At 62.8% G+C, this 56283-nt stretch carries 57 protein-coding genes; 34 read left to right on the top strand and 23 right to left on the bottom strand.

Annotated elements, in window-relative coordinates:
* From CSE6_RS23280 to CSE6_RS23265, 4 genes are all read left to right on the top strand, one after another.
* A partial coding sequence (locus CSE6_RS23280; RefSeq protein WP_152668632.1) for an aldehyde dehydrogenase family protein occupies positions 1-443 on the top strand: 443 nt, incomplete at its 5' end.
* 135 nt (positions 444-578) lie between these two features.
* Complete coding sequence (locus CSE6_RS23275; protein ID WP_059441598.1) at positions 579-1460, top strand: LysR family transcriptional regulator; 882 nt, start codon at positions 579-581, stop codon at positions 1458-1460.
* Between the two features lie 92 nt (positions 1461-1552).
* The gene (locus tag CSE6_RS23270) at positions 1553-2263 is read left to right on the top strand and encodes a DsbA family protein (protein WP_059441597.1); all 711 of its coding nucleotides are present in this window, start codon (positions 1553-1555) and stop codon (positions 2261-2263) included.
* A 60-nt stretch (positions 2264-2323) separates the two neighbouring features.
* Positions 2324-3352, top strand: coding sequence for a cyclase family protein (locus CSE6_RS23265; RefSeq protein ID WP_059441596.1), 1029 nt, complete (start codon positions 2324-2326; stop codon positions 3350-3352).
* A 36-nt stretch (positions 3353-3388) separates the two neighbouring features.
* Here CSE6_RS23265 and CSE6_RS23260 read toward each other — a convergent pair whose 3' ends face one another.
* Both CSE6_RS23260 and CSE6_RS23255 read right to left on the bottom strand, forming a co-directional pair.
* The gene (locus tag CSE6_RS23260) at positions 3389-4084 is read right to left on the bottom strand and encodes an LrgB family protein (protein ID WP_059441595.1); all 696 of its coding nucleotides are present in this window, start codon (positions 4082-4084) and stop codon (positions 3389-3391) included.
* 3 nt (positions 4085-4087) lie between these two features.
* Entirely contained in the window at positions 4088-4555 is a 468-nt protein-coding gene (locus CSE6_RS23255) for a CidA/LrgA family protein (RefSeq protein WP_152668631.1), read from the bottom strand.
* A 77-nt stretch (positions 4556-4632) separates the two neighbouring features.
* Between CSE6_RS23255 and CSE6_RS23250 the strand changes: the two genes are divergently transcribed.
* Together CSE6_RS23250 and CSE6_RS23245 are read left to right on the top strand one after the other, a co-directional pair.
* Positions 4633-5547, top strand: a complete 915-nt coding sequence (locus tag CSE6_RS23250) for a LysR family transcriptional regulator (RefSeq protein ID WP_045839222.1) — start codon at positions 4633-4635, stop codon at positions 5545-5547.
* Between the two features lie 49 nt (positions 5548-5596).
* Complete coding sequence (locus CSE6_RS23245; protein ID WP_152668630.1) at positions 5597-6268, top strand: pseudouridine synthase; 672 nt, start codon at positions 5597-5599, stop codon at positions 6266-6268.
* Here CSE6_RS23245 and CSE6_RS23240 read toward each other — a convergent pair.
* From CSE6_RS23240 to CSE6_RS23230, 3 genes are all read right to left on the bottom strand, one after another.
* A complete protein-coding gene (locus tag CSE6_RS23240) occupies positions 6265-7350 on the bottom strand; it encodes a hypothetical protein (RefSeq protein ID WP_059441593.1) in 1086 nt (361 codons plus the stop codon). The two genes, CSE6_RS23245 and CSE6_RS23240, sit on opposite strands and share 4 nt — an antisense overlap.
* A 125-nt stretch (positions 7351-7475) precedes the next feature.
* Entirely contained in the window at positions 7476-7844 is a 369-nt protein-coding gene (locus CSE6_RS23235) for a hypothetical protein (protein ID WP_034380947.1), read from the bottom strand.
* Between the two features lie 206 nt (positions 7845-8050).
* Positions 8051-8689, bottom strand: a complete 639-nt coding sequence (locus CSE6_RS23230; RefSeq protein ID WP_034380907.1) for an MBL fold metallo-hydrolase — start codon at positions 8687-8689, stop codon at positions 8051-8053.
* A gap of 341 nt (positions 8690-9030) precedes the next feature.
* Here CSE6_RS23230 and CSE6_RS23225 point away from each other — a divergent pair, with 341 nt between their 5' ends.
* Positions 9031-10674, top strand: a complete 1644-nt coding sequence (locus CSE6_RS23225; RefSeq protein ID WP_238585787.1) for a Re/Si-specific NAD(P)(+) transhydrogenase subunit alpha — start codon at positions 9031-9033, stop codon at positions 10672-10674.
* 27 nt (positions 10675-10701) lie between these two features.
* On the top strand, positions 10702-12117 hold the full coding sequence (gene pntB, locus CSE6_RS23220; protein ID WP_059441592.1) for a Re/Si-specific NAD(P)(+) transhydrogenase subunit beta: 1416 nt from the start codon (positions 10702-10704) through the stop codon (positions 12115-12117).
* 138 nt (positions 12118-12255) lie between these two features.
* On the opposite strand, the gene CSE6_RS23215 is transcribed toward pntB, so the two are convergent.
* Positions 12256-12882 carry a LysE family translocator gene (locus CSE6_RS23215; protein ID WP_059441591.1) on the bottom strand — a complete coding sequence of 209 codons (627 nt, stop codon included), beginning with the start codon at positions 12880-12882 and terminating at the stop codon, positions 12256-12258.
* Between the two features lie 105 nt (positions 12883-12987).
* Here CSE6_RS23215 and CSE6_RS23210 point away from each other — a divergent pair, with 105 nt between their 5' ends.
* On the top strand, positions 12988-13443 hold the full coding sequence (locus CSE6_RS23210) for an Lrp/AsnC family transcriptional regulator (RefSeq protein ID WP_059441590.1): 456 nt from the start codon (positions 12988-12990) through the stop codon (positions 13441-13443).
* A 167-nt stretch (positions 13444-13610) separates the two neighbouring features.
* On the opposite strand, the gene azu is transcribed toward CSE6_RS23210, so the two are convergent.
* Entirely contained in the window at positions 13611-14066 is a 456-nt protein-coding gene (azu, locus tag CSE6_RS23205) for an azurin (RefSeq protein WP_003070364.1), read from the bottom strand.
* 211 nt (positions 14067-14277) lie between these two features.
* Entirely contained in the window at positions 14278-15081 is an 804-nt protein-coding gene (locus CSE6_RS23200; RefSeq protein WP_034357855.1) for an exodeoxyribonuclease III, read from the bottom strand.
* Between the two features lie 10 nt (positions 15082-15091).
* Between CSE6_RS23200 and pyrE the strand changes: the two genes are divergently transcribed.
* Both pyrE and CSE6_RS23190 read left to right on the top strand, forming a co-directional pair.
* Positions 15092-15793, top strand: coding sequence for an orotate phosphoribosyltransferase (gene pyrE / locus CSE6_RS23195; RefSeq protein WP_045839220.1), 702 nt, complete (start codon positions 15092-15094; stop codon positions 15791-15793).
* 8 nt (positions 15794-15801) lie between these two features.
* Positions 15802-16473, top strand: coding sequence for a hypothetical protein (locus CSE6_RS23190; protein ID WP_003070372.1), 672 nt, complete (start codon positions 15802-15804; stop codon positions 16471-16473).
* Between the two features lie 11 nt (positions 16474-16484).
* Here CSE6_RS23190 and CSE6_RS23185 read toward each other — a convergent pair whose 3' ends face one another.
* The 5 genes from CSE6_RS23185 to CSE6_RS23165 all read right to left on the bottom strand — a co-directional run bounded on the left by CSE6_RS23185 (position 16485) and on the right by CSE6_RS23165 (position 20204).
* Positions 16485-16838, bottom strand: coding sequence for a hypothetical protein (locus CSE6_RS23185; RefSeq protein ID WP_034380913.1), 354 nt, complete (start codon positions 16836-16838; stop codon positions 16485-16487).
* An 86-nt stretch (positions 16839-16924) separates the two neighbouring features.
* Positions 16925-17143 carry a hypothetical protein gene (locus CSE6_RS23180; protein WP_003070377.1) on the bottom strand — a complete coding sequence of 73 codons (219 nt, stop codon included), beginning with the start codon at positions 17141-17143 and terminating at the stop codon, positions 16925-16927.
* A gap of 90 nt (positions 17144-17233) precedes the next feature.
* Positions 17234-18355, bottom strand: a complete 1122-nt coding sequence (locus CSE6_RS23175; protein ID WP_238585786.1) for an HPP family protein — start codon at positions 18353-18355, stop codon at positions 17234-17236.
* Positions 18356-18489: 134 nt separating this feature from the next.
* Positions 18490-19065 carry a nitroreductase family protein gene (locus CSE6_RS23170; protein WP_034380918.1) on the bottom strand — a complete coding sequence of 192 codons (576 nt, stop codon included), beginning with the start codon at positions 19063-19065 and terminating at the stop codon, positions 18490-18492.
* Positions 19066-19166: 101 nt separating this feature from the next.
* Positions 19167-20204 (bottom strand): hypothetical protein, encoded by a 1038-nt coding sequence (locus CSE6_RS23165; RefSeq protein WP_059441600.1) that lies wholly within the window; start codon positions 20202-20204, stop codon positions 19167-19169.
* A gap of 276 nt (positions 20205-20480) precedes the next feature.
* Here CSE6_RS23165 and serA point away from each other — a divergent pair, with 276 nt between their 5' ends.
* The 4 genes from serA (at position 20481) to CSE6_RS23145 (ending at position 25150) form a co-directional block, all read left to right on the top strand.
* On the top strand, positions 20481-21710 hold the full coding sequence (gene serA / locus CSE6_RS23160) for a phosphoglycerate dehydrogenase (protein WP_034357918.1): 1230 nt from the start codon (positions 20481-20483) through the stop codon (positions 21708-21710).
* 157 nt (positions 21711-21867) lie between these two features.
* Entirely contained in the window at positions 21868-23868 is a 2001-nt protein-coding gene (locus CSE6_RS23155) for an OPT family oligopeptide transporter (protein ID WP_059441589.1), read from the top strand.
* On the top strand, positions 23865-24689 hold the full coding sequence (locus CSE6_RS23150) for a hypothetical protein (RefSeq protein WP_034380922.1): 825 nt from the start codon (positions 23865-23867) through the stop codon (positions 24687-24689). The genes CSE6_RS23155 and CSE6_RS23150 overlap by 4 nt, the downstream gene beginning before the upstream one ends.
* A gap of 122 nt (positions 24690-24811) precedes the next feature.
* Complete coding sequence (locus CSE6_RS23145; RefSeq protein ID WP_034406982.1) at positions 24812-25150, top strand: YegP family protein; 339 nt, start codon at positions 24812-24814, stop codon at positions 25148-25150.
* 43 nt (positions 25151-25193) lie between these two features.
* Here the strand turns inward: CSE6_RS23145 and CSE6_RS23140 are convergent, their stop codons facing one another.
* From CSE6_RS23140 to gatC, 5 genes are all read right to left on the bottom strand, one after another.
* Positions 25194-26006: an alpha/beta hydrolase gene (locus CSE6_RS23140; RefSeq protein ID WP_059441588.1), complete on the bottom strand. Its 813-nt coding sequence runs from the start codon at positions 26004-26006 to the stop codon at positions 25194-25196.
* 754 nt (positions 26007-26760) lie between these two features.
* Positions 26761-27453: a hypothetical protein gene (locus CSE6_RS23135; protein WP_034393261.1), complete on the bottom strand. Its 693-nt coding sequence runs from the start codon at positions 27451-27453 to the stop codon at positions 26761-26763.
* A 157-nt stretch (positions 27454-27610) separates the two neighbouring features.
* Positions 27611-29068, bottom strand: coding sequence for an Asp-tRNA(Asn)/Glu-tRNA(Gln) amidotransferase subunit GatB (gene gatB / locus CSE6_RS23130; protein ID WP_059441587.1), 1458 nt, complete (start codon positions 29066-29068; stop codon positions 27611-27613).
* A 150-nt stretch (positions 29069-29218) separates the two neighbouring features.
* On the bottom strand, positions 29219-30709 hold the full coding sequence (gatA, locus tag CSE6_RS23125; protein WP_045839217.1) for an Asp-tRNA(Asn)/Glu-tRNA(Gln) amidotransferase subunit GatA: 1491 nt from the start codon (positions 30707-30709) through the stop codon (positions 29219-29221).
* Positions 30710-30730: 21 nt separating this feature from the next.
* Positions 30731-31030: an Asp-tRNA(Asn)/Glu-tRNA(Gln) amidotransferase subunit GatC gene (gene gatC / locus CSE6_RS23120; RefSeq protein ID WP_003070403.1), complete on the bottom strand. Its 300-nt coding sequence runs from the start codon at positions 31028-31030 to the stop codon at positions 30731-30733.
* Between the two features lie 212 nt (positions 31031-31242).
* Between gatC and CSE6_RS23115 the strand changes: the two genes are divergently transcribed.
* From CSE6_RS23115 to mrdA, 4 genes are all read left to right on the top strand, one after another.
* Positions 31243-32286: a rod shape-determining protein gene (locus tag CSE6_RS23115; protein WP_003059473.1), complete on the top strand. Its 1044-nt coding sequence runs from the start codon at positions 31243-31245 to the stop codon at positions 32284-32286.
* 165 nt (positions 32287-32451) lie between these two features.
* A complete protein-coding gene (gene mreC / locus CSE6_RS23110; protein ID WP_003070406.1) occupies positions 32452-33477 on the top strand; it encodes a rod shape-determining protein MreC in 1026 nt (341 codons plus the stop codon).
* Positions 33474-33992: a rod shape-determining protein MreD gene (gene mreD, locus CSE6_RS23105; RefSeq protein WP_034357886.1), complete on the top strand. Its 519-nt coding sequence runs from the start codon at positions 33474-33476 to the stop codon at positions 33990-33992. The genes mreC and mreD overlap by 4 nt, the downstream gene beginning before the upstream one ends.
* A 122-nt stretch (positions 33993-34114) precedes the next feature.
* Positions 34115-36067: a penicillin-binding protein 2 gene (gene mrdA, locus CSE6_RS23100; RefSeq protein ID WP_059441586.1), complete on the top strand. Its 1953-nt coding sequence runs from the start codon at positions 34115-34117 to the stop codon at positions 36065-36067.
* Between the two features lie 36 nt (positions 36068-36103).
* Here the strand turns inward: mrdA and CSE6_RS23095 are convergent, their stop codons facing one another.
* Together CSE6_RS23095 and CSE6_RS23090 are read right to left on the bottom strand one after the other, a co-directional pair.
* Complete coding sequence (locus tag CSE6_RS23095; protein ID WP_003074636.1) at positions 36104-36862, bottom strand: TSUP family transporter; 759 nt, start codon at positions 36860-36862, stop codon at positions 36104-36106.
* 574 nt (positions 36863-37436) lie between these two features.
* On the bottom strand, positions 37437-39104 hold the full coding sequence (locus CSE6_RS23090) for a GMC family oxidoreductase (RefSeq protein WP_059441585.1): 1668 nt from the start codon (positions 39102-39104) through the stop codon (positions 37437-37439).
* A gap of 312 nt (positions 39105-39416) precedes the next feature.
* Between CSE6_RS23090 and CSE6_RS23085 the strand changes: the two genes are divergently transcribed.
* The 5 genes from CSE6_RS23085 to CSE6_RS23065 all read left to right on the top strand — a co-directional run bounded on the left by CSE6_RS23085 (position 39417) and on the right by CSE6_RS23065 (position 43938).
* On the top strand, positions 39417-40544 hold the full coding sequence (locus tag CSE6_RS23085; RefSeq protein ID WP_003070415.1) for an ABC transporter permease: 1128 nt from the start codon (positions 39417-39419) through the stop codon (positions 40542-40544).
* Positions 40545-40670: 126 nt separating this feature from the next.
* Positions 40671-41531, top strand: a complete 861-nt coding sequence (locus CSE6_RS23080; protein ID WP_370545609.1) for an ABC transporter ATP-binding protein — start codon at positions 40671-40673, stop codon at positions 41529-41531.
* Positions 41531-42478: an MlaD family protein gene (locus tag CSE6_RS23075; protein WP_059441584.1), complete on the top strand. Its 948-nt coding sequence runs from the start codon at positions 41531-41533 to the stop codon at positions 42476-42478. The genes CSE6_RS23080 and CSE6_RS23075 overlap by 1 nt, the downstream gene beginning before the upstream one ends.
* Positions 42479-42584: 106 nt before the next feature.
* Positions 42585-43268: an ABC-type transport auxiliary lipoprotein family protein gene (locus tag CSE6_RS23070; protein ID WP_034357896.1), complete on the top strand. Its 684-nt coding sequence runs from the start codon at positions 42585-42587 to the stop codon at positions 43266-43268.
* 172 nt (positions 43269-43440) lie between these two features.
* Positions 43441-43938 (top strand): hemerythrin domain-containing protein, encoded by a 498-nt coding sequence (locus CSE6_RS23065; protein ID WP_059441583.1) that lies wholly within the window; start codon positions 43441-43443, stop codon positions 43936-43938.
* A gap of 109 nt (positions 43939-44047) precedes the next feature.
* Here CSE6_RS23065 and CSE6_RS23060 read toward each other — a convergent pair whose 3' ends face one another.
* Positions 44048-44695 carry a MarC family protein gene (locus tag CSE6_RS23060; protein WP_003059455.1) on the bottom strand — a complete coding sequence of 216 codons (648 nt, stop codon included), beginning with the start codon at positions 44693-44695 and terminating at the stop codon, positions 44048-44050.
* A gap of 182 nt (positions 44696-44877) precedes the next feature.
* On the opposite strand from CSE6_RS23060, the gene CSE6_RS23055 reads away from it, so the two are divergent.
* Positions 44878-45570 carry a dienelactone hydrolase family protein gene (locus tag CSE6_RS23055; RefSeq protein WP_034357900.1) on the top strand — a complete coding sequence of 231 codons (693 nt, stop codon included), beginning with the start codon at positions 44878-44880 and terminating at the stop codon, positions 45568-45570.
* 165 nt (positions 45571-45735) lie between these two features.
* Here CSE6_RS23055 and CSE6_RS23050 read toward each other — a convergent pair whose 3' ends face one another.
* Together CSE6_RS23050 and hemB are read right to left on the bottom strand one after the other, a co-directional pair.
* Positions 45736-46932, bottom strand: coding sequence for a magnesium transporter CorA family protein (locus tag CSE6_RS23050; protein ID WP_059441582.1), 1197 nt, complete (start codon positions 46930-46932; stop codon positions 45736-45738).
* A 132-nt stretch (positions 46933-47064) separates the two neighbouring features.
* On the bottom strand, positions 47065-48075 hold the full coding sequence (gene hemB / locus CSE6_RS23045; protein WP_059441581.1) for a porphobilinogen synthase: 1011 nt from the start codon (positions 48073-48075) through the stop codon (positions 47065-47067).
* 144 nt (positions 48076-48219) lie between these two features.
* On the opposite strand from hemB, the gene CSE6_RS23040 reads away from it, so the two are divergent.
* From CSE6_RS23040 to CSE6_RS23000, 9 genes are all read left to right on the top strand, one after another.
* Positions 48220-48636: a CopD family protein gene (locus tag CSE6_RS23040; RefSeq protein WP_003064013.1), complete on the top strand. Its 417-nt coding sequence runs from the start codon at positions 48220-48222 to the stop codon at positions 48634-48636.
* Positions 48637-48693: 57 nt separating this feature from the next.
* Positions 48694-49791, top strand: coding sequence for a VanZ family protein (locus tag CSE6_RS23035; protein ID WP_059441599.1), 1098 nt, complete (start codon positions 48694-48696; stop codon positions 49789-49791).
* 11 nt (positions 49792-49802) lie between these two features.
* The gene (locus tag CSE6_RS23030; protein WP_034357909.1) at positions 49803-50159 is read left to right on the top strand and encodes a ferredoxin; all 357 of its coding nucleotides are present in this window, start codon (positions 49803-49805) and stop codon (positions 50157-50159) included.
* Positions 50160-50320: 161 nt separating this feature from the next.
* Positions 50321-50959, top strand: a complete 639-nt coding sequence (locus CSE6_RS23025) for an alpha/beta hydrolase (RefSeq protein WP_003064008.1) — start codon at positions 50321-50323, stop codon at positions 50957-50959.
* 151 nt (positions 50960-51110) lie between these two features.
* Positions 51111-52283, top strand: coding sequence for a D-alanyl-D-alanine carboxypeptidase family protein (locus CSE6_RS23020; RefSeq protein ID WP_003064007.1), 1173 nt, complete (start codon positions 51111-51113; stop codon positions 52281-52283).
* A 235-nt stretch (positions 52284-52518) separates the two neighbouring features.
* A complete protein-coding gene (gene rpsL / locus CSE6_RS23015; protein ID WP_003059441.1) occupies positions 52519-52896 on the top strand; it encodes a 30S ribosomal protein S12 in 378 nt (125 codons plus the stop codon).
* Positions 52897-53064: 168 nt separating this feature from the next.
* Entirely contained in the window at positions 53065-53538 is a 474-nt protein-coding gene (gene rpsG, locus CSE6_RS23010; RefSeq protein ID WP_003059438.1) for a 30S ribosomal protein S7, read from the top strand.
* Positions 53539-53683: 145 nt separating this feature from the next.
* Positions 53684-55792: an elongation factor G gene (fusA, locus tag CSE6_RS23005; protein WP_003064006.1), complete on the top strand. Its 2109-nt coding sequence runs from the start codon at positions 53684-53686 to the stop codon at positions 55790-55792.
* 180 nt (positions 55793-55972) lie between these two features.
* A partial coding sequence (locus CSE6_RS23000; RefSeq protein ID WP_238585785.1) for a GTP-binding protein occupies positions 55973-56283 on the top strand: 311 nt, incomplete at its 3' end.

The raw sequence follows: 56283 nt of genomic DNA, 5'->3' as shown, positions 1-56283 counted from the left end.
TGGAAATCGCCAAGGCCGAAGGCGCGCGCCTGGCCGCCGGTGGCGCCCGCGTCGCCTGCCACACGGGAAGCGGCAAGCAGGGCTACTACATGGCGCCCACGTTGTTTGTGGACACCGAAGCCGGCATGCGCATCAATCGCGAGGAAGTCTTCGGCCCCGTGGCCAGCGTGATCCGCGTCAAGGACTACGAAGAGGCCCTGGCCGTGTCCAACGACACGCCGTTCGGCCTGTCGGCCGGCATAGCCACCACCAGCCTCAAGCACGCCACGCACTTCAAGCGCCACAGCCAGGCCGGCATGGTCATGGTCAACCTGCCCACGGCGGGTGTGGACTACCACGTGCCGTTTGGTGGGCGCAAGGGCTCAAGCTACGGCCCGCGCGAGCAGGGCCGCTATGCCCAGGAGTTCTACACCACGGTGAAGACGGCCTATACGCTGGCCTGATGCTTGGGGGCTGTTCAAGCAAGCTGCAAAGCTTGAGCGGCCCATTTTTCAGAAGAAGAGCGAGCCCGCCCCGGTCGCGTCGGCCCTGTAGCGAAAGCTGCTACGCTGCGGCCCAGTTTTTCGCTCTTCTCTTCCATGGATTCGCTCACCCCTTTGCGCGCCTTCAGGCGCATTGTCGAACTGGGCAGCATTGCCAGGGCAGCCGACGCACTCGATCTTTCCTCGGCGGCTCTCAGCAAGCAGTTGCGCGCGCTGGAAGCACAGCTGGGTGCGGTGCTGATCCAGCGCACCACGCGCCGCATGAGCCTGACCGATACCGGCCGGGCCTATTACGCCGAATGCTGCCGGCTGCTCGATGGCTTTGACATGCTGGAGCAATCGGTGCGGGCGCAGTCCGAGCTGGTGACGGGGCGGCTGCGCGTGAACGCGCCGCTGTCGTTTGCGCTGAGCACGCTGGCGCCGCTGCTGGCGCGCTTTATGCAGCGCCATCCGCAATTGCAGATCGACCTATCCATGGAAGACCGGCTGGTGGACGCCGTGGGCGAGGGCTTTGATGTCTCCATACGCCTGAGCGCCGAACTGGCGGATTCATCGCTGATTGCGCGGCGCCTGGCCTCGCTGTCGCAAATGTTGTGCGCTTCGCCGGCCTATTTGCAGCAACACGGCCGCCCGGCCAGCGTGGCCGCACTGCGTGGCCATGCACTGCTGAACTACAGCCTGGCACAGGTTGACGACGGCCTGCAAGTTCCGAGCGAAGCACGAGCCAGCGTCAACAACAGCCTGATGTTGCGGGAGCTGCTGGTGGCCGGCCTCGGCATCGGTGCACTGCCGTCCTTTCTAGCCCGGCCCGCCATCGCTCAGGGCCAGCTGGAGGCATTGAGCCTGCAAGACTGGGCAGAGCCGCCACGCCATGTCTACGTGGTCTACCCCACGCAACGCCACCTGCTGCCCAAGGTGCGCGCCTTTGTGGACTTTCTGGCAGAAGAGCTGCCTGCGGCGATGGGCGGCGATTCTTGACGCAGGATTAAGAGTCTCTCAAGCGCAGGCCTCTTACTCCTGCGAGGCCTGCGCCCTACGCTTGCTGTCCATCAGCCATGAAGGACACAAGCATGACGCAATGCCATGATTTTTCCTGCGCTCTGCCCGCGCAGGTCGCAGCCCATCCAGCCCCTGCCCCGGTCCTGTCCGCGGCAGCGCAGGCTGCTCCCGTCATCGATTTCTTCCACGACGTGGTTTGCGGCTGGTGCTATGTGATGTCGCCGCGCCTGCGTCAGGTGGCCCGTGAGCTGGGCCTGCGCATACGTCAGCGCAGCTTTGTGCTGCAAGCCTCCCGCGCCGAAATGGTGGTCAGGTTTGGCTCCATGGAGCAGGCCAAGCAAACCATTCTCGGGCACTGGGAGGCCTGCGCGCAGCATGACGACACCCAGCGTATCGACATCGAAGGCATGCGCCGCGAAAGCTTCGAGTACCCCAGCGGCCTGGCTGGCGCACTGGCCTGCCAGGCTGCCCAGATGCTAGAGGGCGACGAGGCTCACTGGAATCTGTTCGATGCCATACAGCACGCCCATATGAGTGCCCATCGCAACATAGGCGACGCCGAGGTGCTGCTGGACATCGCCACGCACACCGGCTTCGAGCGCAATGCTTTTGCACGCAGCATGGAAAGTGCCGAGGCCTTGAACATGGTTCACCAGGACCTCGCACTGGCCCGGCACCTGGGCCTGCGCAGCATTCCCAGCGTCATCGCTCCGGGCCTGCCCATGCTGCAGACCCTGCCCCTGGACCTGCTGCGCGAGAGGCTGCGCAGCCTGGTGGGCTAAGCCATTTCCTCTCACCTTCTCACTCGCGCCGCAAGGTGCACAGCTTCCTAGGAAACACTCATGAACTTTTCTTTCCGCGCCCGTGTTCGGCGCTTGCCCTCCCTGTTGCTCGCGATGGCAGCAGCGTTTTCCGGCCTGGCTCATGCCCACGGCGGCCACACGCTCCCGGCCGGTGCCGGCCAGGATGTGGGCACCAGCCCCTGGGGGCCGGGCGACGAGATCGGCCGCCTGAATCTGATCACGCCTGCCTCGCGCGCTGCCATCCTGCAGCGCATCACAGGCGGGCAGGTCTATGACCTCGCCACCGAGTACTACGTGGGCATGCCGAGCTGGCAGGACGCCGGCGATCCGCACTACCAGTTCTGGATGACGCACACGCCACGCGGCACCGTGGTGGACGACCCCATGAACGTAGGCAAGAGCATGAATGCCACGCGCAGCTACACGGGCACGGCTTTCTCCATGTACAGCCATACGGGCACGCACATCGACGCACTCAACCACTTCGGCATACGCGGCAGGATCTGGAACGGCTTCAGTGCCGACGAACATCTGGGCGACCGCGGCTGGCAGCGCACAGGCATAGAGAAATTCCCGCCCCTTGTGGCGCGCGGCGTGCTGATTGACGTGGCTGCGGCCAAGGGCCTGGACATGCTGCCCGACCAGTACCGGATCACCCGGCAGGACCTCAAGGAGGCGCTGGCCCGCCAGAACGTGACGCTGCAAAAGGGCGATATCGTGCTGATTCGCACGGGCCGCATGAAGCTCTACGAGCAGCCCCAGGCTTATATGGCCAAGCCGCCAGGGCTGGGCCTGGATGCGGCCCGCTTTCTGGCCGAGGATGCGGGTGCCATGATCATCGGCGCCGACAATCTGAGCCTGGAGACCTTCCCCTCCGAGGTGGACGACGACTATGTGCCGCTGCACAGCTATCTGCTGGCCCAGCAAGGCATACCCATCATGGAGCTGGTAGCCCTGGACGCACTCTCGCGCGATAAGGTCTATGAGTTCGCCTTCATTGGAGGGCCGCTCAAGATCCGCGGTGGCGACGCCGCGCCGCTGCGCCCGATCGCCATTCCGGTGCGCTGAGAGCGGCGCTTGCCGGAGCCAGTCCCCGAGCGCCGCTCAGAAAAACAATGTGCGCACCCAGGGGGCAGCCAGCACGTTGACGGCACCGGCAATCATCATCACCAGCGATGCCATCACGGCCTGCACCTCGCCGGCTTGGCGCGCGCGGGCCACGCCGCTGCCATGGGCGGCTCCGCCCCAGCTGGCGCCCGTGGCCAGCTTGCTGCGGATGCGGGGCAGCACACGCAGCACGGTCTCGCCCAGTAGCATGGCGCTGACACCGGTCAGCAGCACGAACAGGGCCGCCAGATCGGTGGGACCGCCCAGCACTTTCTCGGCCTCGATCGCAAACGGTGTCGTGATGCTGCGCACGGCCAGGCCTTTTTGCAGCGCCTCGGACAGGCCGAACATATCGGCAAACGCGATGGTGGTGGAGATGGACACCAGGCTGGCCACGACCACGCCGGTCGCAATCGACATCCAGTGCTTGCGCAGCAGCTTGCGGTTCTCGTACAGCGGCAGCGCAAAGGCCACTGTGGTGGGACCCAGCAGCCAGACCAGCCAGTGCGTCTGGGCAATGTATTGGGGGTAGCTGACATGGGTCAGCAGCGACAGGCCGATCAGCACCATGGGCGTGGCAACGATGGGCATCAGCAGCGGGTGGGGATGCTTGCGGTACAGGCGTTTGTTGACCCAGTAACAGGCCACGGTGGTCAGCAGTGAGAGCAGACCGATGACTTCATTCGACAGCATGGCTTACTCCTTGCCGGCTTCGCGGCCGGACCTGCGCCTTGCCAGCCACAGCTCGAAGCGGTAGACGCGATCGACCGCCAACGCGGTCACTCCCATCACACAGGCCGTGCTGGCCACGATGACGGCCAGGATGCGCAGGCCCTGATGGCGGATCAGATCGGGGTATTCGGTGACCACCAGCATGGCGGGCACAAAGAACAGCAGCATCTCGGCCAGCAGCCAGTTGGTGCCGCTTTGCAGCCAGCGCGCCTTGACCAGGCCCGAGAACAGCCCCACCGCAAGCAGGCCGAAACCGATCAGGCCGGCCGGCATGCTCCAGCCGAAATGCTGGCGCAGCACATCCATGGCAATCCAGATGGCGCTGAGCAGGCACACTTGCAGCACGGCCTTGAGCAGTTGCCAGAGTGTCTGGGCAAAAGAATGGCTGCCGCCCTGGGTGCGAGGGGTGGCAGCTTCCGGGATCTGTGACATGGATGCGATTCTAGGGTTTTCACCTATATTCATAAAATGACTTATTTTCATTTTTTCCATGCGTAAAAGGAATTGTCATGGACCTGCGTGCCCTGCGTTACTTCATCGAGGTCGTGCGCCAGAACGGCTTTACCCGCGCGGCTGACGCCTTGCACGTGACCCAGCCCACCATCAGCAAGATGGTCAAGGCGCTGGAGGACGAATTCGGTGGCCGCCTGCTGCTGCGCGAGGGGCGGGGCGTGCAGCTCACCGATGCCGGCCAGGTGGTCTATGACCGCGGGATGGAGATTCTTGAACAGGCCCAGCTGCTGCGCCGCCAGGTGGCCGAGGTCGACCACATCACGCGCGGCGAGCTGTCCCTGGGCATCATGCCCACCACGGGCCATTACATGGCGCCGGTGATCGCGCTGTTCCAGCAGCGCTATCCGGGTGTGAACCTGCAGGTCAACGAGCAGGGGGCGCGTGCCCAGTACCAACTGATCCAGGAAGGCAAGCTGGACATGGCGCTGGGCCTGTTCTCCGCCCCCGATCCTGCGCTGGAGCGCTACACCGTGGCGCGTCAGAAGACGCGCGTGGTGCTGCCCGCCCGGCAGGTGACAGACCCGGGCCAACCCATGCGCTGGAGCGATCTGCGCGAGCTGCCGTTTGTGCTCTACACCTCGGACTTTGCTCTGCACGAGCATGTGCTGCAGCAATGCGAGGCAGCGGGCTTCACGCCACAGGTCAAGCTGCAGACGCGCTACTGGGATTTCATAGGCCATCTGGTCGCGGCCCAGGTGGGTGTGGCCGTGATGTTCGAGCATGTCATCGCCCGCTATGACCCGCAGCGCGTGGCCAGCCGCCCGCTGGTGGAGCCCGAGATTCCCTGGGATGTGGCGCTGATGTGGCGGCCCGGCTACCTGTCGCGTGCGGCCCAGGCCTGGCTGAACTGCGTGCGTGAGGTGTATCCACAGCCGCTCCTCGGTGCTGCTTTTCCGGATTTTCAAAACTGATAGCTGTTTTCCATTGTCCAGTAAGCGATACAAGGCTTTTTGATGCTTGATGCCAGTCCAGGTCTTTGTTGCTAAGCTTGTTGCCATGCCCCGCCCGTTCTCTTCCAATCGCTCCAGCAACTTGCGCCGCAGCACCGTGGTGCGCCAGCCCGCGCTCCGGCCCGAGGTCACGCGTCTGCTGTGCTTTCACAAGCCCTATGGAGTGCTCAGCCAGTTCACGCCCGAGGGCAAATGGCAGGGCCTCAAGGACTGGATCGATGTGCCTGGTGTCTATGTGGCGGGCCGGCTCGATGCCGACAGTGAAGGCTTGCTGCTGCTGACCAATGACGGCCAGTTGCAGGCCCGCATTGCCGATCCGCGCCACAAGATGGAGAAGACCTACTGGGTGCAGGTCGAAGGCATGCCTGACGAGGCCGCTTTGCAGCGCCTGCGCGACGGCGTGGAATTGAGCGACGGCAAGACACTGCCCGCCAAGGCCCGCCTGATAGAACCCCAGCCTCTGATGTGGCCGCGCAACCCGCCGATTCGCGTGCGCCAGAACATTCCCGATTGCTGGATCGAGCTCATCATCCGCGAGGGCAGGAACCGCCAGGTGCGCCGCATGACGGCAGCCGTCGGCCACCCCACGCTGAGGCTGGTGCGCATGGCCGTGGGGCCTTATTCGATTGAAGGGCTGGAGCCCGGCCAGTGGCTGGATGTGCTGCCGCTCAGTGGTTCCTAGCGCAAAGTATCGAGCCGCTGCAGCTCATCTTCATCTTCCGGCAAGGCCGCTGCCTGCCAGCGCGGCAGAGCCGGCCAGGGGCGAAAGCGAATCCAGCCCACTTGCACCTCCTGTAGATTGCCCCGCAGCAATGGAAGAGCGGTCGCCAGCTCGGATTGGCGAGCCCGCACGCATTCGCGCAGCGATTGCATGGCTTGCTGGCCACGTCCGAAAAAGCGCTGTCTGCCCAACCAATCGGTGGAGGGCTGGCATTGGGCATAGGCCAGTGGCAGGCTGCTGGCCTCTCCTTCCACCACGGAAATCAGGGCCTGCAGATGCATGTTGAGTTGCTCCTGCGGCATCAGGCCCGCCAGTTGCATCTCCAGCGCATCCTCATGAAAACGATAGCGTGCGGGCAGGGCGGCGCTCAGGGTATAGCCGCCGCCGCTGCGCGAGCGGGCACGGTGACTCAGGATGCGGCTGCCTTGCTCCAGCATCGGGCGGACCAACTGCAACAAGGCCTGCTGGTGCTCGGCATCGTTGTGCTTCAGGGGGATGCGCAGCCGCGTGCCGTCATAACCCCGCCATTGCTCGCGCCAGACCATCCAGCCCGCCGTATGCGGTACGAAGAAAATCAGGGTGATCAGGGACAGCATGGGCACGATGCCCGCCGCCAGCGACCAGGCCGCCCGGATCTCGGCAGCGGCAGCGGCCTCCTCACCCAGGCTGACGAGATTACCGCTCAGCTTGATAAGGGTGGCAAGACTGATGGCAAATGCCAGGCCACAGATCAGAGAAAGCTGCTCGGGCGAATAAAGGCTATCGGGCAGATGAATCAGAGTGGCCAGTGCGGCGGCGCATCCCAGCAGAACCACGGCTGCGGACAGCAGATAGAACAGGGCGCATGGGGCCTGCCGCTGGATATCGAGGGCCGGGTTCTGCTCCAGCTCGCGCAGCAACTGTCTGCGGCGCCACCAGCGCAGCGGCTGCCAGAGCAGGGCGCTGACCGCCAGGCCGGCGAGCATGCTGATGAACAGCGCCGAAAAAGCCCATAGCAGCAAGGCTGCCATCAGCAACATACCCAGTCCGACCAGCCAGCTCATGCCCGCGATTGTCCTTTTGAATTGATAGCTGCTTGTGTTTGATGGACAAGCAATCTAGCCTGTTGTGAATGAAAAATCGCGCTGCCTGCAATCGCAGGTCAGCGCGATGGTTTGATGCTACAGGTTTAGCTGCAGCTCTTGTTGTTGGCGCCGTGCATGCCGGCGGCCTTGGCATCGGCCTCGCTCATGTACTTGCCGTTCTTGGTGGTGCCGTAGAAACGGGTGCCGGGGCAGTGATAGATCTTGCTGTCCTCATTGGCCCAGACCTTGCCTGCACCACCGCCAGGTGCGGCGGTCGCGGCCGGCTTGGCGCCTGCACCAGCCTTGGCAGTGGCCTGCTGATCAATGCCCTTGCGGCCCGAGCAAGCTCCCTTGGAGGACGCCGCGCTCATGGTGGAGCCATCCTTGCAGACAAAGGTCTGCATGTCCGCCTTGGCAGCGGCAGGGGCCGGCGCTGCCTTTGCTGCGGGTTCTGCCGCCGGCTTGGCGGGCATGGGGGCTGTTTTGGCGGCCGGTGCGGCAGGCGCCGCTGCCGGAGCCTGAGCAAGGCTCGCCCATGAGCTGCTGACCAGGGCTGAAGCCAGGCAAATTTTCCATAAATTGCGCATACGAACTCCCTCCAATAGATGTGATGTCACAAGGCGTGACAGGCGCATGCTGCTACGGAAGACCTGATTCCGCAAGCCTCGGCCGTCAGGCTTCAGGTCCCGCTGACATAGGGGTTCAGCTTGCGCTCGCGGCCAAAGCTGCTTTCCGGACCATGCCCGGGGATGAAGATCGTCTGGTCACCCATGGGCCACAGACGCTGAACGATGGAGTCGATCAGCTGCTGATGATCGCCCTGCGGGAAGTCCGTGCGGCCTATGCTGCCGGCAAACAGCACATCGCCGACAAAGGCGCGGTCGATCTGCGGTGAGTGGAAGACCACATGGCCGGGCGTGTGACCTGGGCAGTGGCGTACGTTCAGCGTTTCCTGGCCGATGGTCACGGTGTCGCCGTCATGCAGCCAGCGCGTGGGCACAAAGGGGTCGGAGTGGGGAAAGCCGAACATGGCGCCCTGCTGGGGCAGACCGTCGATCCAGAACTGGTCGCCCTCATGCGGGCCAATGATGGGTAGCTCGTACTTGGCCGCCAGCTCGCTGGTGCCGCCCGCGTGGTCGATATGGGCGTGGGTGATCCAGATGGCCTTGAGATTCAGGCCCAGGCGTTCCACCTCCCACTCGATCTGCTCGATATCTCCGCCCGGGTCGATGACGGCCGCGTCCATGGTCTGGTCGCACCAGACGAGAGAGCAGTTCTGTTGAAAGGCTGTGACGGGGACAGTGTGATATTGCAACATGGGTGACTTGTATTTTTCAGGCGTTTGCGTAGTCTCGCGGGCTGCGAACCCCGCAAGCATGACACGGCATGACACGCGCATCAAAAATGCCCGCTCAGATTCTGGCGTCATCCCTCATTTGAGCTAGCATGGATGCGAGTGCCCCATTTTGGTGCGGGCTGCTAAAACGTATTTGTGCTGCAAGGCAGCGGGCATTCGCTTCATGGGAGGCGCCCCGACACAGTTTCAAGATCGTTCAGGCCGTGCCAATGCCCATGCAAGCAAGTTCCTCCTGCGGTAGGAATGGTTGGGGGGCGGGTCGGCCTGAAGGGAACCAGTTTTTAAACTCCAGGAGACTCCTCATGTCTACCTCTTCCAACCCGCCGACCGACGCCCAGCGTAGTGACGCCCAGCGTGGTGATGCCCAACTCATCGGCATCCCACGGGAAACCTTCCCGCTGGAAAAGCGCGTGGCCACCGTGCCCGATGTGGTCGAAAAGCTCATCAAGCTGGGCTTTTCGGTCGCCATCGAATCGGGCGCCGGCGATGCCGCCAACTTCAGCGATGACGCATATCGCGCAGTGGGTGCCGAGGTGCTGCCCAACGCTGCGGCGGTCTGGGCCGCTGCCGACATCATCTTCAAGGTGCGCCCGCCCACCCCGCAAGAAGTCGCGCTGATGCGCGAAGGCCAGATCCTGATCGACTTCATCTGGCCGGCCCAGAATCCCGATCTGATGCAGCAACTGGCTGCCAGGAAGGTAACGGTGCTGGCGATCGACTCGCTGCCCCGGACATTGAGCCGCGCGCAGAAGATGGATGCACTGACCTCCATGGCCGGTGTTTCGGGTTACCGCGCCGTGATCGAGGCCGCCAACGCCTTCGGCCGCTATTTCAACGGCCAGATCACGGCCGCAGGCAAGGTGCCGCCAGCCAAGGTCTTCATTGCCGGCGCAGGTGTGGCCGGTCTGTCGGCCATTGGCACGGCCGCCAATCTGGGCGCCATCGTGCGCGCCAACGACACGCGCGCCGAAGTGGCCGATCAGGTCACATCGCTGGGCGGTGAGTTCGTCAAGGTCGACTACGAAGAGGACGGTGCTGGCGGCGGCGGCTATGCCAAGGTGATGAGCGAGGGCTTCCAGGCTGCGCAGCGCCAGATGTATGCCCAGCAGGCCAGGGACGCCGACATCATCATCACCACCGCGCTGATCCCCGGCAAACCGGCGCCCAAGCTGATCACGGCCGAGATGGTGCAGAGCATGAAGCCCGGCAGCGTGATCGTCGACATGGCGGCCGAGCAGGGCGGCAACTGCGAGCTGACCGTTCCCAACGAGGCCGTGGTGCGCCACGGCGTGACCATCATCGGCTACACCGACCTCGCATCGCGCCTGGCCAAGCAGTCGTCCACGCTGTACGCCACCAACCTGCTGCGCCTGACGGAAGAGCTGTGCAAAGCCAAGGATGGCGTCGCCGTGGTGAATATGGAAGACGATGCGATTCGCGGCCTGACCGTGGTCAAGGACGGCGAAATCACCTGGCCTGGCCCGCCCCTTGCCCAGGCACCCAAGCCAGCCCCCAAACCGGCCGCGGCTGTGGTGGAACAGAAGAAAAGCGGTCATGGCCATGGCGCTGCCGGCCCGCTGCCTGCCAAGACCTTGGCCATTATTTTTGCGATTGCCGCCCTGGCCTTCTGGTTCATCGGTGCCTACGCGCCAGCGGCCTTCCTGGGCCACTTCACGGTGTTCGTGCTGGCCTGCTTCATCGGCTACATGGTGGTGTGGAATGTGACACCGGCCTTGCACACGCCGCTGATGAGCGTGACCAACGCCATCTCCAGCATCATCGCCATTGGCGCCCTGGTGCAGATTGCACCGCCGGGAACGGCGGGTACCGCTCGCCCTGATGACTTGATTCGTTGGCTGGCCTTTGCAGCGCTGGTGCTGACTGCCATCAATATGTTTGGCGGCTTTGCCGTGACACGTCGCATGCTGGCCATGTTCCGCAAATAAGAAGAACGAGCACAAGAGAGAAACACCATGTCCCAAAGTCTCGCAACGGTGGCCTATCTGGGGGCTGCCATTTTGTTCATCCTCAGCCTCGGTGGCCTGTCCAACCCCGAAACCTCGCGCCGCGGCAATCTGTTCGGCATGGTCGGCATGGCGCTGGCCGTGCTGGCCACCGTGTTCGGCCCGCGCGTCGATGCCGGCGGCATCGCCTGGATCGTCGGCGCGCTGGTGGTCGGTGGCGGTATCGGCCTGTATGCGGCCAAGGTCGTCAAGATGACCCAGATGCCCGAGCTGGTCGCCCTCATGCACAGCCTGGTCGGCCTGGCCGCCTGTCTGGTGGGCTTTGCCAGCTATGTCGATACCTCCATCGAGCTCGCCGGCGCAGAAAAAGCCATTCACGAGGTGGAAATCTATGTGGGCATCCTGATCGGTGCCGTCACCTTCTCGGGCTCGCTAATAGCCTTCGGCAAGCTCAACGGCAGGATAGGCGGCAAGCCGCTGCTGCTGCCCGCACGCCACTGGCTCAATCTGCTCGCGCTGCTGGTGGTGATCTGGTTCGGGCGCGAGTTTCTGCATGCCGAAACCGTGGCCGACGGCATGTTGCCGCTGATAGTGATGAGCGTCATTGCGCTGCTGTTCGGCGTGCACATGGTCATGGCCATTGGTGGAGCCGACATGCCCGTGGTGGTGTCCATGCTCAACAGCTACTCTGGCTGGGCTGCGGCGGCGACCGGCTTCATGCTGGGCAATGACCTGCTGATCGTCACCGGCGCGCTGGTGGGCTCCTCGGGTGCCATCCTGAGCTACATCATGTGCCAGGCCATGAACCGCAACTTCATCAGCGTGATTGCGGGCGGCTTCGGCTCCGGCGCTCCCGCCAAGAAAGGCGATGCTTCTGCGGCCGCCGAGCCCCAGGGCGAAGTGGCGCCCGTCAGTGCAGCCGAGACCGCCGAGATGCTGCGCGAGGCAAAAAGCGCCATCATCGTGCCCGGCTACGGCATGGCCGTGGCCCAGGCCCAGCACACCGTCAATGAAATCACCCGGACCCTGCGCGAGCAGGGTGTGGATGTGCGCTTTGCCATCCACCCGGTGGCGGGTCGCATGCCCGGCCACATGAACGTGCTGCTGGCCGAGGCCAAGGTGCCTTACGACATCGTGATGGAGATGGACGAGATCAACGAAGACTTCCCCGAGACCGACGTGGCCATCGTCATCGGCGCGAACGACATCGTCAATCCGGCAGCCCAGGACGATCCCGAGAGCCCCATCGCCGGCATGCCGGTGCTGGAAGTCTGGAAGGCCAAGACCTCGATCGTGATGAAGCGCTCCATGGCCTCCGGCTATGCGGGCGTGGACAATCCGCTGTTCTACAAGGACAACAACCGCATGCTGTTTGGCGATGCCAAGAAGATGCTGGATGAGGTGCTGGGGGCACTGAAGAGCTGAAGAGATGGAGTGGCCTCTGCTGAGGCGCTCTGCCCCCTCTGCCGCCTTGCTTTGCAATGCGGGAGCCCGGTGTCCCGGGTTGTGGCATATGCCTGTTCTTGAAATGCCTGCGGTTTTTGGCCGCAGGCATTTTTGCTGTCAGAGATGCTGAACGGCGATTTCACCGAGCAGCACGGCGGCAATCACCAGCATCAGCGTGCCCGACAGGCGCGAGACGGCAAGCGCGGCGGCGGGGCGCGAGCGCAGCACGCTTTGCGAGCCCCAGCCCACGCCGAAGTAGACCACGGCGCAACTGGCCGCATGGACGGCGCCCAGCACCATGATCTGCGCAAACACCGGCCAGCTCTCGGCAGGCCGCACAAACTGCGGCAGCAAGGCCAGCAACAGCAACAGCTGCTTGGGGTTGAGGCCGCTGACGCTGGCTCCCTTGACCGTCCAGTGCCAGCGCGTGCCGCTCTCGGCATCGCCGGCGCTGCCTATGGCTGCCGGGCTGCGCCACAGGCCCACGCCCATCCAGGCCAGGTAGAGCGCGCCGGTGGCCGTCAGCGCGGTCAGCAGGGCCGGGTTGCGTGCCACCAGGGCGCCCACGCCCGCCGCCACCGCCAGCGTGGCCAGCAGCGCACCGCAGGCCAGGCCCAGCGTGGCGGGCAGCACCAGCCGCCGGCCACGCAGACCGGCCGAGATCACATAGGCCCAGTCGGCCCCGGGCGTGAGCACCAGCAGAAAGGAGACGGCCCAGAAGGCGGTCAAGGCGGCGTAGGACACGAAATTCCCTCGAAAAGCGTTGATGCCGAGAGAATATGGAAGAGGAGAGAGAATGTGCTCTCAATATTCGCCGCCTATCGGCTTGAAATTGGAAGAAACTGCCTCGTGAACTCGCTGGATCGAAAAATTCTTGCTGCGCTCGAAAACAATGGCCGCCTCACGGTGACCGAGCTGGCCGAGCAGGTGGGCCTGAGCCTGTCGCCCTGCCACCGGCGTGTGCGTGCGCTGGAGGAATCGGGCGTGATTCGCGGCTACCGCGCCGAACTGGACCCTGCGGCGCTGGGGCTGGATTTCTCGTCCCTGGTCTTTGTCACGCTCAAGGACAGCAAGTCCGTGCCTGCGTTCGAGGACGCCGTGGCCCGGCTCGACAATGTGGTGCAGGCCCAGCGTCTGTTCGGCGATCCCGACTATCTGCTGCAGGTCGTGGTGCGCGATCTGCCTGCCTATCAGCGTCTCTATGACGAGCATCTGACCCGGCTGCCCGGCGTGCTGCGCATGACTTCCACGCTGGTCATGAAGCATGTGGTGATCAACAGGCCGCTGACGTCTGCGATGGAATAAGCCATGAAAAAGCGCCTGTGACGCGAATCACAGGCGCTTTGGTGTTGCCGATGGCGCTCCTTATTCAGGAGCTTTTGGCGCTTTACCATCAATACTTTTGATTTGAAATCAATTCAGAAGCTATATATGTAAAGCACTTGATGCTCCTGAATCAGGAGCTTCGGAACTCAGGAGCCCAGCTTGAGCGAGCCCTTCATGAGGGCCGAGTGACCGGGGAAGGAACAGAAGAAGGCATAGTCAGTGCCAGCCTTGAGCTTGCTCGCATCGATGTCGAACTTGGTAGTCTCGCCGCCACCGATCACCTTGGAGTGAGCCAGCACGCGTGCATCGCCGGCCTTCACATAGTCGGCGCCAGCACCAGCGGCCATGCCATCGGTGATCACGGCCTGCATGTCGGCAGCGGTGCTGACCACGATGTTGTGGCCCATGGCGGTCTTGGGCATCTTGCCCACATGCTTGAGAGTCACGCTGAACTTCTTGCAGGACTTGGGCACATCGATGCTTTTGACATTGAACTGCATGGCATCGTTGCTTTCAACGACGGCTTCGCAGCCTGCCGCCATGGCGGGTGCGCTCAGGGCACCGACTGCACACAGGGCCAGGGTCATCAGGATCTTCTTCATTGGCTATTCCTTTTCCTAAAAGCGAAACGGGAACCGCTGTGGCCTTGTCGCCCTCCAGGTTCCGCAGTTCATTCTTTCGGAAACCTGCCCAGCCGGCTCAGTACAACTCATGCTCGCATGGGTTGTACTGTTGCACCTTGCGCTAACTCAATTCGCCGAGCATGCGTGCGTTCACTGCCTTGCAGGTCGCTGCCGGCGTTGCTTGCGCGCTTCAGATCGCCATGTCGTAACCAATGGTGATGGGTGCGTGGTCCGAGAACTTCTCGCCCTTGTAGATGGACTCGGTTCGCGCCAGGGCCGCGATCGCCGGTGTGGCCAGGTGGTAGTCCAGTCGCCATCCCACGTTGTTGGCATAGGCCTGGCCCCGATTGCTCCACCATGTGTAGCAGGCATCCGTGGTGTCGGGCTGAAGCTGACGATAGACGTCGACCAGACCGCCGCTGGCCTCGGTCTTGTGCAGCAACTTGCTCATCCAGTCGCGCTCTTCGGGCAGGAAGCCGCTGTTTTTCTGGTTGCCGCGCCAGTTCTTCAGGTCTTCCTTCTGGTGCGCGATATTGATATCGCCGCAGAGCACGAAGTCGCGCTCGGCCTTGAGGTGCATCAGGTGGCTGTGCATCTTGGCGAGAAAGCGGAACTTGGCCTCCTGGCGCAACTCGCCCGAGCTGCCGCTGGGAAAGTAGGCGCTGATGACGGAGAACTTGCGGCCTGGCGTGTCGAAGCGGGTTTCAACATAGCGGCCCTCGGCGTCGAACTCTTCGATATCGAAGCCCACGACCACATCGCTGGGCTCGTGGCGGGTATAGACGCCCACGCCCGAATAGCCCTTCTTCTCGGCAAAGTGGAAGTAGCCCTTCATGCCGGCCAACACCTCGAAGCGCCCGGCCATATCCGAAGCCTGGGCCTTGATTTCCTGGACGCAAATACAATCCGGCGCAGTGGCTTCGATCCAGGCTTCGGCGCCTTTGGTCGTGGCAGAGCGGATACCGTTGAGGTTGAGGCTGGTTAATTTGAACAAGGATGAATCCATGGTGGTGAGTGAGAAGCCAATGGGCGGTGCAGACCGTCTGGCGCAGGATTTTGTGCAGTTTGCCGTCGATGCGGGCGTGCTGCGTTTTGGCGAATTCAAGACCAAGGCCGGGCGCATCAGCCCGTACTTCTTCAATGCCGGCCTGTTCGACGATGGCGCCAAGATGGCCCGTCTGTCCGAATTCTATGCAAAAGCCATTCTGGCCAGCGGCATGGAGTTTGATATGGTCTTCGGGCCTGCCTACAAGGGCATCCCTTTGGCAGCCACGGTGGCGGTGGAACTGGCGCGGCAGGGCAAGAACGTACCCTTTGCCTACAACCGCAAGGAAGCCAAGGACCACGGCGAAGGCGGTACTTTGGTGGGCGCTCCCCTCAAGGGCCGCGTGCTCATCATTGACGACGTGATGTCGGCCGGTACGGCCGCGCGCGAGTCGATTGCTATCATCAAGGCGGCCGGTGCCGAGCCGCATGCCGTGGCCATCGCTCTGGATCGTCAGGAAATGGCGACGGAGAATGGCCAGGACGTGCCGCACAGCGCCGTGCAATATGTGCGCAATCAGCTGGGCATGCAGGTCTGTGCGATTGCCAAGCTGGCAGATCTGTTGCTTTATCTCGAGCAGCAGGGCGGGGATGCCGGACGCGAGCATCATGAGCGCGTGCTGGCCTACCGTCAGCGTTATGGTGTTGAAGACAAGGAATAAACACGCAAATGAAGCAGGCCTTGCATGCAAAACTGAGTTTGTATGTGATAGCTACCGTCTGGGCAGGCGCCATGCCGGCTCAAGCCCAGGCCCCAGCCAATAGCGGCGGTATCTACGCCTGCACGGATGCCAATGGGCGGCGCATCACGGCCGACAGACCTATTGCCTCCTGCGTCGATCGCGAGCAGCGTGTGCTTGGTACCACGGGCGTCGAGTTGCGCCGCGTGGGCCCCACGCTGACCGATCAGGAGCGCAGTGCACAGGAGGCCAAGCGCCGCCAGGATCAGGCCGAGCAGCAACGCCTGCGTGAGGAGCGCTCGCGTGACCGTGCGATGCTGGCGCGCTTCCCCAATCAGGGCGTGCATGACGCCGCCAGAGCCGAGGCCATTGCCCAGGTCAACGATGTGATCGGCGTGGCCCAGCAGCGCCAGGTCGATCTCAAGGAACGCCGCCGCAAGCTCAATACCGAGCTGGAGTTCTATCAGAACGACCCGAAGAAGGCTCCCGCCAATCTGCGCCGCCAGCTGGACGACAACACGGAATCTCAGGCCGAGCAGCAGCGCTTCATCAAGCAGCAGGAAGAGGAAAAGCAGCGCATCAACCAGCGCTTCGATGCCGAGCTGCAGCAGCTGCGCAAACTATGGGCTGATCTGCAGCCGGCCGCAACGCGCTCGCACTGACGGCTGTGCCTTCAGTCTTCGTGGCCGTCTTTGTGCATGGCCATGACCCGACCCAGCAGCAGGGTCGCAATCCAGGCCACTCCGGCGATGATCAAGGGCATCTGCACCAGCAACGGTGCCTGAGCCATGAGCATCAGCGCATCGGCTTGCCACAGCGCCCCATAACCCTTGAACAAACCATAGGCCAGCCATAGCAGCAGGCCTGCGCTGGCAATGGCGGCCATGTTGCGCATATTGCGGCCGTCACGGCTGCCTGCGGGGATGCGCAGGGCGGTACGCCATAGCCAGCCCACGGCGGCCAGTACCAGCAGCACGCAGGCCGCAACGGACAGCGGCATCCACAACGAAAGAGGAATCAGCGACATGGCGCCGCACTTTAGCCCAGTTGATCCCTGGATGAAAAAGAAAATACCCACCGAAGTGGGCATGCATGAAGGGGCTTGTCAGCGGCTCAGTTTGCGCGCCAGACCACATGGTGGCCCGGCACGGACTGAATGCCCAGCACGGTGGCGTGGTGGGCGAGCAGCTCTTCGAAGGTCTTGGTGATTTCGCTGCTGGCAGTGCTGCCTTCGTATTCCGTGGCCACCTGTGTCGCGGTAAAGGAACTGGCTCCAAAGCTTTGCACTATGTTGCGCAGCTTGTCGAGGTTTGGGGTGAACACGGCGTCCATGGCAGCAACTCCTTTTCGGGCAATCAAACCAGTACTGCCCATAGTTTATCCAGCAGCCCAGGTCAGGCAAGAGAGCCTTTGCCCGCATGGCTATTGATTGATGGAGAGCAAGGTGCGAATCACGTCGGAGCGCGTGATGACGCCGACCAGGGTCTTGCCTCGCAGCACGGCAATGAACTGCACGCTGTGCGATGCCAGCTCGTGCAGCAGATCGCCCATGGGTGTGTCTTCCTGTACGCTCATCTCTGGTGCGCGCATCAGTTCCTGGGCTACGGATTGCACCTTGGATGGCCGGCTGCGCAGGCGCTGCCAGAGGTTTTGCTGCTGGCGCGCGCGGTGATCCTGCCAGAGCCAGTCGAACAGGTCGGCGCGCAGCACGCGGCCAATCAGCTCACCTTGCGCATCGACCACGGGAAGGCTTTTGATCAGATGGCGGTGAAACAGTTCGGCGACCTCTTCGAGCGGAGTCTGCGGGCTCACGGTCAGGAGCTTGGCGGACATGACGGTGCCGCAGTTCACGCTGGACAGCCGGCGCTTGATGGCTTCCTCCTCGGCGGCAGCCAGCAGCTCGCCCAGATCCTCGGGTGTCAGGTTGTAGCTTTGCTCGAAGCGCTGCAACAGCTGCTCCAGATCCTGCTCGCTCAGCGCCAGGCGCGTGGTGGGGCGCTGGGTCTTGGCCGCTTGGGGCGGCTGGTGCAGGTAGGGACGGCCGCAGGCGCGGTGGTAGAGCACTCCGACTGCTGCAAGGACGCCTGAGAGCACGGCCATGGGAATCAGCAGATGCCAGCCCAGTGGCGCCATCTGGGCCGCAGCCAGTACCGTCAGCAAGGCCACGGCGCCACCCGGCGGGTGCAGGGCACGCAGCAGCAGCATCAGGGCAATGGCTCCTGCCACGGCCAGCGCGGCCAGCGAGGTCTGGGACAGCGTGGGAAACGCCCAGAGCAGCAGCAAGGTATAGAGTGCAGGCACGGTGTTGCCGATGACACAGTTCCAGGGCTGGGCCAGCGGGCTGCTGGGCACGGCGAAGACCAGTACGGCGGTGGCTCCCAGCGGTGCGAACAGGAACAGGGTGTTGGGAAAGAAATGCTCGACCAGCCCCACCAGAATGCCGGCCAGCGCCAGACCCAGACCTGCGCCGATGCTGGCGCGGATCAGCTCTTTCCAAGAAGGGCGCGAGGCCACCGGCCCCAGGCGCTGCCACATTGTTTGCATGACGGACATAGGCTCAGGCTACGGGGCGCAAATTTGATAGCTGCTCCCGCAATGTTGTATTGATTAATGCGGCAATTCTGTCAAAAAAAGCTCCACAGGGTGAGTTGTGGAGCTTTGGCGGGATTGGCACCGCTTCAGGCGGTTGCGGCGGCTTGAACGGCTCCGGCACTCAGCATTTCGGCCAGCTGCTTGCGGCCCGAGGGCTGCTCGCGCTCGCGCAGATCGTCGGGCAAAGTGGCGGCATCGGCGCGGCGGCCCACGGCGATCACGCATTCGGGCACCAGATGCTCGGGCAGGTTCAGCACCTTGCGGGCTTCATCGGCAGAGAAGCCGCCCATGGCGTGGGTGGCCAGACCCATGGCATGGGCCTGCAGCGCCAGATAGCCCCAGGCGCAGCCCGCGTCGAAGCTGTGCTTGGCGGCGGAAGCCTGCCTGTCCGACAGCAGCACGATCAGCGCGCCGCCATTCAGGCACCAGCGGCGGTTGGCTTCGTTGGGGATCTGCGAGAACGCCTGCCAGTTCGCGTCATCGCGCAGGGCGTAGGCAAAGTGCCAGGGCTGCTTGTTGCTGGCCGAAGGCGCCCAGCGGGCGGCTTCCACCAGCTGCTCGATCTGGGCAGCGCTCAGTGCTTCAGGCACAAAGGCGCGCGGCGACATGCGCTCGATGAATTGCGCGTGGACGGGGACGGTACTGCTACGGGTGGTGCTCATGGTGAATATCGCTGAACTGAAAAGAAAAGGGCCCGCCTACTGTACAGAGGCGGGCCCGAAACCATAGCGCAAGCTCCGGCCTTTGTGCCGGAGCCGGAAAATCAGGACTTCTGACCCGATTGCGCGCCGATACCGCGCAAATGGCGCTCCATGCGGAACATCACCAGCGCCATCATCACCATCACCAGGCAGGAAATCAGCAGCGTGGCAAAAGCCGTGTCCATGCCCAGAAACTCCCACTTTTCCTCATCGAGGTTGTCGCCGCGCAGCTTGGCGGCCGTGCGGTCGAACGACAGTGTGTAGTTGGTCAGCAAGGTATTGACGATCTGCGGGGCGGACTGCTGCTGCAGCTTCTTGGTCAGGCTTTCGTTGCCCAGCACCTTCTCCAGCGCTACGGGCAGCCCCTTGATGTAGGCAGCATACGAGCCCTCGCCATGCTCCATCTCGGCGGCCTGGGCACGGTCGTTGATTTCGGAGGCCAGGTTCACCGGATCCATCAGCATGGCGTCTTCGCCCGAAGCCTCGGCGGCTGCCGCAATCGCTGCATCGGCTGCAGCATCTGCGGCGGCACGGGCCATGCGGTCCTCGCGGGTCAGCGAGATGCGGCGAGCCGTCCAGGCGGCATCCACTTCGGCAGCGGCCGCGTCGGCAGCCTCCTTGTCGCAGCAGGAGTTTTCACGTGCCTCGCGCATCTTGATCTGGCGGTTGACATCGTCGGCCGAGGGCAGGGCATCGCCCTTGAGCAGGGGGTGGATGGGATCCAGCCCCTGGCTGCTGTTTTCCGTTTCTACGCGTTTGCGCGCAGCCGTGTCCCGGTAGATGAAGCCACGCAGCAGGCCGTCGGCCTTGCGGAAATCCGGACGCAGGGCGGGGTCGGCCAGACGCTTTTCCATGGGCACGGCGTTGCCGAGTACGCTCAGGTCGCGACCGGTCTCTTCTTCCATGTACTTGAGGTCGTAGGGCGCATCCTTCCAGTTCAGCGCCGTTGCGCCAGCAGTGGCGGTATCGGGCTTCTTGGGCTTGTAGTGGTCCCAGATCCAGTGGCCCATGCCAAACAGCACAAAGATGGAAAAGGCGAGCAAGACAAGACGCAGAACTTGAATCAGCAAATCTTCTGCGCGGCGCAAGAGGGTCAGCATAGGCAGCAAATCCTTGTAAAAAGCTTGAGTGGTCTGCACTTTCAACTATGAAATTGGAAGCGCGTGAATGATCGCGATTGTAGGAAGCGAATCGGAAAGTCGTAATTTGTTACAGCTGAGTCGACAAATGCACGCTTCCGTCCCGCCCAGCGCTCGTTTTTGGGCCGGGGACGCCGGTGCTGCTCCTCTTCACTTCATGAAGGGGCGATGCACCCAGATCCTGTAACGGAATTACGAAACCGCTGTAATGGAGTTTTGATGGATCGAGGCTGGATCATGGGTAAGACGTCGCTGGATAAATCGAAGATCAAGTTTTTGCTGCTCGAGGGCATACATCCCTCCGCGCTCAAGGTGCTGCATGACGCGGGCTACACCAATGTGGAGGCACTGACCGGCGCGCTGGACGGCGAGGAGCTCAAGCGCAAGATTGCCGATGTGCACTTTGTCGGCATCCGCTCGCGCACCCAGCTCACGGCCGATGTGTTCGCGGCCGCGCAGAAACTGGTGGCCGTGGGCTGCTTTTGCATCGGCACCAACCAGGTGGATCTCAACGCAGCGCGCGAGCGCGGTGTGGTGGTCTTCAACGCGCCTTACTCCAACACCCGTTCGGTGGCGGAGCTGGTGCTGGGCGAAGCCATTTTGCTGCTGCGCGGCATCCCCGAAAAGAATGCCGTCTCCCACCGCGGCGGCTGGAAGAAGAGCGCGGAGAATTCCTTCGAGATCCGCGGCAAGACGCTGGGCATCGTCGGCTATGGCTCCATCGGCACCCAACTGTCGGTGCTGGCCGAAGGCCTGGGCATGAAGGTCATCTTCCACGACGTGGTGACCAAGCTGCCGCTGGGCAATGCCCAGCAGAGCAGCGGTCTCAACGAGCTGCTGGCCCAGTCCGACATCGTCACCCTGCATGTGCCCGAGCTGGCCTCCACCAACGGCATGATGGGAGCGGCGCAGATTGCCGCCATGAAGCCCGGCAGCATTCTCATCAATGCATCGCGCGGCACGGTGGTCGATATCGAGGCGCTGGCGGAATCGCTGCAAAGCGGCAAGCTGCTGGGCGCGGCCATCGACGTCTTTCCCAAGGAGCCCAAGAGCAACAAGGACGAATTCCTGTCGCCGCTGCGTGGCATGGACAACGTCATCCTCACGCCGCATATCGGCGGCTCCACCATGGAGGCGCAGGCCAATATCGGTCTGGAAGTGGCGGAAAAGCTGGTCAAGTACAGCGACAACGGCACGACCACATCGGCCGTCAACTTCCCCGAAGTGGCGCTGCCCGAGCACCCCGGCAACAACCGCATCCTGCATGTGCACGAGAATCGTCCCGGCATTCTCTCTGCCATCAACCAGGTGTTTGCCGACAACGGCATCAATATCGCAGGTCAGTACCTGCGGACCGATGAAAAAGTGGGCTATGTGGTGATCGATATCGATGCCAAGTCCTCGGCGCTGGCGCTGGAAAAGCTCGCGCAGATTGCGGGCACCATCCGCTGCCGCGTGCTGTTCTGAAGCCTTGGCAGCTGAACGGAAAAGGAGACCTTGGTCTCCTTTTTTCATGTACCGGCCATTGGTGATGCCAGAAGCTGGCCCGAAGGGGCGCGACGGACATGGTGTTGCGCGCCGCTGATGCTAGGCTTGTGCCGTTACAGACCCTCCCGCTTGCACAATGAATACACCAATCAAGAGAGAGTTCACCTTTCGTGGCGTGCTGCTTGGCGCGCTCATCACCCTGGCGTTCACCGCCGCCAACGTCTATCTGGGGCTCAAGGTCGGGTTGACCTTTGCCTCGGCGATTCCCGCCGCCGTGATCTCCATGGCGCTGCTCTATCGCTTCAAGGATTCCAACATCCTTGAAAACAATCTGGTGCAGACCCAGGCCTCGGCGGCCGGCACCTTGTCTTCGGTCATCTTTGTGCTGCCGGCATTGCTCATGCTGGGGCTGTGGACGGGTTTCCCGTTCTGGCAGACGGCATTGATCTGCGCGGCCGGCGGCACGCTGGGCGTGCTCTACACCGTGCCCCTGCGCCGCGTGCTGGTGGTGCAGTCCGAGCTGCCCTATCCCGAGGGCGTGGCTGCTGCCGAGGTGTTGCGCGTAGGCGATGAGCAGCGCCATCTTCACGATCCGGAGAACCTGGGCAAACCGCGTAGTTCGGGCTTGCGCGAGCTGGGCTGGGGCACGGGGCTGGCCGCGCTGTTCGGCTTTTTCAGCGGCGGTCTGCGTCTGCTTGGCGATGCCTTCAATTTCTGGATTCCCGCAGGCAGCGTGGCCTTTCGCGTGGCGGCAGGCTTTTCGCCCGCCCTGCTGGCCGCAGGTTATCTGATGGGGGCGGCCGCAGGCATTGCAGTGCTTGTGGGGCTGGCGCTGTGCTGGGGTGTGGTCGTGCCCTGGCTGACGGCCCAGGCTTCTCCTGCGGCCGGCCAGGCGCTCTCCGAGCTGTCCACCCAGCTCTGGGGCAGCAAGGCCCGCTTTCTGGGTGCGGGCGTCATCGGCATCTCGGCGCTGTGGACCGTGGCCACGCTGGCCAAGCCCATTGTCCAGGCGATTCGCAACCAGCCTGCACGCAGCGTCGCCGAGAGCGGCGGTGGCGATGAAACCGACAAGGACATGCCGCGCAGCTGGATGCTGATGATAGGAGCCGCCGCCCTGGGCGTGCTGTTCCTGGTGGTCAATGACTTCATCGCCGGGCATATGCCCGATCTGGCCGCTGGCGCACGCTACGGCCTGGCGGCCCTGTGTGTGCTGTTCGCGGCCCTGTTCGGCTTTCTGGTGGCGGCGGCCTGCGGCTATATGGCCGGTCTGGTGGGCTCGTCGGCCAGTCCCATCTCTGGCATCGGCATCATCGCCACCCTGCTCATGGGCGTGGCCCTGCTGGCGCTGCATGCCCTGGTGCCGGCCTATGCCAGCGCCGTCGCTGGGCAGATGGGCATTGCGCTGGTGCTGTTCATGGTTTCGGCCGTTCTGGCCATGGCTGCGATCTCCAACGACAACCTGCAGGATCTCAAGACCGGCTATCTGGTGGGGGCCACGCCCTGGCGTCAGCAGATCGTGCTCATCATCGGCTGTCTGGTGGGCGCGCTGGTCATACCGCCCGTGCTGGATCTGCTCTACAACGCCTACGGTTTTGCCGGCAGCATGCCGCGTGCCGGCATGGACCCGAATCAGGCCCTGGCCGCGCCGCAAGCCACGCTGATGATGCAGATTGCCAGCGGCATCTTCAAGGGCTCGCTGGACTGGAGCATGCTGGGTCTGGGCGTGGCCGTGGGCATTGTCGTCATCCTGATCGATCTGACCCTGCGCAAGAGCGGCAAGGGTGCGCTGCCACCGCTGGCCGTGGGCCTGGGCATCTATCTGCCGCCCACCATAGGCCTGACGCTGACCATAGGCGCGGTGCTGGGCTGGTGCATTGCCAGAGCCATCAAGGCCTATGCGCAGCGCGGCGGCAAGGACTGGACGGCGGCGGCCGAGGAGCGCGGCCTGCTGCTGGCCTCCGGCCTCATCGTAGGCGAGAGCCTGATGGGCCTGTTGATTGCGGCACTCATAGGCTTCAGCGGCAAGGATGCGCCGCTGGCCCTGGTCGGCGAAGGCTTTGCGCCCGCCATGTGGCTGGGCCTGGCCTATTTCGTGGGCCTGTGTGTGTTCTTTTATCGCCGGGTGCTGCGCAAATGAAGACAGGAAGATTCGACGGGGAACAGGCCGAATATCGCCGGGGCAACTTCGGCTTCGCCCATGAGTGGCTGCAGGAGTTCAAGACGCTGGACGAGGTGCTGGAGCGGCTGGACGCGCTGCGTGCCGCCGACCCTGCACATCGCTACCTCTGCACGCTGGACGATGTGAGCCAGTGCAGCTACACCAGCGGCCATGCGAGCCAGGATGAGCGCCTGTATCTGGATGACCCCGAGGACATGGACTGGGACGACCCGGCGCAGGAGCAGGCCCTGACGCTGGCTTCGCTGCAGCACCGGGTGGCGCAGCTGCAGCGGCCCGAGCTGGTGCAGGACTGGGTGCAGGTCTGCGGCACGCTGCTGCTGGCGGCCGAGGATGTAGATGCCCTGCTGCAGGCCAACGGCAGTCCCGAGGTGCTGCTCGACGAGGTGGTCTATGTCCAGCGTCTGCCCGTGCCCAGTGACGAGCTCATGATTGCGGGCCAGCCAAACGGCTATTTCAGCGCGGACTGGGACAGTTTTCAGAACCACGCTGTCATCCGCCATCTTGCGGTGCAATATGGCTATCGCTTCTTCGGCATGGGCGCCGCATGGATGGGGTTTGTGCGCAGCAGCCTGCCCGATGCGGTGCTGGTCGATCGGCTGATAGAGGATTTGCGCATGCTCTACGGCCAGGGGCAGGGCGAGGTGCGGGAACATGCGGGCTGGGTACAGCTGGCGTCTGTGCTGCTATCTCGGCGTACGCTGATGCTGGGCTATGCCGAGAATCTGGCCGAAGGCATGGGGCTGGATCAGCCGCCCTATGAAAGCGCCATGAAAAGCTGACAAGGCTGGATTCATCACCGCCGGAGCCGGCCATGGGATGCCCGGTTTCAGCGGTGATGGTTTTATAGTGTGCGGGCTACCCCTGCGGCGCAGGCCGCTTTTTGCAACTGAAGGAGAAACCAATGGCAGGTCATTTCGAGTTGAGCAAGAGCAGCGATGGGCAGTTCCGGTTTGTGCTGAAGGCCGGCAATGGCGAGGTCATCCTCACCAGCGAGCTGTACAAGGCACGGGCGGCGGCCGAGAGTGGCATTGCCTCGGTGCAGACCAACAGCCCGCTGGCCGAGCGCTATGAGAAAAAGACCGCCAGCAACGGCAAGGAGCATTTCAACCTCAAGGCGGCCAACCATCAGGTTATCGGCACAAGCCAGCTCTATGCCTCGGCGGCCTCGCGCGATGCGGGCATCGAGTCCGTCAGGAAAAACGGCGCGACGACGGTCGTCAAGGATCTGACGGGCACTTGAAACGCATCGCCGGACAGCTCCTGCTGGGAGCGTCAGAGGTCTTTCAGGCCGCTTTGTGATGCCCGTCCACGAACTGCTCTATGGCGCTCCAGAAGCCGTTGGCGCGGAAGATGGTCGAGTGATTCGCCAGGGCGAATTCCTGCACCTGCACCGCCTTGTCCCTGAGGCCGTGCAGCAGGGCGTCGGTGCGCTCGGGCTGCACCACCTGATCGCGTCCGGCGCGCAGCACCAGAATCGGCCCATGGTAATTGCGTAGATGCGCGGCAGAGTCGAACGGGTCGCGCAGCAGCAGTTCCACAGGCAGCCAGCCATACATGCCGCGCACCGTGTTCAGAATGCTGTCGAAGGGCGTGATCAGCACCAACTGGTCCGGCTGGCGCAGGTCGGCCACGGCAGCCGCCACGCCCGTGCCCAGGCTGCGGCCGATCACGGTGATGGGCAGTTGTGGGTGCAGACGCCTGACCTCATCGAACAAGGCCGCGGCATCCAGCTCCATCAGCTCTTGCGTGGGCTCGCCCTCGCTGGCGCCGTAGCCGCGGTAGGCCAGCATATAGATATCGCTGTGCGGCAGGCTGCGCGACAGCTGCTGGAGCCGGTGGGCAATGTTCTCGGCATTCCCGCCAAAGTAGATCACCGCATTGCGCGCCTTGCCGTCGGCCGGGTGCAGCTGCCAGCCCCGCAGCAGCACATCGGCGCGCTGCAGCGAGAAATCGGTGCTCTCGGCCGCCACCCGTGTGCCGCCACCCGGAAAAATCATCTGGCGCTGCTGCGCAAACATATAGCTGCAGATACAGATATAGACCGCCAGGCACAGGGCCAGCAGCCAGAGCAGGGGCTTGAGCAGCTTGGAGAACATGGAGCGCAAAGATATGGGGGGTGCGCCGGATTGTGCGCAGATTTGTGTGGGTTTGGTGTGCGCTTTACCTTGGATTTATGTAATCAACGGTGGCTTTTGAAAAAGATAGCTGTCAGTGCTTGATGTTTTGTTTTGATGAGATGCCTTGTTTGATTGTTGGTTTACATGAGGGCATGTTTTACAAAGCCAACGACATGCCTGCGTTGCTTGCAGAGGGCGGGTCTCGGCCCGCCTGCCGACCTGCTTTCTGCTGCCGGTATGCCGGACCACCAGAAAGTAGGCAAAGAGCCTGTCCCTACTGCCCACGTCCTCTTCGTTGCGCGACGGGGGCAACCTGCGCCGCCCACCTCTTGCGGCTATGCGGCCCAACTCACTTCGCGGCATGCCGCTCCGTTCGAACAAACGGCCGCATATTTGAAGACGATGCAGTCGCACTCTGCGGTGCAACTGCCAGCCCCAAGAGGCCGCCGCAGGCGTGGGCACAAGGGGCGAAAACTGGAAACGGAATGGCTTCTTTAAGTTTTTTTGCTGCTTGCTTAATCTGGATAAGCGCTAGAGGCCGATCTCGTCCAAATTCAGGCAGTCCGCCTGTACCCGCATCCCCCCGTGTGTCAGCGCCTGCGGCACGCGGTTCGGGCTGCGGGCAGCGCTGTCGAAGGACAGCGTTGCATCGTGACCTGACATTGACCTGCGGGCTGATTCAGTTGGAGTTCCTTGCTTCCAGCGAGCATGTGGCGACCTGATCAAGCAGTCCTCACGCCCCCGGCAAAAAGTACCCCGCCTTGTGCTGATTCCGACTGCTGCTGACACATAGCTTCAACCGCGCCTCCATGTACTGGCGCACTTCCGAGCGGTCGCACATCTGGGCCAGGTCTTCCCAATAGAGCAGGCTGGTGAAAGAAGGCTTCGCGGACTCAGCCGCGTCGCCCTCGCTCACTTCTGCGGCGCGCGAAGGGGTGGGAACATAGATAGGTCCATTCACCGGGGCGTAGTGCTGCACGGGGCGGCCTGCTGCTTCCTCCTTGCGCCTGGAGGTCAGCACAAAGTAATGCTGGCGGGCGTCTGCCAGATGGGACTTCTTATCGGCGTCGAAGACCTTGTCCAGCCGCTCCAGCCCCTTGGCCACATCGGCGGCGTAAGTCCAGTTGCTCAGGTATTTGGTCTCGATGAACAGAAAGACCTGCCGTGCGGGGTCTGAGATGAGCACATCGGCCAGCTTGCTGCGCAGGCGCTCGTGGCACAGGTAGGCGTGGGTGTCGAAGGAGATATGGGGGGACTGAAGGCCGAGGTCGTCGCGGCCCGTGACTTCCTGGATGTAGCGGTTGAACTGGACGATGCGCTTGGCATAGCCGGCCGTGAATTCGTTGAAAAAGTAACCGGCAAAAAACTTGCTGCAGAGGTTGCGCTCTTTTTCGGATTCGATGAGTGAGGCGTTCGAGAAGATCACTGATTTTTTCCTGGGCAGGCGCCACAGGGCATGGGGACCGAGGACTGGGATGAGCTGCAAGTAATAAGGCCGCAGGCATATGCTGCCTGCGGCCCTGGAGCGTGCTCCCATTATCTGGGGGCAGAGGCACGCCTTGAGGGACGTGCTTGTAACAGAGTTAGGCCAGCTTGGCCTTGAGCAGCTCGTTGACCTGGCTGGGGTTGGCCTTGCCCTTGGAAGCCTTCATGACCTGGCCGACCAGGGCGTTGAAGGCCTTGTCCTTGCCGGCGCGGTATTGCTCCACGTTGGCGGGGTTGGCGGCGATTACCTCGTCGATGATGGCTTCCAGTGCGCCGGTGTCGTTGGACTGCTTGAGGTCCTTGGCTTCGATGATGGCGTCCACATCGGAGCCTTCACCGGTCCACAGCGCCTCGAACACCTGCTTGGCGGAGTTGTTGCTGATAACGTTGCCGTGGATGCGGGCGATCAGGGTGCCCAGCTGCTCGGCGGAGACCTTGACCTGGTCCATGCCGATCTCTTCCATGTTCAGGCGGCGCGAGATCTCGCCCATGATCCAGTTGGACGCCAGTTTGGGCTGGCCGCAGGCCTTGGCAGCGGCTTCAAAGTAGGCGGCCATGGCCTGGCTTTGCGTCAGCGTGGTGGCGTCGTACTCGGGCAGGCTGTATTGCGTTACAAAGCGCGCGGCCATGGCGCGGGGCAGCTCGGGCATTTCGGCCTTGACCTGCTCCACCCATTCGGGCGCCACGACCAGCGGAGGCAGGTCGGGGTCGGGGAAGTAGCGGTAGTCGGCCGCATCTTCCTTGGTGCGCATGGCGCGGGTCTCGCCCGTGTCGGGGTTGAACAGCACGGTGGCCTGCTGGATCTTGTGGCCGTCCTCGATCTGCTCGATCTGCCAGAGGATTTCGTAGTCGATGGCGATCTGCATATTCCTGAACGAGTTCAGGTTCTTGATCTCGCGGCGCGTGCCCAGGGGCTGGCCGGGCTTGCGCACGGAGACGTTGGCGTCGCAGCGGAATGAGCCTTCCTGCATGTTGCCGTCGCAGATGCCGATCCAGGTGACGATCTTGTGCAGCTCCTTGGCATAGGCCACGGCTTCGGCGGTGGAGCGGATATCGGGCTCGGTCACGATTTCCAGCAGCGGCGTGCCGGCGCGGTTCAAATCGATGCCGGACTGGCCGATGAACTCGTCGTGCACGGACTTGCCGGCATCTTCCTCCAGGTGGGCACGCACCAGACGCACGGTCTTGAGGACGTTGTTCTTGCCCTCTTCCAGATAGAAGCTGACTTCACCGCCTTGCACCACGGGGATCTCGAACTGGGAGATCTGGTAGCCCTTGGGCAGGTCGGGGTAGAAGTAGTTCTTGCGCGCGAAGATGGAACGCGGCGCAATCGTCGAGCCCAGCGACAGGCCGAGCTTGATTGCGCATTCCACGGCCTTCTTGTTCATCACCGGCAGCGTGCCGGGCAGGGCCAGGTCCACGGCGCTGGCCTGGGTGTTGGGCTCGGCGCCGAAGGCGGTGCTGGCACGGCTGAAGATCTTGCTGTTGGTCGCCAGCTGGGTGTGGGTTTCGAAGCCGATGACGACTTCGTAGCCATTGATTAGTTTCACAGTCATGTTCTTGCTTCAAAAAGTGGGCTGTATCCATGGCGCCGCGCATGAAACTGGCGCGGCCCGATCCAGGGACAGCGAGCAAGGGCCGCCCCGCAGCGAGGCTGTCGTCCCCCTTGTGGGGGAAGGCGCGAAGCGACTCAGGGGGTGTTTCATTTAAATGCCAACAGGGCTCTTCAGGTGGAAGTCTGTCGCTTGCTGGAAGCGGTGGGCCGCGTTCAGCAGCTTGGCTTCGCCGAAGTAGTTACCGATCAGCTGCAGGCCCACGGGCATGCCGCCATCGCCAAAGCCTGCGGGCAGGGACAGGCCGGGCAGGCCTGCCAGCGAAGCGGGCAGGGTGAAGATGTCGGCCAGATAGTTGCTCACGGGATCGGCCTTGCCGCCAATGGCCCATGCGGTTGTCGGCGCGGCCGCGCCGGCGATGACGTCGCAGTCCTTGAAGGCAGCCTGGAAATCGTCGGCAATCATGCGGCGGATCTTCTGCGCCTGCAGGTAGTAGGCGTCGTAATAGCCTTCGGACAGCACATAGGCGCCGATCATGATGCGGCGCTTGACCTCGTCGCCGAATCCTTCGGCGCGGGTCTTTTTGTACATATCGTTGAGGTCTTCGTACTTGGCGGCGCGGTGGCCGAACTTCACGCCGTCAAAGCGCGACAGATTGGACGAAGCCTCGGCCGGAGCCAGGATGTAGTACACGGGCACGGACAGTTCGGTGCGCGGCAGGCTCACGGGAACCAGCTTGGCACCCAGCTTTTCGTATTCCTTGAGCGCTGCGTTGACGGCTGCACGGACATCGTCGGACAGGCCTTCACCAAAGAACTCGGCGGGCACGCCGATGCGCAGGCCTTCGATCGAGTCACCCAGGCGGGCGCTGAAGTCCTCGGCGGGGTAGTCCAGGCTGGTGGAGTCGCGGTCCAGATCGGGGCCGCACATTTCGGAGAGCAGCAGCGCGCAATCTTCGGCGCTGCGGCCCATGGGGCCGGCCTGGTCGAGGCTGGAGGCAAAGGCGATCATGCCGTAGCGGCTGGCGCGGCCATAGGTGGGCTTGATGCCGGTGATGCCGCAGAACGAGGCGGGCTGGCGGATGGAGCCGCCGGTGTCGGTGCCGGTCACGGCCGGGGCCAGACGCGCGGCCACGGCAGCGGCGGAGCCACCGGACGAGCCGCCGGGCACGCGCTCGGTGTTCCAGGGGTTGCGCACGGGCTGTGCCGCGTCAAAGCCCACGGGGGCCACGGCCGAGTTCTCGTTGGCGCCGCCCATGGCGAATTCGTCGCAGTTGAGCTTGCCAAGGGTGACTACGCCGGCATCGGCCAGCTTCTTCACCACGGTGGCGTCAAACGGCGACTTGTAGCCCTCCAGCATCTTGCTGGCGGCGGTGGTGGGGAAGTCCTTGGTGACGAAGATGTCCTTGTGCGCAATGGGCACGCCGGCCAGCTTGCCGCCCTTGCCTTCGGCAATCAGGGCGTCGGCCGCCTTGGCCTGGGCCAGGGTGGCGTCTTCATCGATGGCGACAAAAGCGCCCAGCTGCTGGTGCTGCTTGGCGCGGGCCAGGAAATGCTGGGCGGCTTCGGTGGCTGAGACCTGCTTGGCGCGCAGCTGCGCGGCCAGCTCGGCCACGCTCAATTGGTGGAGTTCGGTTTGGCTCATGTTCTGATGTGTCCCGCGCGTTTATTCGATGACCTTGGGCACGAGGAAGTAACCCTTTTCGGCTGCAGGGGCGTTCTGCATGTTGGCGTCGCGGTTATTGCCCTCACTTACCAAATCGTCACGTAGCCGTAAGGCGACGTCCTGGATGGCTGCCACCGGATGTGACAGAGGGCTGACGCCTGAAGTATCCACAGCCTGCATTTTTTCGACGATGCCGAAAAAGTTGTTTAGTTGCGCGAGCATGCGCTTACTTTCGTCTTGCGACAGTTCAAGGCGGGCCAAGTTGGCGATGCGCGCAATGTCTTGATCGTTCAATGCCATAGAAATTATTTAACAGGGCCGCCGCGTGTAAAGCAGTGTTTCTAACCCTGACAGTAGAAGTTATTCACAGGGGATACGGTATTATCTCGGCTTTGCCGCAATACCTCCGTTCGGCTGGTCATTGTGCAAAAAATGCCCACCACCCAGACTCCATTACCTTACATCCCGGCGACGGCTAGCCGATGCGCAAGCCGTGCCTGAGAGGACCCTGAATGTTCGGAGCTTTCCGTCGGTACTTCTCCACCGACCTTGCCATTGACCTTGGCACAGCTAACACCCTGATTTTCGCCCGAGACAAGGGCATTGTTCTGGACGAACCTTCGGTGGTTGCGATCCGTCACGAAGGCGGCCCCCACGGCAAGAAGGTGATTCAGGCTGTCGGCCGCGAAGCCAAGGCCATGCTGGGCAAGGTGCCCGGCAACATCGAAGCCATTCGCCCCATGAAAGACGGCGTGATCGCCGACTTCGTGATCACCGAGCAGATGATCAAGCAGTTCATCAAGATGGTGCATCCGCGCTCGGTGCTGACGCCCAGCCCCCGCATCATCATCTGCGTGCCCTGCGGCTCCACCCAGGTCGAGCGCCGCGCCATCAAGGACGCCGCCGAAGCTGCGGGTGCCACGGCCGTGTACCTGATCGAAGAACCCATGGCTGCCGGCATCGGCGCGGGCCTGCCCGTCTCCGAAGCCTCTGGCTCCATGGTGGTGGACATCGGCGGCGGTACGACCGAAGTGGGCGTGATCTCGCTGGGCGGCATGGTCTACAAGGGCTCGGTGCGCGTGGGTGGCGACAAGTTCGATGAATCCATCATCAGCTATATCCGCCGCAACTACGGCATGCTGATCGGCGAGCCCACGGCAGAACTGATCAAGAAGCAGATCGGCTCGGCCTTCCCCGGCTCCGAAGTCAAGGAGCTGGAAGTCAAGGGCCGCAACCTGTCCGAAGGCGTGCCGCGCAGCTTCACCATCTCTTCCAACGAAGTGCTGGAAGCGCTGACCGACCCCCTGAACCAGATCGTTTCCGCCGTGAAGAATGCGCTGGAGCAGACGCCTCCCGAGCTGGGTGCCGACATTGCCGAGCGCGGCATGATGCTGACTGGCGGCGGTGCGCTGCTGCGCGATCTGGATCGTCTGCTGGCCGAAGAGACGGGTCTGCCCGTGCTGGTGGCTGAGGAGCCGCTGACCTGCGTGGTGCGCGGCTGCGGCATGGCGCTGGAGACCATGGATCGCCAGGGCAGCATCTTCACCAGCGATTAATCGCTGTGCAATGTGGTGTTTTGCGGCACGCGGCATAGTGCGCGTACCGCAGCCACTTCCATGAACAGGGCCTGAGTCCGTGATACGCCTGCATACCGCGCTCTCTTTTTGCATTCCTTCTGATCCAGGTGGCCGTGCGCATGCGGCCATGCTGCGGGAGCACGCATGAGCCTGGACACCCTGGACCACCGCGCTCCATCACTGTTCAAGCAACAGGCCTCGCGCACTTCCCAGCTTGCCCTCTACAGCGCCTTGGCGCTGTTTTTGATGGTGGCCGACGCGCGTTTCAAGATCACCACGCCGGTGCGCGCGGCCTTGTCGGTGGCGCTGTCGCCCGTGCAATGGCTGGTGGCCCAGCCCGTGCTGGCCTACCAGAACGCCAGCCGCTATGCCGAGGTGCAGCAGCAGGCCGTGGCCCGCGAGGATGCTGCGCGCAAGGAGTTGGTCGTCATGGCTCAGCGCGCCGAGCTGGCCGACGAGTTGATCAAGGAGAACGAGCATCTGCGCTCCATGCTGGAGTTGCGTGAGCGCTCGTTGACGCCGGGGCAGGTGGCCGAGGTGGTCTATGACAGTCCTGACCCCTATACGCGCCGCGTGGTGATCGACAAGGGGCAGGCGGACAATATTGCGCCGGGCTCGCCCGTGCTCGATGAAAAAGGCGTGATAGGCCAGGTCACGCGCGTCTATCCGACGCGTGCCGAGGTCACGCTGCTGATCGATCGCGATCAGGCCATTCCCGTTTTCAACCCGCGCACTGGCGCGCGCAGCGTCGCCTATGGCGATGCATCCTCGACCCGCGCCGGCGGATTGGAGCTGCGCTTCATGCCCAGCAACGCCGATGTACAGGTGGGCGATCTGCTCACCACCAGCGGTATTGACGGGCTTTATCCCACGGGCCTGCCCGTGGCCAAGGTGGTGACCGTGGACCGCCGTGCCGACTCTGCCTTCACCCGCATCTACTGCGAGCCCGTGGGCCGCGTGCAGGGTGTGCGCCATGTGATGGTGCTCAAGCCCCAGGGCCGTACCGAGCATCCCGAGGCCGCCAATATGCAGGCCCAGGCCGATGCCGAGAAGGCCGACCGGGCTGCCAAGGCGCGTGGCAAAAAGGAGGCGGCCGCTGCCGAAAAGGAGAAGGCCGCCGCTGAGAAGGCGGGGACCAAGGCCGCCAAGCCTGCAAAGGATCCCGCATGATCATGCCGCGCGGCCAGCAGCTGTTGCTGCCGGTCAATCCTCTGTTCATCGTCGTCACCCTGGTGATAGGCCTGGCCGTCAACATGCTTCCGCTGGGCCGCATAGTCTGGCTGCCGGACATGCTGCTGCTGCTGCTGGCCTTCTGGAGTCTGAACCAACCGCAGCGCGTGGGCCTGGGTATTGCCTTTGCACTGGGGCTGGTCATGGATGTGGACCGAGCCTCGCTGCTGGGTCAGCATGCACTGGCCTATACCTTGCTGGTCTTCGTGACGGGCTGGATGAGTCGCCGCCTGCTCTGGTTCTCGAGCCCCGTGCAGGCCCTGCATCTGCTGCCGGTGTTTGCTGCGGCGCACGGCATTCAGGTACTGCTGCGTGTCGCGACGGGAGGTATCTTCCCTGGGCTGGAGTTTCTGATAGCTCCAGTGATCGAGACCTTGCTGTGGCCCGTGGTCAGCGCTTTGCTGCTGGCGCCGCAGCGCCGTGCGCCGGACAGCGATGAAAACCGGCCTCTGTAGATGAAAGCCCCCTTGAGTCGCTGCGCGCCTTTCCCCCTCTCGCTTCGCGGGGGGGGACGACTGCCTCGCTGCGGGGCGGCCCTTGCTTGCAGTCACTGGCTTGGCGTGCGGGGAGCCTGCGCATGATGGAGATTCGCAACACCGAAGTCGAGCTGCAGCGCTTCCGGATGCGTGCAGTCGTCATGGGCTGCGTGGTATTTCTGGCGTTCTGTCTGCTGGTCTGGCGTCTGCTGGTGCTGCAGGTTGAGCGCCATGAGGAGTTTGCCGAGCGGGCCGAGAGCAATCGCACGGCGGTGGTCCCCATCGTGCCCAACCGGGGCCAGATCCTGGACCGCAACGGCGTGGTGCTGGCGACCAATTACTCGGCCTATACGCTGGAGATCACACGCTCCAAGGTCGAGGATCTGGACGAGACCATCGAAGGGCTGTCCGGGGTCATTGAGATCACGCCGCGCGACCGCCGCAAGTTCAAGCGGCTCATGGATGACTCCAAGAGCTTTGAGTCGATTCCTATCCGCTCGCGCCTGACGGATGAGGAAGTTGCCAAGTTTGCGGCCCAGCGCTATCGCTTTCCGGGTGTGGACATCAAGGCCCGCCTGTTTCGCACCTACCCGCTCAAGGAGACCGGCAGCCATTTGATCGGATACATCGGTCGTATCAATCAAAGGGAAAAGGAAGAGATCGATGACTCCGACGATGCCGCCAACTACCGTGGCACCGAGGTCATGGGCAAGCTGGGTGCCGAAAAGAGCTATGAACTGCAGCTCCACGGCCAGACCGGCTGGGAGGAAATGGAAACCTCGGCTGGCGGCCATGCCGTGCGTCGTCTGGGTAGTCGCCCTGCCACGCCGGGACACAGCCTGCAGCTGTCGGTGGACATCAAGCTGCAGAAGATGGTGGAAGACCTCTACGGCAACCGCCGTGGCGTGGCCATCGCCATGGACCCGCGCAATGGCGAGGTGCTGGCCATGGTCAGCAAGCCGACCTACGACCCGAATCTGTTTGTCGACGGCATCGACCAGGAAAGCTGGAAGGCGCTCAACGAATCGCTGGATCGCCCCTTGCTCAATCGCTCCATGCGCGGAACCTATCCCGTGGGCTCGACCTACAAGCCCTTCATGGGCCTGGCGGGCATAGAGACCGGCAAGCGCACGCCGGGCACGGTGATCCAGGACGGCGGCTCCTGGACTTTCGGCGGCCACACCTTCCGCTCCGGCCATGCGCTGGGCCCGGTGGATCTGGCGCGCGCCATCCAGCATTCCAGCAACGTCTATTTCTACACGCTGGCCAACGAGATGGGCGTGGATGCGATCCACGACTTCATGAAGCCGCTGGGCTTTGGCCAGATCACCGGCATCGACCTGCCCGGCGAGGTGCGCGGCGTGCTGCCCAGCAAGGAGTGGAAGCGCAAGACCTACAAGCGCGCCGCCCAGCAGCAATGGTTTGCAGGCGAGACGATCTCCCTGGGCATCGGCCAGGGCTACAACAACTTCACCATCCTCCAGCTCTCGCATGCGCTGGCCACGCTGGTCAACAACGGCTTGAGCTTCACGCCCCATGTGGGCAAGGAGCTGATCGACTCCGTCACCGGTACGCGCACGGCCATTGTTCAGCCGGCATCCGTCAACCTGGGCTACAAGCAGAGCAATGTCGATGCCGTCAAGCGTGGCATGGTGGGAGTGGTGACTGGCGGCACGGGCCGCGGCGTCTTCGGCAGTGCCAGCTATCTGTCGGGTGGCAAGACCGGCACGGCCCAGGCAGTAAGCGTGGGCCAGAAGGAAAAGTACAACGCTGCGCGTCTGGCCGAGTACCAGCGCGACCATTCGCTCTATATCGCCTACGGCCCGGCCGAAGCGCCCAGGATTGCCGTGGCCGTGATTGTGGAGAATGCAGGCTTCGGTGCAGCGGCTGCCGCACCTATCGCACGCCGCATACTGGACTACTGGCTGGTGGGCAACTATCCCAGCGAGGCTGATATCGCTGCCGTGCGCCAGGGCAAGGCAGGCGCACCGATCGGCACGCCGCGCCGTGTGGAAGATATCTCGGTGCTGTCCGACGACGAAACAGCACCTTGATAAATTGATAGCTATTAACGCTTGCTGTGTAATGGTTTAACGCAGAAAAGCGTCATAGCCAGTTTTCAGAATCAGCAGGCTGACCACGCCGATGAAAATCGTGCGCACAAAGCCCGTGCCGTGACGCAAGGCCATCCAGGTGCCCAGCATGCTGCCCAGCACATTGGCCACGGCCAGCGGAATCGCAAAGTGCCACCAGACATGGCCCTTGAGAGTGAACAGCAGCAGTGCCGCGGCGTTGGAGGCAAGGTTCAGCAGCTTGGCGCTGGCCGAGGCGTTGAGGAAGTCATAGCCCAGCAGGCGCACGAACAGGAACACGAAGAAGCTGCCTGTGCCCGGGCCGAAGAAGCCGTCGTAGAAACCGATCAGCAGGCCGATGGCGCTGGCGGTCAACATCTCGGTGCGCCCTGCCAGGCGCGGCTCGTGGTCGCGGCCCAGCTCTTTTTTGGCCAGGGTGTAGCCCAGCACGCCCAGCAGGATGAAGGGCAGCAGCTTGCGCAGAAAATCGGGCGAAATCAACGTGACGGCCCAGGCTCCGAGAAAAGCTCCCACCAGCGTCGTGCCGATGGCGGGCAGCAGCGTAGCCCAGGTGATATGCACACGCTTGCTGTACTGCCAGGCGGAAATGGCCGTGCCCCAGACGGCGGCGCTTTTGTTAGTGCCAAACAGCGTGGCGGGCGTGGTGGTGGGGAAGGCTGCAAACATGGCCGGCACCAGAATCAGTCCGCCGCCTCCCACGATGGCGTCAACAAACCCGGCCAGGGCCGAGGCGAGGGAAACAAGAATCCATTCCATGGAGCAAATGCCTGCAATTGGTGCATGCCGTGAGCAACGCGCGTTGCCGCTGGGCGGCGCTGCCGGAGGCGGGATGAAGAAGCCAGGGAGAGAGCGGGCTTGAATGCCCGAGGATGGCGCCGGCATTGTCGCACCGCTGCCTCAAGCCTGTGCGCAGGCATAAAAAAAGCGCCCACTGTGGGGCGCTTTTGAACGCATCTTTGATGCTTTTATATGTATTGGTCTGGTTGTGTCGAGTTGTCTCCTCGGCCCTCCATGCTGCTTCGTGGAGCAGCGAGAGTGACGAGAATGTAAGGGCTGCACCTGTGTGGTGCATTGGGGAATTCCCTTGGGTTATATCAAAAACGTCTGACAAATGAATCAGAAAGTTTCGTGACATCCTTATGAGTTTTGAGATATTTCAAAAACAATAGCGTCATATGCTTATAAGCAAAAGATCTCTGAGGGCTTTGATTCATGGGGCATGACGCCGCGCGGAATTCTTCCGCTCGGACAGACGTTGCGCTCCAGAGCGAATTTCGGGCGCTGACGGGCTTTTCGCAGTGAATCGCTCGGCTTTTCGAGAGGCCGTTTTTCAGGTCGCGTCACGAATCCACTGCGCCGCCTTCTCGGCCATCATCAGCGTCGGGCTGTTGGTATTGCCGCTGGTGATGGTGGGCATGGCGCCGGCATCGACCACGCGCAGACCCTGCACGCCTCGCACCTTGAAACGGCTGTCCAGGACTGCCATCGGGTCGTCGGCGCGTCCCATCTTGGTCGTGCCTACGGGGTGGAAGATGGTGGTGGCGATATCACCGGCCAGACGCGCCAGCTCTTCGTCGCTCTGGTATTGAGCACCGGGCTTGAACTCTTCGGGTTGGAAGCGCGCAAGCGCCGGCTGGCTGACGATGCGCCGCGTGACGCGCAGGCTGTCTGCCGCCACCTGCCGGTCTTCTTGCGTGGAGAGGTAATGGGGTGCGATGGCCGGAGCCTGGCGGAAATCCGCGCTTTGCAGTTGCACCGTGCCGCGGCTGCTGGGGTTGAGGTTGCAGACGCTGGCGGTGAAGGCGGCAAAGTCGTGCAGCGGCTCGCCAAAGGCATCCAGCGACAGCGGTTGCACGTGATATTCCAGATTGGGGTGGGCCAATGCCGGATTGCTGCGTGTAAAGGCACCGAGTTGCGAAGGCGCCATGCTCATGGGGCCGCTGCGCTTGAGCGCGTATTCCAGGGCGATGGCCGCCTTGCCCCAGAGACTGCCGGCCATGGTGTTGAGCGTCTTGGCGTTCTGCACCTTGTAGACCGAGCGGATTTGTAAATGGTCCTGCAGATTGGCGCCCACGCCGGGCAGATCGCGGCGCACAGCCATCCCATGGCGCTGCAGCAATTCGCCGGGGCCTATGCCCGACAGCTGCAGAATATGCGGCGAGTTGACCGCACCCGCGCAGAGCAGCACCTCGCGCCCGGCCTGCACAGTCACCATCTCCTCTCCGGTCCAGACTTCGGCGCCGGTGCAGCGCTGGCTGCCGTCCGGCAGATCTTCCAGAATCAGCTGGCGCACCTGGGCGCGGGTCCACATCTCGAAGTTGGGACGGCCATAGCAGGTGGGGCGCAGAAATGCCTTGGCAGTGTTCCAGCGCAGACCTGACTTCTGATTGACCTCGAAGTAGCCTACGCCCTCGTTGCAGCCGCGGTTGAAGTCGTCGGTGGCCGGAATGCCGGCCTGCTGCGCGGCCTGGGCAAAGGCGTCGAGTATGTCCCAGCGCAGACGCTGCTTTTCCACGCGCCACTCGCCGCTGCCGCCGGTGCTCTTGCTGCCGTGCAGGCGCATGAACTCTTCGCTGGCGCTGCCGCCGGCGTCGAGACGCCAATGGTCTTCATGCTGTTTGAAAGCCGGCAGGACCTGCTCCCAGCGCCAGGTGTCGTCGCCGGTGAGCTCGGCCCATTGCTCATAGTCGCGGGCCTGGCCGCGCATATAGATCATGCCGTTGATGCTGGAGCAGCCGCCCAGTGTCTTGCCGCGCGGATAGCGCAGGCTGCGACCGTTGAGGCCGGGGTCGGGCTCGGTCTGATAGAGCCAGTCGGTGCGCGGGTTGCCTATGCAATAGAGATAGCCGACGGGGATGTGGATCCAGTGGTAGTCATCCTTGCCGCCGGCTTCGATCAGCAGAATCCGGTGATTCTTGTTGCGGGTGAGACGGTTGCACAGCAGCGAACCTGCTGTGCCGCCGCCGATGACGATGTAGTCGAACTGGGTATCACTCATGGGCAGATCAAAAGGCCGGTACAGCTAGGCGCAGAGGCCAGAGCATCAGGCAGTCATGGGCAAAAAGGCTGGTTCATTAGGTGTGATGAGCTTGCGGGTGTCGATAGGGAAAGCGCTCGCATACTCCTGTTTTGGAAGCTGTCGGCGCAGTGCTGGTTTTGACTTTCGCGGATTTTTGATAAAAATTGCAACGCTATCATTGCGTGGCATGCGGCAGCGGCCTACGTGCTGCGTTTGGCATGCTCCTCGCTTGGCGCGTTATGCTGGCCCCTGCGGTCAGCCCGTCTCCCCCATGTCCTAGGAAGCTTTTCTTTGCCCAGCTCAGACCAACTACCTCAATGCCCGCTGCAGTCCCGCGAAGGTCAGCAATGGGCCGTGCCTGCGGGCCGCTGGAGTGCCGCCGAGCTGGGCGACCGCCATATCTGGCGCCGGCTGGCGCCGCAGATCAGGGCCGTGCCCAAGGGCGCGGCCTGGGATTTGCAGCAAATGGTCTGGTTCGACCATATCGGTGCCCAGTTGCTGTGGGAGCAATGGGGCAAGGCCTGGCCGGCCCAACTGCTGACGACCAAGACCCAGCGCTCCATGCTGGAGCGTGTGGCCAGGTTCAGCGAAGTGCCCGAGTCCAAGCCCGAGCCCTCGGGATGGATGTGCGAGGTCAATCGGCTGGGTCAGATGGTGATCGATGCCTGCGGGCACTTTTCCAACTTGATCCAGCTGGTCGGCCAGTTGCTGCTGGACTGCCTGCGCCTGCTGCGCAACCCGCTTCGCGGCCCCTGGCGCGATATTTCGGGCCATCTCTATGCAACGGGAGCGACAGCCTTGCCGATCACGGCGCTGGTCGGCTTTCTGATCGGCGTGGTGCTGGCCTATCTGATGGCGCTGCAGCTGCGCCAGTTCGGGGCCGAATCCTTTATTGTCAACATTCTTGGCATTTCGCTGATCCGCGAGCTCGGGCCGCTGCTGGCGGCGATTCTGGTGGCGGGGCGCAGCGGCTCGGCCATCACGGCGCAGATCGGCGTGATGCGCGTGACCGAGGAGCTCGACGCCATGCAGGTCATGGGCATTTCCCAGGGCTACCGGCTGGTGCTGCCGCGTGCGCTGGCGCTGGCCGTGTCCATGCCGCTGGTGGCGTTGTGGACCATTCTTGCGGCACTGGCTGGCGGCATGGTCGCGGCGGACCTGACCATGGACATCACGCCCTCCTATTTTGTGCAAAGCCTGCCTGCGGCCGTGAAGGTCGGCAATCTGGTGCTGGCCATGGGCAAGTCCGTGGTGTTTGGCGTGCTGATTGCCTTGATCGGCTGCCATTGGGGCCTGAAGGTAGAGCCCAATACCCAGAGCCTGGGTCGCGGCACCACGGCGGCGGTGGTGTCATCCATCACCATGGTCATCATCGTGGATGCCATCTTTGCCATCCTCTTCAGAAACGTGGGCTTTTAGGATGAACTACCCCCTGTGCGGCTTCGCCGCTTCCCCCCAAGGGGACGACACCTTCGCTGCGGGGCGGCCCTTGCTCGGCGTTTCTGGCTTGGGTCGCGCCAGCCTCGTGCAGCGGGGGGCACGCCAATGACAGAGGTGATGCTCAACCGCCGTATCGAGGGTGCCGTGGGCGATTACGCGCCGCCGCAGGATGTGAAGCCCCTGGTGCAGGCAGTGGACCTGTGGACCGAGTTCGGCGAGGGCGAGTCGCGCTTTGCCGTGCACCAGGACTTGAACTTCGATGTCTACCCGGGCGAGATTCTGGCCCTGGTGGGCGGCTCCGGCACGGGCAAGACGGTGCTGCTGCGCCAGATACTGGGGCTGCTCTCGCCATCGCGCGGCACGGTGACCGTGGATGGCCGGCCCTCGCGCGAAGTCATCAGCGGCGAGCTGGCGGCGAGTCAGGTGGGCATGCTGTTCCAGCAGGGTGCGCTGTATTCGGCCTTCAACGTGCTCGACAACATCGCATTTGCGCTGCGTGAGCAGGGCACCTTGCCCGATGCCGTGGTGCGCGATGCGGCCATGGTCAAGCTGCAGATGGTGGGCCTCAAGCCCGAGCATGCCTCGCGCATGCCTGCGGACCTGTCGGGCGGCATGATCAAGCGTGTGGCGCTGGCGCGCGCGCTGATGATGGATCCGCCGCTGCTGCTGCTCGACGAACCCACAGCGGGGCTGGACCCCAAGGGCTCGGACGAGTTCTGCGAGCTGCTGCGCGATATTCATGCAGAGCTGGGCCTGACCGTGATCATGGTCACCCACGATCTGGATACGCTGTTCGCGCTGTCCACACGAGTGGCCGTGCTGGCCGAGAAAAAAGTGCTGTTCACCGGAGCTCCGCGCGACGTGGCCCGGATCAAGCACCCGTTTATTGAACATTTCTTCCAGGGAGAGCGTGGCCGCCGTGCCATGGCCCCGGTGCAAGGCGGCGTGGCCGCAGAGGAAAGCTGATGGAAAACAAGTCCCATGCCATGGCTGCCGGCATCTTCGTGCTGGTGGTGGCGACCCTGCTGGCAGGGCTGGCCGTCTGGCTGACGCGCGACAACCGCGAATACCAGCTCTATGAAATGTCCACCAAGGACGGAGTCAGCGGCCTGCAGCCCCAGGCCACGGTGCGCTACAAGGGCGTGCCCGTGGGCAAGGTGGTGCGCATCGGTTTTGATCCGCAGATTTCCGGCAATGTGCTGATTCGCATTGCCGTGGGCGAGGACACGCCGGTCACGCCGGCCACCTACGCCCAGCTCGGCTATCAGGGAGTGACGGGGCTGGCCCATATCCAGCTCGACGATGACAGCAAGTCTTCGCAACCGCTCAAGCCCGGGCCCAGCGGCCTGCCGCGCCTGCCCATGAAATCATCGCCGCTGAACATGCTGGCCGACCAGGGGCCGGTGCTGCTGGAGCGGGTTGACGAAATTTCACGCCGCCTCAATTCCATGCTGGGTGAGGACAACCAGAAGCGGGTGAGCGTGGCGCTCGACAATATCGCTGCCGCATCCGGCGGGATCAAGGATCTGGCCGAGACCATGAACAAGACGGCCAAGGACTTTCCACAGATCACGGCAGATGCGCACCAGACCCTGCAGTCCCTTACCAAGGCCGGCAATGCCGCCACGGGCGTGGCGACCGATCTGCAACAGACCGTGCGCAAGGTCAATGCCCCCGACGGCCCGCTGCAGCAGATTGCCGAGGGCACGCAGGCCCTGTCGCAGGCGGCCGAGTCGCTGGGGCGCAGCACCTTGCCGCGCATGAACGGCGCGGCTGACGATGTCTCGCGCGCCGCGCGCACCATGGGCGCGGCCGCGGGCCGCTTCAATGACAACCCGCAATCCGTCATCTACGGCCAGGGAATGGGCTTGCCAGGTCCCGGCGAGCCAGGGTTCGTGGCGCCGGCCAAGTGAAGCCGCAACAAGGACACGACTTGCGCAAATTCGGATCAGGCAGGCTGTTTTTCGATGGAAATGCCTGCTGCCCAGCCTGGCTGGCCTAAGTCCCAAAGGAATCAATATGGCAGACACAAAGACTTCATTCACCGGCCGCGGAGCATGGCGATTGCTGGGCGCTTCTTCCCTGGTACTGGCGCTCGCCGCCTGCTCGGGCCTGCCCACGGCGCCCACGCAGCCGGTGCGCTATGACCTGGGCGTGGCCGACCTGGCCGCGCCGGCCGCCAACGCAGCCGCCCCTTTGGTGGCGCCGGTGCCTCTGGTGCTGGCCGAAGTCCAGGCTCCGGGCCTGCCCGAGGGCCTGACGGCCATGTTCTACCGTCTGAACTACAGCGACAGCCAGCAACTGCGTGCCTACCAGAACGCGCGCTGGAGCCTGCCTCCCGCCCAGATGGTGGAGCAGCGCCTGCGCATGCGTCTGGGGCTGGAGCGCCCCGTGCTTTCGGGCAAGGACAATGTCCGCCCCCTGTTGGCCGACAAGCGCTCGATTGCGCAGCTGCGCGTGACGGTGGACGAGTTCAACCAGGTCTTCGACAACGCCAGCAACAGCCGTGCGCTGCTGCGCCTGAGCGCCAGCCTGATCGGTGTCGGCGAGAGTGCAGGCAACCAGTTGCTGGGCCAGAAGGTGTTCACGGTCGAGGTTCCGGCTGCCTCGGCCGACGCAGCCGGCGGTGCCCAGGCCATGGCACGCGCGGTGGATGAGGCGGCTGTCCAGCTCAGCCGCTGGTTGCAGGGTTACGGGCGCTAGGGCCTGACCAGTCCCAGGCATTTCCGCTCCCAAAGCCCTGCCATGCAGGGCTTTGTTGATTCCGGGCAAGTCCTGGTTACTTGCGGGCAGCTGCTTTGCTGATGTGGGTCAATGGCCGGGCCGGGCCTTGTTCTTAAGCTGCCAGTTCCTCAACCTCGCACAAGGAACTGCCATGGCCAGCCTCGAATGGAATGCCGCTCTCATCCTGGATTTTCCCGTCATGGACGCGGTGCATGAAGAGTTCGTCACCCTGCTGGCCCAGGTGGAAGCTGCGGGCGACGAGCAGCTGTGCGCGCTCTGGGACGAGCTGATTGCCCATACCCAGCAGCACTTCGATCAGGAAGACCGCTGGATGCAGACCACGGGCTTTGCCACGGGCAACTGCCACAGCCAGCAGCACAAGGTGGTGCTGGCCGTGCTGCGCGAGGGGGCGGTCAAGGGCGGGCAGGGCGATCTGGCCACGATCCGCCATATGGCGGCCGAGCTGGGTCCGTGGTTCAGCCACCATGCGCAGAACATGGATGCCGCCCTGGCCCTGCATATGCGCCGCGCGGGCTTTGACCTGGTGACCGGCGCGGTGCTGGTGCCCGAGGCTTTGCCTGCAGAGCCGATCACCGGCTGTGGTGGTGCCTGTGGTGAAACTGAAAAAATGGAAGTGGTAACTGCCTGAAACTGGCACGCGCTAAGGAGAGAGACAGCGAGCAAGCTCCGCCGCGCAGCAAAGCTGCCGTCCCCCTTGGGGGAAGCGGCGCAGCCGCTCAGGGGGAGTATTTTTTGGGTTAAGGGTATATCGCCGGGGAGGCCAGGATGGGGAAGATCTTGATCAGTCCGCCGGCCATCACCTCGATGGCCAGCGCGGCCAGAATCAGTCCCATGAGCCGGGTCATCACATTGATGCCGGTCTTGCCCAGTACGCGGGCAATCGGGTGGGCCAATGAAAAGCACACCATGATGGCTGCGGCCACCACCACGCCGTAACCGACCAGCGCCACATGCTGCCAGATGGTGCGCGCCTGATCGGCATAGATCACCACGGTGGACATGGCGGCAGGCCCGGTCAGCAGCGGAATGGTCAGCGGCACGACGGCAATGCTGTTGCCCTCGGCGGCCTTTTCGACGCCGGCTGCCAGCGTGGCATTGTTGGGGCGGTCTTCGGCGGGACGGGCGTTGAGCATGTTCATCGCGCTGATCAGCAGCAGCAGACCGCCGCCGACCTGAAAGCTTTGCAGCGAGATATTGAAGAACTGCAGAATCTGCAGCCCCAGCAGGGCGCAGACCGCAATCACGCAGAAGGCGGCAAAGGCGGCGGTGCGAATCGTCTGCCAGCGCTGCTCGGCGTCGAAGCCGGCCGTGTAGTGGATGAAGAACGGGACGATGGCCAGCGGGTTGATGATGGCGACCAGGGTGATCAACGGCTTGATATCCATTACAGCTCGCCTCCTGGCATGGGGGGCTTCTTGCGACTGTCGGCCTTTTGTGGGGCTGAGATAGCTTGCATCAACACTCCTGTGAAAAAATGGCCGAATCATCGACGCGGCATCAGCCATTACAGCATTGCTGGCGGCCGCGTCGCGGATTTCCCTTTTGAACCATGTTAAGGAGCTTCGCAATGGGCAGCTTTGTTGAACTGACAGCCGTGGATGGCGCAAAAACCCCGGCTTATGTGGCCATGCCCGAGGGCCAGGCACGCGGTGCCATTGTGGTGCTGCAGGAGATCTTCGGCGTGAACTCGCATATCCGCTCCGTGGCAGACCGCTACGCAGCCCAGGGCTATGTGGCCGTGGCGCCCGCCATGTTTGCCCGCGTCAAGCCCGATGTGGAGCTGGGTTACAGCGAAGAAGACATGAAGGCCGGCTTTGCGCTCAAGACCGCGGTAGAAGCCCTACCCGAGCCGGGCGCGCTGCGCGATGTGGAAGCTGCCGTGGCCCATGCGGCGACTCTGGTGCCTGGCGGCAAGATCGGCGTGGTGGGCTTTTGCTGGGGCGGCCTCATGACCTGGCGCTCGGCCTGCAATCTGGCCAGCGTCTCGGCTGCAGTCTGCTATTACGGTGGCGGCATGACGGGCGAGCTGGAAGCCAGCCGTCAGGCGCTGTGCCCGGTGCTGGCCCACTTCGGCAGCAAGGATCATTACATCTCACTGGAGTCCGTCGAAGCCTTCAAGAAGGCCCAGCCCAAGGTGGAAGTCCATATCTACGAAGCCGACCATGGCTTCAACTGCGATCAGCGCGGCTCCTACAACGAAGCCGCTGCAGCGTTGGCAGGTGAGCGCACTCTGGCCTTCTTCGCCCAGCATCTGGGTTGATATAAAAACAATAGCTGCTTGTGCTTTATATATAAGCGCAAGCAGCTGTTTTTATCTAAAGCCCGTTGCCGCTGGGCGGTCCCCCATCAGAGACATCAAGCAAGCGCCGCCGCGCAGCGAGGATGTCGTCCCCCTTGGGGGAAGGCGCGGAAGCGCCTCAGGGGGTCATTCTTTTTCTTCGCTTTCCAGATAGCGTCGGCGCCAGAAATAGGCCACCAGCACCACGGTGATGAACACCATGGCCACCAGCGCCCAGATGAAGCCGTCCTTTTTGTGCACGAACGGGATGAACTCGAAGTTCATGCCGAAGATGCCGGCAATCAGGTTCAGAGGCAGAAAGATGGCCGTCACCGTGGTCAGCGTGCGCATGATGTCGTTGGCGCGGTTGCTCTGAGCCGAAAAGTGCATCTGCACGGCGGTCTCGGCGCTTTGCTCCATGCGGTGAATGTGGTGGGTCACGCGCTCTATATGTTCGAGCACGTCACGCGAGCGCACGCGCAGCAGTTCGCGCTCATGCTGGCGCGCAGGTGTGTGCTCGGGCGGCCAGCCTTCCAGCGCCTCGGTCCAGTCCTGCACGGCGGCACGCTGGTCTTCGCAGATTTCATCCAATTGGTGCAGCGCCAGGCGCACGTCGAGCACGCTGGCCCAGTTGCTGAAACGCTTGTTGGGCTTGAGCAGTGCCATCTGCCAGTGGTCGATCTGGCGCGTCAGTGTGCGGCGCAGGTCCAGATAGCCGTCCACCATGCCGTTGACCATGCGCAGCATCAGGTCGGCAGGCTCCACGGGCATCTTGGTGCTGACCTGGCGGCTGTCAGTCTTGGCGGGGCCGGAAATCAGGCGTTGCCAGAAGTTTTCCAGCACAAAGCAGCCGTCGGGATGCACGGACAGCAGGATCTGGTCATACAGCGCAAAGCCCACGGGCTGGGTTTCCACGCGTTGTAGCACCGGCGCTTCGCGCTGGCCGCTGTGGGCCGGGTTGTGCGATGGAGGCGGGGCGCTGGATGCAGCACTGCCGGTGCCTGCCATCACTGCAGGCAGGCCTGCCGGTGTGGCCACGGCTGGCGAGGCGGGGCTTCCATTGAGCGGTGGCAGATGGGCGTTGGCCAGGCGGCGGAACACCAGCACGTCGTACACCGAGGTGTAGTCGTAATTGGAAGGGATTGCGGGATTCAGCAGGTCGGAGACATGCAGGTCCACGAGGGCAGAGCCGCCCAGCCTGACCAACATGGTCTGAATGGCCGGCAGCTGAGCCTCCAGCTCCGAGCGTGTGCAGGAGACCCAGTAAAACCCCGTTGTTGCCGCCTGCGTGGGCAGTCCGTCAACAGGCTGGGCATAGAGGGGAGAGATATGCAGCACACGCATGGGAATAGGCAGTCTCGATGTCAGTGCAAAAAGCAGATGCAAAACGGCCCGTGCAAGCTGCACGGGCCGTCAGATCATGCCTGAAATGCTCTCAGGCGCAAGCATGACCTGCGCTGACAGCTATCAATTTTGTTACAGGCCGCGCAGCTTCTTGGCGGCGTCGATGGCAAAGTAGGTCAGGATGCCGTCGGCGCCCGCGCGCTTGAAGGCTAGCAGGGCTTCCATCATCACGGCGTCGTGATCGAGCCAGCCGTTGGCGGCAGCAGCCTTGAGCATGGCGTATTCGCCGGACACCTGATAGGCGAAGGTCGGTACCTTGAACTCGTCCTTGACGCGGCGCACCACGTCCAGATACGGCATGCCGGGCTTGACCATGACCATGTCCGCGCCTTCGGCGATGTCCTGCGCCACTTCGCGCAGGGCTTCGTCGGTGTTGGCAGGGTCCATCTGGTAGACATTTTTGTCGGCCTTGCCCAGGGCGCCGCGTGTGCCCACGGCGTCGCGGAAGGGCCCGTAGAAGGCGCTGGCGTACTTGGCGCTATAGGCCATGATGCGGGTGTGAATATGGCCTTGCAGCTCCAGTGCCTCGCGGATGGCGCCGATGCGGCCGTCCATCATGTCGCTGGGGGCCACCATGTCCACGCCGGCTTCGGCATGGGCCAGGGCCTGACCGACCAGCACTTCCACGGTGTCATCGTTGATGATGTAGCCGCTCTCGTCGAGGATGCCGTCCTGGCCGTGGCTGGTGTAGGGGTCCAGGGCCACATCGGTCATCACGCCCAGCTGGGGGAATTCCTTTTTCAGCGCACGCACCACGCACGGGATCAGGCCGTCGGGGTTCAGGGCTTCCTTGCCATCGGGGGTCTTGAGGCTGGATTCGATGGCGGGGAACAGCGCCAGGTAGGGAATCTCCAGCTTCACGCATTCCTCGGCTACGGGCAGCAGCAGGTCCAGGCTCAGGCGGTCCACGCCGGGCATGGAGGGCACGGCCTCGCGCTTGTTCTGACCTTCATGCACGAACACGGGGTAGATGAAGTCGTGCGGCGTCAGCACGCTCTCGCGCACCAGATTGCGGGTGAAAGCATCGCGGCGCAGGCGGCGCGGACGATTCTGGGGAAAAGGAGTAGGGCTGGACAAATGCATGGGGAAAATTGTGCCCCATTCGTCATGGCTTGGCTTGCAGCTGCGTGACTATTCCATGACGGCCGGCGCGACAAGGCCCGAGCTTCGAGGTAAAGACGCGGCGCGCAGCGGCTGTGGCGCAGCGCAGGCCTTTACACTGGCTCCATGCTATGGGTCAAAGCCTTTCACATCGTTTTTGTCGCCAGCTGGTTTGCTGGTCTGTTCTACCTGCCGCGCATCTTTGTCAACATCGCCATGGTCACGCCGGGCTCGGTGGCCGAACGCGAGCGCCTGCTGCTGATGGCGCGCAAGCTGCTGCGCTTCACCACCATGCTGGCCGTGCCCGCGCTGGGGCTGGGCCTGTGGCTGTGGCTGGGCTGGGGCTTCGCGGGCGGCTGGCTGCATGCCAAGCTGGCCGTGGTGCTGCTAGTCATCGGCTACCACCACAGCTGTGCCGTGCTGCTGCGCAAGCTGGCGGACAACACCTGTCATAAAAGTCATCGCTGGTTCCGTTTCTATAACGAAGTGCCGGTGCTGCTGCTGATCGCTGCCGTGATTCTGGTGGTGGTCAAGCCCTTCTGAATCTTGCGCTGAGAGTAGGAGGCGACTGTGTCCGATTCCGCGGTGCCGGTGATTTCCATGCGCCATACCTCGGCCTGGCCGCTGGCGCTGGTCTATGGCCTGCTCATCGTCTTTGCCAGCCTGTTCCCGTTCGACGGCTGGCGCGCCCAGGGTATCGATCCCAGCGTATTCCTGTTCGCCAGGATTCCGCCGCCTTACTGGACCTGGTTCGACGTCAACACCAATATCGTCGGCTATGCGCCGCTGGGCTTTTTCCTGGCGCTGGCCCTGATGCGCTCGGGCCAGCCAAGGCTGGCCGTGCCGCTGGCTTTTCTTGCCGGCACGCTGCTGTCGCTGTGCATGGAGTTTCTGCAGATCTATCTGCCGCGCCGCGTGCCGTCCAATCTGGATCTGGTGCTCAATGCCGGCGGTACCTTGATCGGTGCCTTGCTGGCTGCGCTGCTGGAGAGGCTAGGGGCTCTCTCGCGCTGGAGTGCATTTCGCAACCAGTGGCTGGGCGATGGCGGTGCTGGCGTGCTGGTGCTGCTGGCGCTGTGGCCGTTTGCGCTGCTGTTTCCGGCAGCAGTGCCGTTTGGCCTGGGCCAGGTGCTGGAGCGCATCGACGACACCTTGCAGGACTGGCTGCTGAACACGCCGTTCGAAGACTGGCTGCCGCTGGGCGATTTCGCCATGACGCCGCTGTCGCTGGTGACGGAGATGCTATGCGTAATGCTGGGGCTGTGGATTCCCTGCCTGCTGGCCTATTGCGCCGTGCGCCATATGGGCCGCCGCGCGCTGGCCGGACTGCTTCTGGTGGCGGCAGGGGTGGGGGTGACAGCACTGTCGGCCGCGTTGAGCTGGGGTCCGGCCCATGCCTGGGAGTGGGTGGATCTGCCGGTGCGCCTGGGTGTCTGGGGTGGGCTGGGTCTGGCCGTGATTGCATTGCCTGCCTCGCGCAGCATGTGCGCCGTGCTATTGCTGCTGGTGCTGGTGCTGCATCTGAGCATCCTCAATCAGGCGCCGACGAATGTGTACTTCGCCCAGACCCTGCAGGCCTGGGAGCAAGGCCGTTTCATCCGCTTCTACGGCCTGGGCCAATGGCTGGGCTGGCTCTGGCCTTACGTGACACTGGCGTATGTAGTGATTCGACTCTCACGTCGCCAACAGCCTGCCTAGAATGATCCACCATGAGCGACATCCAGAATCAAGACCAGGCCGGCGGCTACTACCAGCGTCATATCTTCTTTTGCCTGAACGAGCGTCCCAACGGTGAGGACTGCTGTGCTCTGCATGGCGCCAAGGCGGGCTTTGACCACTGCAAGCGCAAAGTCAAGGAAGAGGGGCTTGCCGGAAAGGGGCAGGTGCGTGTGAACAAGGCCGGCTGCCTGGATCGCTGCGCCGGCGGTCCCGTGGCCGTGGTCTATCCCGAGGCTGTCTGGTACACCTTCATCGACGACAGCGATATCGATGAAATCGTCGAATCCCATCTCAAGAACGGCAAGGTGGTCGAGCGCCTGGTGCTGCCCGAAAGCGTGGGGCGCTGATCTGGCTGCCTTAAGTCCTTTGGCCGTCTCGACAGGCTTGCGGCAAGGCGGCGCTTGTCTGGTGCGGCCGACTTTGGGCTTGCTTGTTCAGGAACTTTAAGCGTTTTCAAGCGTCAGCCCAATTACAGCAAGCGCAAAAAGCTACAACTAGGATAGCAATCGTGAATTCCCAGACCGAACGACTGACGCTCACCGGCACCGCCGGTGCCATTGAGGCCCTGCGCGATGCGCCGCAACTGGTCGAAGGCCAGAGCCCCAAGGGCGTGGCCATCATCGCCCATCCGCATCCGCTGTTTGGCGGCACCATGGACAACAAGGTGGTCCAGACCCTGGCGCGTGCCTTTGTTCAGTGCGGCTACACGGTCGTGCGTTTCAACTTTCGCGGCGTGGGTGCCAGTGCCGGCGAATATGACGCCGGCAAGGCCGAGCTGCAGGATTTGCTGGCCGTGGTGCAGCAGGTGGCTCCCGAAGGCCCTGTAGCTCTGGCCGGCTTTTCCTTCGGCGCTTTCGTCACCAGCCATGCGCTGGCCCAGCTCTGGGGTACAGGCCGGGTGCAGAAGGCCGTGCTGGTAGGCACCGCCGCCAGTCGCTTCGAAGTGGCTCCCGTGCCTGCCGAGGCCCATGACCAGACCCTGGTGATCCACGGCGAGGCGGACGACACCGTCGAGCTATCCGCAGTGATGGACTGGGCGCGCCCGCAGATACTGCCTGTTACCGTGATTCCGCAGGTCGGCCATTTCTTTCACGGACAATTGCCTCTGCTCAAGAGCCTGGTGGTGCGCCACCTGAAGTCCCTGTAAGAGCCATTTCCCACACCTTGACGCACGTGAATTGCTGCCCCGTCTTGGTTAACTCCCTTTTCATAGCGCCAGGCCGAGGTATATCCTTGGCTTTGGCCGTTTCCGACGGTAAATCACCGCGCTTACCTTTGCTTTAGCGAGAGTCCTCTTCATGAAGCCCATCTACTCCACACTGCGTGTTCTGGCCGTTGCTGCCGCAGTGGCGCCCGTGTTTGCCATGGCACAGGTGGCGGCCCCTGTTCCTCCCGAAATTGCAGCCCGCAACTATCTGCTGGTGGACGTTACTGCCGGCCAGGTGCTGGGTGCCAAGGACGTCGATGCTCCCGTCGAGCAGGCATCGCTGACCAAGCTGATGTCGGCCTATGTGGTGTTCGACGCCCTGCGCTCCAAGAAAATCACGCTGGAGCAGCGCATGCCAGTGAGCGAGCGCGCCTGGAAGATGCCCGGCTCGCGCATGTTCATCGACCCCAAGATGCAGGTGCCCGTCAATGACCTGCTCAGCGGCATGATCATCCAGTCCGGCAACGATGCCACCATGGCATTGGCCGAGGCTGTGGGCGGCACGGCCGAGAACTTCGTCAAGATGATGAATGACCAGGCCAAGGCCCTGGGCATGAAGAACACCAGTTACAAGAACCCCGAAGGACTGACCGAGCCCGGTCACCTGACGACGGCTCGTGATCTGTCCATCCTGGCCCAGCGATTGATGCATGACTTCCCCGAGTACATGCACTACTACGCCACCAAGCAATACAGCTACCCCGGCACGCCTGCCTCCAACGGCAGCAACCGCAATGCCTTGCTGTTCCGCGATCCCACCGTGGACGGCCTGAAGACCGGCCACACCAACGCCGCAGGCTATTGCCTGGTGGCCACGGCCAAGCGCGACCTGCCCAATGTGGGCCAGCGCCGCCTGCTGTCCATCGTGCTGGGAACGGCCAGCGAAAAGGCGCGTGCCAACGAAAGCCAGAAGCTGTTGAACTGGGGTTACACCGCTTTCGATGCTGTCAAGCTGTTTGATTCCGATCAGCCCGTGGCTACTCCCGCCGTCTGGAAGGGCGCTGCCAATGCCGTCAAGATCGGCAAGGCCGACGGCGCCGTGGTGGTGACCGTGCCCTCGGGCACCGGCGGCAAGCTGACCACCGAGGTTGTGCGCCAGGATCCGCTGATCGCTCCTATCGCCAAGGGCCAGTCCATGGGCGTGCTCAAGGTCAAGTCGGGCGCGGATGTGGTGGCCGAGGTGCCGCTGGTAGCGCTTGAGGCCGTCGAGCAGGCCGGCTTCTTTGGCCGTCTGTGGGACACCATCCGCCTCTGGATCAAGTAAGTTCCCTGGCAGGCAGGAGGCGCTCCTGCCGGCGATAGCCCTTGGTCGGTCATGCAAAGTGTCTTGCTGCCTGGGGGCTATTGCCCACAGGTGGTTGTGCTGATTTGCACAAGCTGGTACATTCGAGGGCTTTTCGGAATTTCCGAAGGGATTCACGTTTCCGCATCGGCATCTGTTGCTGCGGATAAACCTTTTGCTTTCACGAAGCAAATTCACGTTTAGGGACGTTTAATTAATGCCAACCATTAACCAACTCGTGCGTCAGGGCCGCACGGTAGAAGTTGTTAAATCCAAGAGCCCTGCTATGGAAAACTGCCCCCAACGCCGTGGCGTGTGCACCCGTGTGTACACCACCACTCCCAAGAAGCCTAACTCGGCTCTGCGTAAGGTGGCCAAGGTTCGTCTGACCAACGGTTTCGAAGTGATTTCGTACATCGGCGGTGAAGGCCACAACCTGCAAGAGCACAGCGTTGTGCTGGTGCGCGGTGGTCGTGTGAAGGACTTGCCCGGTGTGCGTTACCACATCGTGCGCGGTTCCCTGGACCTGCAAGGCGTCAAGGACCGTAAGCAAGCTCGCTCCAAGTATGGTGCCAAGAAGCCTAAGGCTAAGTAATCAGCCCTGGTTTTTTGAAAACAAACGGTGTTTGATTCGCCTGACTGGCGCGGTCAAACGTAGTGGCCCTGAGCACGAATGTTTTGTGCGGGTCGAGTAAGTGAGAGTTTTGAATAGCTCTCGCGGTATCTGAAAAGATGCCAACTGAAGCAAAGATAGAGGTAAAAAATGCCACGTCGTCGCGAAGTCCCCAAACGTGAAATCCTGCCGGATCCCAAGTTCGGCAATGTAGAGCTGTCCAAATTCATGAACGTGATCATGGAAGGCGGCAAGAAGGCGGTTGCTGAGCGCATCATTTACGGCGCTCTGGACCTGATCGAGAAGAAGCATCCTGGCAAGGACCCTCTGGAAGCTTTCGTTGTTGCCATCAACAACGTCAAGCCCATGGTTGAAGTGAAGTCCCGCCGTGTTGGCGGTGCCAACTACCAGGTGCCCGTGGAAGTGCGTCCCGTCCGTCGTCTGGCTCTGGCCATGCGCTGGATCAAGGAAGCCTCCCGCAAGCGTGGCGAGAAGTCCATGGCTCAACGCCTGGCCAACGAGCTGCTGGAAGCTACGGAAGGCCGTGGCGGCGCCATGAAGCGTCGTGACGAAGTGCACCGTATGGCCGAAGCCAACAAGGCCTTCAGCCACTTCCGCTTCTAATCGGAATCTCGCTCGAGATGCAGGGCCGCATGCAAAAACTTGCTGCGGCCTTGTGTCGATTCTGAGCGCCCCCATATAGAGCTGCTGCCTCCTGCGCACAATGCGGGGCCGGCAGTACTCCCATACGATCAAGCAAGGATCCATCATGGCTCGCAAGACCCCCATTGAGCGCTATCGCAACATCGGTATTTCCGCTCACATTGACGCAGGTAAGACAACTACTACAGAACGTATCCTGTTCTATACCGGTGTGACCCACAAGCTGGGCGAAGTGCACGACGGTGCTGCTACGACCGACTGGATGGAGCAAGAGCAAGAGCGCGGCATCACGATTACTTCGGCTGCTGTGACCTGCTTCTGGAAGGGTATGGATCTGTCCTACCCAGAACACCGTTTCAACATCATCGACACCCCCGGTCACGTGGACTTCACGATTGAAGTGGAACGTTCCATGCGCGTGCTGGACGGTGCTTGCATGGTGTATTGCGCTGTGGGTGGCGTGCAGCCCCAGTCCGAAACCGTGTGGCGTCAGGCCAACAAGTACAAGGTGCCTCGTCTGGCCTTCGTGAACAAGATGGACCGTACCGGCGCCAACTTCTTCAAGGTCTATGAAGGCATGAAGACTCGCCTGAACGCGAACCCTGTGCCCGTGGTGATCCCAATCGGCGCTGAAGAAAACTTCCAGGGCGTGGTCGATCTGGTCAAGATGAAGGCCATCATCTGGGACGAAGCTTCCCAGGGCATGAAGTTCGAATACCAGGACATCCCCGCCGAGCTGGTGGAAACAGCCAACAAGTGGCGTGAAAACCTGGTGGAAGCCGCTGCCGAAGCTTCGGAAGAGCTGATGAACAAGTACCTGGAAGAAGGTACTCTGACTGAAGAAGAAGTGAAGCTCGGCGTGCGTACTCGTACCCTGGCCACCGAAATTCAGCCCATGCTGTGCGGCACCGCGTTCAAGAACAAGGGTGTGCAGCGCATGCTGGACGCCGTGATCGACTATCTGCCCGCTCCTGTGGACATCCCTGACGTTACCGGTACCGACCCCGATGACGAAGAGAAGAAGCTGAGCCGCAAGGCTGACGATGCTGAGAAGTTCTCGGCTCTGGCCTTCAAGCTGATGACCGACCCCTTCGTGGGCCAGCTGACTTTCGTGCGCGTGTACTCTGGCGTTCTGTCCAAGGGTGAGACCGTTCTGAATGCCGTCAAGGGCAAGAAGGAGCGTATCGGCCGTATCGTGCAGATGATGGCCAACGACCGCGTGGAAGTGGAAGAAATCCGTGCCGGCGACATCGCTGCCTGCGTGGGCCTGAAGGACGTGACCACCGGTGAAACCCTGTGCGACATCGCCGCGCCTATCGTGCTGGAGCGCATGGTGTTCCCCGAGCCCGTGATTGCACAGGCTGTGGAACCCAAGTCCAAGACCGACCAGGAAAAGATGGGTATCGCTCTGTCGCGTCTGGCTGCAGAAGATCCTTCCTTCCGCGTGCGTACTGACGAAGAATCCGGTCAGACCATCATCGCCGGTATGGGCGAACTGCACCTGGAAATCATCGTTGACCGCATGAAGCGCGAATTCAACGTGGAAGCCAACGTGGGTAAGCCCCAGGTTGCCTACCGCGAAACCATCCGCAGCACGGTCAAGGACGTGGACGGCAAGTTCGTTCGCCAGTCCGGCGGTAAGGGTCAGTACGGCCACGTGGTTCTGACTCTGGAGCCCCAGGAAGCCGGCAAGGGCTTCGAGTTCGTCGACGAAATCAAGGGCGGTGTGGTTCCTCGCGAATACATCCCTGCGGTGGAGAAGGGCGTGATCGAAGCTCTGACTTCCGGCGTACTGGCTGGCTACCCTGTGGTGGACGTCAAGGTTCGTCTGACCTTCGGTTCGTACCACGATGTGGACTCGAACGAAATGGCGTTCAAGATGGCCGCTATCTTCGGTTTCAAGGAAGCTGCCCGCAAGGCCAACCCCGTCATCCTGGAACCCATGATGGCTGTGGAAGTGGAAACGCCCGAAGACTACGCTGGTACCGTGATGGGCGATCTGTCCTCGCGTCGCGGCATGGTTCAGGGTATGGACGACATGGTTGGTGGCGGCAAGGCCATCAAGGCTGAAGTGCCTCTGTCCGAAATGTTCGGCTACGCCACTTCGCTGCGTTCCATGACTCAAGGCCGTGCCAGCTACACCATGGAGTTCAAGCACTACGCTGAAGCTCCTCGTAACGTGGCTGAAGCCATCGTTGCTGCCCGCGCCAAGTAATTGACGCAGGTTTGACGAATCCGTCATAATCTACGGCTTCCAATCGCGGCAGTCCTTTGAGGATTGCCGCGATTTTTGCCGGTCTGCGATCCCATGCCGTCCTGTTTCCTGTGCGGGGCGAGTCAGCAATGAGGTGCAGACCTTAAACATCACACAGGTTTTTGCTCTTTCGGAGAAATCATGGCAAAAGAAAAGTTCGAACGTACCAAGCCCCACGTGAACGTGGGCACCATCGGTCACGTTGACCACGGCAAGACCACCCTGACTGCTGCTATCGCTACCGTGCTGTCCAAGCACTTCGGCGGTGAAGCCAAGGACTACTCGCAGATCGACAACGCCCCCGAAGAAAAGGCTCGTGGTATCACGATCAACACTTCGCACGTTGAGTACGAAACTGCCAACCGCCACTACGCTCACGTGGACTGCCCCGGCCACGCTGACTATGTGAAGAACATGATCACTGGTGCCGCTCAGATGGACGGCGCTATCCT

Source organism: Comamonas sp. E6, assembly GCF_001010305.1.
Classification (GTDB): Bacteria; Pseudomonadota; Gammaproteobacteria; order Burkholderiales; family Burkholderiaceae_C; genus Comamonas; species Comamonas thiooxydans.
The sequence above is the reverse complement of the archived record's forward strand: the minus strand, read 5'-3'. Positions and strand labels throughout refer to the sequence as shown.

Coding starts and splice junctions, on each gene's coding strand:
- CSE6_RS23275 (WP_059441598.1), top strand. CDS start 579: ATGGATTCGCTCACCCCTTTGCGCGCCTTCAGGCGCATTGTCGAACTG.
- CSE6_RS23270 (WP_059441597.1), top strand. CDS start 1,553: ATGACGCAATGCCATGATTTTTCCTGCGCTCTGCCCGCGCAGGTCGCA.
- CSE6_RS23265 (WP_059441596.1), top strand. CDS start 2,324: ATGAACTTTTCTTTCCGCGCCCGTGTTCGGCGCTTGCCCTCCCTGTTG.
- CSE6_RS23260 (WP_059441595.1), bottom strand. CDS start 4,084: ATGCTGTCGAATGAAGTCATCGGTCTGCTCTCACTGCTGACCACCGTG.
- CSE6_RS23255 (WP_152668631.1), bottom strand. CDS start 4,555: ATGTCACAGATCCCGGAAGCTGCCACCCCTCGCACCCAGGGCGGCAGC.
- CSE6_RS23250 (WP_045839222.1), top strand. CDS start 4,633: ATGGACCTGCGTGCCCTGCGTTACTTCATCGAGGTCGTGCGCCAGAAC.
- CSE6_RS23245 (WP_152668630.1), top strand. CDS start 5,597: ATGCCAGTCCAGGTCTTTGTTGCTAAGCTTGTTGCCATGCCCCGCCCG.
- CSE6_RS23240 (WP_059441593.1), bottom strand. CDS start 7,350: ATGAGCTGGCTGGTCGGACTGGGTATGTTGCTGATGGCAGCCTTGCTG.
- CSE6_RS23235 (WP_034380947.1), bottom strand. CDS start 7,844: ATGCCCGCCAAGCCGGCGGCAGAACCCGCAGCAAAGGCAGCGCCGGCC.
- CSE6_RS23230 (WP_034380907.1), bottom strand. CDS start 8,689: ATGTTGCAATATCACACTGTCCCCGTCACAGCCTTTCAACAGAACTGC.
- CSE6_RS23225 (WP_238585787.1), top strand. CDS start 9,031: ATGTCTACCTCTTCCAACCCGCCGACCGACGCCCAGCGTAGTGACGCC.
- pntB (WP_059441592.1), top strand. CDS start 10,702: ATGTCCCAAAGTCTCGCAACGGTGGCCTATCTGGGGGCTGCCATTTTG.
- azu (WP_003070364.1), bottom strand. CDS start 14,066: ATGAAGAAGATCCTGATGACCCTGGCCCTGTGTGCAGTCGGTGCCCTG.
- pyrE (WP_045839220.1), top strand. CDS start 15,092: ATGGTGGTGAGTGAGAAGCCAATGGGCGGTGCAGACCGTCTGGCGCAG.
- CSE6_RS23190 (WP_003070372.1), top strand. CDS start 15,802: ATGAAGCAGGCCTTGCATGCAAAACTGAGTTTGTATGTGATAGCTACC.
- CSE6_RS23185 (WP_034380913.1), bottom strand. CDS start 16,838: ATGTCGCTGATTCCTCTTTCGTTGTGGATGCCGCTGTCCGTTGCGGCC.
- CSE6_RS23180 (WP_003070377.1), bottom strand. CDS start 17,143: ATGGACGCCGTGTTCACCCCAAACCTCGACAAGCTGCGCAACATAGTG.
- CSE6_RS23175 (WP_238585786.1), bottom strand. CDS start 18,355: ATGCAAACAATGTGGCAGCGCCTGGGGCCGGTGGCCTCGCGCCCTTCT.
- CSE6_RS23170 (WP_034380918.1), bottom strand. CDS start 19,065: ATGAGCACCACCCGTAGCAGTACCGTCCCCGTCCACGCGCAATTCATC.
- CSE6_RS23165 (WP_059441600.1), bottom strand. CDS start 20,204: ATGCTGACCCTCTTGCGCCGCGCAGAAGATTTGCTGATTCAAGTTCTG.
- serA (WP_034357918.1), top strand. CDS start 20,481: ATGGGTAAGACGTCGCTGGATAAATCGAAGATCAAGTTTTTGCTGCTC.
- CSE6_RS23155 (WP_059441589.1), top strand. CDS start 21,868: ATGAATACACCAATCAAGAGAGAGTTCACCTTTCGTGGCGTGCTGCTT.
- CSE6_RS23150 (WP_034380922.1), top strand. CDS start 23,865: ATGAAGACAGGAAGATTCGACGGGGAACAGGCCGAATATCGCCGGGGC.
- CSE6_RS23145 (WP_034406982.1), top strand. CDS start 24,812: ATGGCAGGTCATTTCGAGTTGAGCAAGAGCAGCGATGGGCAGTTCCGG.
- CSE6_RS23140 (WP_059441588.1), bottom strand. CDS start 26,006: ATGTTCTCCAAGCTGCTCAAGCCCCTGCTCTGGCTGCTGGCCCTGTGC.
- gatB (WP_059441587.1), bottom strand. CDS start 29,068: ATGACTGTGAAACTAATCAATGGCTACGAAGTCGTCATCGGCTTCGAA.
- gatA (WP_045839217.1), bottom strand. CDS start 30,709: ATGAGCCAAACCGAACTCCACCAATTGAGCGTGGCCGAGCTGGCCGCG.
- gatC (WP_003070403.1), bottom strand. CDS start 31,030: ATGGCATTGAACGATCAAGACATTGCGCGCATCGCCAACTTGGCCCGC.
- CSE6_RS23115 (WP_003059473.1), top strand. CDS start 31,243: ATGTTCGGAGCTTTCCGTCGGTACTTCTCCACCGACCTTGCCATTGAC.
- mreC (WP_003070406.1), top strand. CDS start 32,452: ATGAGCCTGGACACCCTGGACCACCGCGCTCCATCACTGTTCAAGCAA.
- mreD (WP_034357886.1), top strand. CDS start 33,474: ATGATCATGCCGCGCGGCCAGCAGCTGTTGCTGCCGGTCAATCCTCTG.
- mrdA (WP_059441586.1), top strand. CDS start 34,115: ATGATGGAGATTCGCAACACCGAAGTCGAGCTGCAGCGCTTCCGGATG.
- CSE6_RS23095 (WP_003074636.1), bottom strand. CDS start 36,862: ATGGAATGGATTCTTGTTTCCCTCGCCTCGGCCCTGGCCGGGTTTGTT.
- CSE6_RS23090 (WP_059441585.1), bottom strand. CDS start 39,104: ATGAGTGATACCCAGTTCGACTACATCGTCATCGGCGGCGGCACAGCA.
- CSE6_RS23080 (WP_370545609.1), top strand. CDS start 40,671: ATGACAGAGGTGATGCTCAACCGCCGTATCGAGGGTGCCGTGGGCGAT.
- CSE6_RS23075 (WP_059441584.1), top strand. CDS start 41,531: ATGGAAAACAAGTCCCATGCCATGGCTGCCGGCATCTTCGTGCTGGTG.
- CSE6_RS23070 (WP_034357896.1), top strand. CDS start 42,585: ATGGCAGACACAAAGACTTCATTCACCGGCCGCGGAGCATGGCGATTG.
- CSE6_RS23065 (WP_059441583.1), top strand. CDS start 43,441: ATGGCCAGCCTCGAATGGAATGCCGCTCTCATCCTGGATTTTCCCGTC.
- CSE6_RS23060 (WP_003059455.1), bottom strand. CDS start 44,695: ATGGATATCAAGCCGTTGATCACCCTGGTCGCCATCATCAACCCGCTG.
- CSE6_RS23055 (WP_034357900.1), top strand. CDS start 44,878: ATGGGCAGCTTTGTTGAACTGACAGCCGTGGATGGCGCAAAAACCCCG.
- CSE6_RS23050 (WP_059441582.1), bottom strand. CDS start 46,932: ATGCGTGTGCTGCATATCTCTCCCCTCTATGCCCAGCCTGTTGACGGA.
- hemB (WP_059441581.1), bottom strand. CDS start 48,075: ATGCATTTGTCCAGCCCTACTCCTTTTCCCCAGAATCGTCCGCGCCGC.
- CSE6_RS23040 (WP_003064013.1), top strand. CDS start 48,220: ATGCTATGGGTCAAAGCCTTTCACATCGTTTTTGTCGCCAGCTGGTTT.
- CSE6_RS23035 (WP_059441599.1), top strand. CDS start 48,694: ATGCGCCATACCTCGGCCTGGCCGCTGGCGCTGGTCTATGGCCTGCTC.
- CSE6_RS23030 (WP_034357909.1), top strand. CDS start 49,803: ATGAGCGACATCCAGAATCAAGACCAGGCCGGCGGCTACTACCAGCGT.
- CSE6_RS23020 (WP_003064007.1), top strand. CDS start 51,111: ATGAAGCCCATCTACTCCACACTGCGTGTTCTGGCCGTTGCTGCCGCA.
- rpsL (WP_003059441.1), top strand. CDS start 52,519: ATGCCAACCATTAACCAACTCGTGCGTCAGGGCCGCACGGTAGAAGTT.
- rpsG (WP_003059438.1), top strand. CDS start 53,065: ATGCCACGTCGTCGCGAAGTCCCCAAACGTGAAATCCTGCCGGATCCC.
- fusA (WP_003064006.1), top strand. CDS start 53,684: ATGGCTCGCAAGACCCCCATTGAGCGCTATCGCAACATCGGTATTTCC.